This is a genomic window from Streptomyces sp. NPDC079141, from assembly GCF_040686775.1.
Classification (GTDB): Bacteria; Actinomycetota; Actinomycetes; order Streptomycetales; family Streptomycetaceae; genus Streptomyces.
The window spans coordinates 781710-836645 of sequence record NZ_JBFBLP010000003.1 but is presented as its reverse complement, the minus strand read 5'-3'; the positions used below and the strand labels follow the sequence as shown (position 1 = coordinate 836645).

At 74.1% G+C, this 54936-nt stretch carries 54 protein-coding genes (2 of these 54 running past the window's edge); 25 read left to right on the top strand and 29 right to left on the bottom strand.

Annotation, left to right across the window (positions count from 1 at the left end; genetic code table 11):
- Positions 1–1136, bottom strand: partial view of a phosphoketolase family protein gene (locus AB0Q90_RS13550; protein WP_363161986.1) — the start only. It extends 1246 nt beyond the left edge of the window; only the first 1136 of its 2382 coding nucleotides appear in the window; its start codon is at positions 1134–1136; its stop codon lies off the left edge, out of view.
- 50 nt (positions 1137–1186) lie between these two features.
- Here AB0Q90_RS13550 and ppk2 point away from each other — a divergent pair, with 50 nt between their 5' ends.
- Positions 1187–1990 (top strand): polyphosphate kinase 2, encoded by an 804-nt coding sequence (gene ppk2, locus AB0Q90_RS13545; RefSeq protein ID WP_363161985.1) that lies wholly within the window; start codon positions 1187–1189, stop codon positions 1988–1990.
- 5 nt (positions 1991–1995) lie between these two features.
- Here ppk2 and AB0Q90_RS13540 read toward each other — a convergent pair whose 3' ends face one another.
- The 4 genes from AB0Q90_RS13540 to AB0Q90_RS13525 form a co-directional block, all read right to left on the bottom strand.
- On the bottom strand, positions 1996–2868 hold the full coding sequence (locus tag AB0Q90_RS13540) for a universal stress protein (protein WP_363161984.1): 873 nt from the start codon (positions 2866–2868) through the stop codon (positions 1996–1998).
- Positions 2865–3887: a zinc-dependent alcohol dehydrogenase gene (locus AB0Q90_RS13535; RefSeq protein WP_363161983.1), complete on the bottom strand. Its 1023-nt coding sequence runs from the start codon at positions 3885–3887 to the stop codon at positions 2865–2867. Before AB0Q90_RS13535 ends, AB0Q90_RS13540 begins: the two co-directional genes overlap by 4 nt.
- 25 nt (positions 3888–3912) lie before the next feature.
- Positions 3913–4818, bottom strand: a complete 906-nt coding sequence (locus tag AB0Q90_RS13530; RefSeq protein ID WP_363161982.1) for a universal stress protein — start codon at positions 4816–4818, stop codon at positions 3913–3915.
- A gap of 143 nt (positions 4819–4961) precedes the next feature.
- On the bottom strand, positions 4962–5591 hold the full coding sequence (locus AB0Q90_RS13525; protein ID WP_363161981.1) for a DoxX family protein: 630 nt from the start codon (positions 5589–5591) through the stop codon (positions 4962–4964).
- A 187-nt stretch (positions 5592–5778) separates the two neighbouring features.
- Between AB0Q90_RS13525 and AB0Q90_RS13520 the strand changes: the two genes are divergently transcribed.
- Entirely contained in the window at positions 5779–7485 is a 1707-nt protein-coding gene (locus AB0Q90_RS13520; RefSeq protein WP_363161980.1) for a SulP family inorganic anion transporter, read from the top strand.
- Between the two features lie 6 nt (positions 7486–7491).
- Here the strand turns inward: AB0Q90_RS13520 and AB0Q90_RS13515 are convergent, their stop codons facing one another.
- Positions 7492–8259: a carbamate kinase gene (locus AB0Q90_RS13515; protein WP_363161979.1), complete on the bottom strand. Its 768-nt coding sequence runs from the start codon at positions 8257–8259 to the stop codon at positions 7492–7494.
- Positions 8260–8432: 173 nt separating this feature from the next.
- Between AB0Q90_RS13515 and AB0Q90_RS13510 the strand changes: the two genes are divergently transcribed.
- From AB0Q90_RS13510 to AB0Q90_RS13500, 3 genes are all read left to right on the top strand, one after another.
- The gene (locus AB0Q90_RS13510; RefSeq protein ID WP_363161978.1) at positions 8433–8897 is read left to right on the top strand and encodes a cyclic nucleotide-binding domain-containing protein; all 465 of its coding nucleotides are present in this window, start codon (positions 8433–8435) and stop codon (positions 8895–8897) included.
- Positions 8898–8920: 23 nt separating this feature from the next.
- Positions 8921–9580, top strand: coding sequence for a CBS domain-containing protein (locus AB0Q90_RS13505; protein ID WP_363161977.1), 660 nt, complete (start codon positions 8921–8923; stop codon positions 9578–9580).
- Between the two features lie 95 nt (positions 9581–9675).
- Complete coding sequence (locus tag AB0Q90_RS13500) at positions 9676–10380, top strand: response regulator transcription factor (RefSeq protein WP_363161976.1); 705 nt, start codon at positions 9676–9678, stop codon at positions 10378–10380.
- A gap of 9 nt (positions 10381–10389) precedes the next feature.
- On the opposite strand, the gene AB0Q90_RS13495 is transcribed toward AB0Q90_RS13500, so the two are convergent.
- Together AB0Q90_RS13495 and AB0Q90_RS13490 are read right to left on the bottom strand one after the other, a co-directional pair.
- Positions 10390–13050: an HAD-IC family P-type ATPase gene (locus AB0Q90_RS13495; RefSeq protein WP_363161975.1), complete on the bottom strand. Its 2661-nt coding sequence runs from the start codon at positions 13048–13050 to the stop codon at positions 10390–10392.
- Between the two features lie 2 nt (positions 13051–13052).
- On the bottom strand, positions 13053–13934 hold the full coding sequence (locus tag AB0Q90_RS13490; RefSeq protein ID WP_363161974.1) for a universal stress protein: 882 nt from the start codon (positions 13932–13934) through the stop codon (positions 13053–13055).
- A 210-nt stretch (positions 13935–14144) separates the two neighbouring features.
- On the opposite strand from AB0Q90_RS13490, the gene AB0Q90_RS13485 reads away from it, so the two are divergent.
- From AB0Q90_RS13485 to AB0Q90_RS13445, 9 genes are all read left to right on the top strand, one after another.
- Positions 14145–15011, top strand: coding sequence for a universal stress protein (locus AB0Q90_RS13485; protein ID WP_363161973.1), 867 nt, complete (start codon positions 14145–14147; stop codon positions 15009–15011).
- Between the two features lie 13 nt (positions 15012–15024).
- A complete protein-coding gene (locus AB0Q90_RS13480) occupies positions 15025–17358 on the top strand; it encodes a heavy metal translocating P-type ATPase (protein ID WP_363161972.1) in 2334 nt (777 codons plus the stop codon).
- A gap of 9 nt (positions 17359–17367) precedes the next feature.
- Positions 17368–18318, top strand: a complete 951-nt coding sequence (locus AB0Q90_RS13475; RefSeq protein ID WP_363161971.1) for an ABC transporter ATP-binding protein — start codon at positions 17368–17370, stop codon at positions 18316–18318.
- Positions 18319–18324: 6 nt separating this feature from the next.
- Entirely contained in the window at positions 18325–19494 is a 1170-nt protein-coding gene (locus tag AB0Q90_RS13470) for an ABC transporter permease (protein WP_363161970.1), read from the top strand.
- Positions 19491–20666, top strand: a complete 1176-nt coding sequence (locus AB0Q90_RS13465) for an ABC transporter permease (RefSeq protein WP_363161969.1) — start codon at positions 19491–19493, stop codon at positions 20664–20666. The genes AB0Q90_RS13470 and AB0Q90_RS13465 overlap by 4 nt, the downstream gene beginning before the upstream one ends.
- Positions 20667–20747: 81 nt before the next feature.
- Positions 20748–21242 (top strand): hypothetical protein, encoded by a 495-nt coding sequence (locus AB0Q90_RS13460; protein ID WP_363161968.1) that lies wholly within the window; start codon positions 20748–20750, stop codon positions 21240–21242.
- Between the two features lie 149 nt (positions 21243–21391).
- On the top strand, positions 21392–21682 hold the full coding sequence (locus AB0Q90_RS13455) for a hypothetical protein (protein WP_363161967.1): 291 nt from the start codon (positions 21392–21394) through the stop codon (positions 21680–21682).
- Positions 21683–21694: 12 nt separating this feature from the next.
- Complete coding sequence (locus AB0Q90_RS13450; protein ID WP_363161966.1) at positions 21695–22834, top strand: site-2 protease family protein; 1140 nt, start codon at positions 21695–21697, stop codon at positions 22832–22834.
- Between the two features lie 108 nt (positions 22835–22942).
- Positions 22943–23296, top strand: a complete 354-nt coding sequence (locus AB0Q90_RS13445) for a twin-arginine translocation signal domain-containing protein (RefSeq protein WP_363161965.1) — start codon at positions 22943–22945, stop codon at positions 23294–23296.
- Position 23297: 1 nt separating this feature from the next.
- Here the strand turns inward: AB0Q90_RS13445 and AB0Q90_RS13440 are convergent, their stop codons facing one another.
- The 4 genes from AB0Q90_RS13440 to AB0Q90_RS13425 all read right to left on the bottom strand — a co-directional run bounded on the left by AB0Q90_RS13440 (position 23298) and on the right by AB0Q90_RS13425 (position 28404).
- Complete coding sequence (locus tag AB0Q90_RS13440; protein ID WP_363161964.1) at positions 23298–24281, bottom strand: nitroreductase family protein; 984 nt, start codon at positions 24279–24281, stop codon at positions 23298–23300.
- A gap of 129 nt (positions 24282–24410) precedes the next feature.
- Positions 24411–26780: a glycosyl hydrolase family 65 protein gene (locus AB0Q90_RS13435; RefSeq protein ID WP_363161963.1), complete on the bottom strand. Its 2370-nt coding sequence runs from the start codon at positions 26778–26780 to the stop codon at positions 24411–24413.
- Entirely contained in the window at positions 26777–27526 is a 750-nt protein-coding gene (locus tag AB0Q90_RS13430; protein WP_363161962.1) for a beta-phosphoglucomutase family hydrolase, read from the bottom strand. The genes AB0Q90_RS13435 and AB0Q90_RS13430 overlap by 4 nt, the downstream gene beginning before the upstream one ends.
- Positions 27527–27528: 2 nt before the next feature.
- The gene (locus tag AB0Q90_RS13425; RefSeq protein WP_363161961.1) at positions 27529–28404 is read right to left on the bottom strand and encodes a universal stress protein; all 876 of its coding nucleotides are present in this window, start codon (positions 28402–28404) and stop codon (positions 27529–27531) included.
- 255 nt (positions 28405–28659) lie between these two features.
- Between AB0Q90_RS13425 and AB0Q90_RS13420 the strand changes: the two genes are divergently transcribed.
- The 5 genes from AB0Q90_RS13420 to AB0Q90_RS13400 all read left to right on the top strand — a co-directional run bounded on the left by AB0Q90_RS13420 (position 28660) and on the right by AB0Q90_RS13400 (position 31039).
- Entirely contained in the window at positions 28660–28878 is a 219-nt protein-coding gene (locus AB0Q90_RS13420) for a hypothetical protein (RefSeq protein ID WP_363161960.1), read from the top strand.
- A gap of 33 nt (positions 28879–28911) precedes the next feature.
- The gene (locus AB0Q90_RS13415) at positions 28912–29568 is read left to right on the top strand and encodes a DUF4389 domain-containing protein (RefSeq protein ID WP_363161959.1); all 657 of its coding nucleotides are present in this window, start codon (positions 28912–28914) and stop codon (positions 29566–29568) included.
- On the top strand, positions 29565–29942 hold the full coding sequence (locus tag AB0Q90_RS13410) for a hypothetical protein (protein WP_363161958.1): 378 nt from the start codon (positions 29565–29567) through the stop codon (positions 29940–29942). The genes AB0Q90_RS13415 and AB0Q90_RS13410 overlap by 4 nt, the downstream gene beginning before the upstream one ends.
- A gap of 105 nt (positions 29943–30047) precedes the next feature.
- The gene (locus tag AB0Q90_RS13405) at positions 30048–30524 is read left to right on the top strand and encodes a universal stress protein (protein ID WP_363161957.1); all 477 of its coding nucleotides are present in this window, start codon (positions 30048–30050) and stop codon (positions 30522–30524) included.
- A gap of 5 nt (positions 30525–30529) precedes the next feature.
- Positions 30530–31039: a flavodoxin domain-containing protein gene (locus tag AB0Q90_RS13400; RefSeq protein WP_363161956.1), complete on the top strand. Its 510-nt coding sequence runs from the start codon at positions 30530–30532 to the stop codon at positions 31037–31039.
- Between the two features lie 79 nt (positions 31040–31118).
- Here the strand turns inward: AB0Q90_RS13400 and AB0Q90_RS13395 are convergent, their stop codons facing one another.
- On the bottom strand, positions 31119–31325 hold the full coding sequence (locus AB0Q90_RS13395) for a hypothetical protein (protein WP_363161955.1): 207 nt from the start codon (positions 31323–31325) through the stop codon (positions 31119–31121).
- 201 nt (positions 31326–31526) lie between these two features.
- On the opposite strand from AB0Q90_RS13395, the gene AB0Q90_RS13390 reads away from it, so the two are divergent.
- Positions 31527–31703, top strand: a complete 177-nt coding sequence (locus AB0Q90_RS13390; protein ID WP_363161954.1) for a hypothetical protein — start codon at positions 31527–31529, stop codon at positions 31701–31703.
- Positions 31704–31714: 11 nt separating this feature from the next.
- Here AB0Q90_RS13390 and AB0Q90_RS13385 read toward each other — a convergent pair whose 3' ends face one another.
- Positions 31715–33151, bottom strand: a complete 1437-nt coding sequence (locus tag AB0Q90_RS13385; protein ID WP_363161953.1) for an MBL fold metallo-hydrolase — start codon at positions 33149–33151, stop codon at positions 31715–31717.
- A 402-nt stretch (positions 33152–33553) separates the two neighbouring features.
- Here AB0Q90_RS13385 and AB0Q90_RS13380 point away from each other — a divergent pair, with 402 nt between their 5' ends.
- The 3 genes from AB0Q90_RS13380 to AB0Q90_RS13370 are packed head-to-tail and all read left to right on the top strand — an operon-like array spanning position 33554 to position 36166.
- On the top strand, positions 33554–34861 hold the full coding sequence (locus AB0Q90_RS13380; RefSeq protein ID WP_363161952.1) for a phosphoribosyltransferase family protein: 1308 nt from the start codon (positions 33554–33556) through the stop codon (positions 34859–34861).
- Positions 34862–34921: 60 nt separating this feature from the next.
- Positions 34922–35536: a hypothetical protein gene (locus AB0Q90_RS13375; protein WP_363161951.1), complete on the top strand. Its 615-nt coding sequence runs from the start codon at positions 34922–34924 to the stop codon at positions 35534–35536.
- 33 nt (positions 35537–35569) lie between these two features.
- Positions 35570–36166 (top strand): hypothetical protein, encoded by a 597-nt coding sequence (locus AB0Q90_RS13370; RefSeq protein WP_363161950.1) that lies wholly within the window; start codon positions 35570–35572, stop codon positions 36164–36166.
- A 16-nt stretch (positions 36167–36182) separates the two neighbouring features.
- Here the strand turns inward: AB0Q90_RS13370 and AB0Q90_RS13365 are convergent, their stop codons facing one another.
- The 9 genes from AB0Q90_RS13365 to AB0Q90_RS13325 are packed head-to-tail and all read right to left on the bottom strand — an operon-like array spanning position 36183 to position 43879.
- Positions 36183–36794 carry a V-type ATP synthase subunit D gene (locus AB0Q90_RS13365; protein WP_363161949.1) on the bottom strand — a complete coding sequence of 204 codons (612 nt, stop codon included), beginning with the start codon at positions 36792–36794 and terminating at the stop codon, positions 36183–36185.
- A 4-nt stretch (positions 36795–36798) separates the two neighbouring features.
- Entirely contained in the window at positions 36799–38178 is a 1380-nt protein-coding gene (locus AB0Q90_RS13360) for a V-type ATP synthase subunit B (protein WP_363161948.1), read from the bottom strand.
- Positions 38175–39923 (bottom strand): V-type ATP synthase subunit A, encoded by a 1749-nt coding sequence (locus tag AB0Q90_RS13355; protein WP_363161947.1) that lies wholly within the window; start codon positions 39921–39923, stop codon positions 38175–38177. The genes AB0Q90_RS13360 and AB0Q90_RS13355 overlap by 4 nt, the downstream gene beginning before the upstream one ends.
- The gene (locus AB0Q90_RS13350) at positions 39911–40423 is read right to left on the bottom strand and encodes a V-type ATP synthase subunit E family protein (RefSeq protein WP_363161946.1); all 513 of its coding nucleotides are present in this window, start codon (positions 40421–40423) and stop codon (positions 39911–39913) included. Before AB0Q90_RS13350 ends, AB0Q90_RS13355 begins: the two co-directional genes overlap by 13 nt.
- The gene (locus AB0Q90_RS13345; RefSeq protein ID WP_363161945.1) at positions 40420–40641 is read right to left on the bottom strand and encodes a V-type ATP synthase subunit F; all 222 of its coding nucleotides are present in this window, start codon (positions 40639–40641) and stop codon (positions 40420–40422) included. Before AB0Q90_RS13345 ends, AB0Q90_RS13350 begins: the two co-directional genes overlap by 4 nt.
- A 2-nt stretch (positions 40642–40643) precedes the next feature.
- Positions 40644–41066 (bottom strand): ATP synthase subunit C, encoded by a 423-nt coding sequence (locus AB0Q90_RS13340; RefSeq protein WP_363161944.1) that lies wholly within the window; start codon positions 41064–41066, stop codon positions 40644–40646.
- On the bottom strand, positions 41063–42502 hold the full coding sequence (locus AB0Q90_RS13335) for a V-type ATPase 116kDa subunit family protein (RefSeq protein WP_363161943.1): 1440 nt from the start codon (positions 42500–42502) through the stop codon (positions 41063–41065). The genes AB0Q90_RS13340 and AB0Q90_RS13335 overlap by 4 nt, the downstream gene beginning before the upstream one ends.
- Complete coding sequence (locus AB0Q90_RS13330) at positions 42486–43412, bottom strand: V-type ATPase subunit (protein WP_363161942.1); 927 nt, start codon at positions 43410–43412, stop codon at positions 42486–42488. The genes AB0Q90_RS13335 and AB0Q90_RS13330 overlap by 17 nt, the downstream gene beginning before the upstream one ends.
- A complete protein-coding gene (locus tag AB0Q90_RS13325; RefSeq protein ID WP_363161941.1) occupies positions 43385–43879 on the bottom strand; it encodes a hypothetical protein in 495 nt (164 codons plus the stop codon). The genes AB0Q90_RS13330 and AB0Q90_RS13325 overlap by 28 nt, the downstream gene beginning before the upstream one ends.
- A gap of 220 nt (positions 43880–44099) precedes the next feature.
- Between AB0Q90_RS13325 and AB0Q90_RS13320 the strand changes: the two genes are divergently transcribed.
- Positions 44100–44975, top strand: a complete 876-nt coding sequence (locus AB0Q90_RS13320; protein WP_363161940.1) for a CBS domain-containing protein — start codon at positions 44100–44102, stop codon at positions 44973–44975.
- Positions 44976–45029: 54 nt separating this feature from the next.
- Here the strand turns inward: AB0Q90_RS13320 and AB0Q90_RS13315 are convergent, their stop codons facing one another.
- From AB0Q90_RS13315 to AB0Q90_RS13290, 6 genes are all read right to left on the bottom strand, one after another.
- Positions 45030–45284 (bottom strand): phosphopantetheine-binding protein, encoded by a 255-nt coding sequence (locus AB0Q90_RS13315; RefSeq protein WP_363161939.1) that lies wholly within the window; start codon positions 45282–45284, stop codon positions 45030–45032.
- 5 nt (positions 45285–45289) lie between these two features.
- Positions 45290–47161, bottom strand: a complete 1872-nt coding sequence (locus AB0Q90_RS13310) for a 2-oxo acid dehydrogenase subunit E2 (RefSeq protein ID WP_363161938.1) — start codon at positions 47159–47161, stop codon at positions 45290–45292.
- Between the two features lies 1 nt (position 47162).
- Entirely contained in the window at positions 47163–48188 is a 1026-nt protein-coding gene (locus tag AB0Q90_RS13305) for an alpha-ketoacid dehydrogenase subunit beta (RefSeq protein ID WP_363161937.1), read from the bottom strand.
- Positions 48189–48190: 2 nt separating this feature from the next.
- A complete protein-coding gene (gene pdhA / locus AB0Q90_RS13300) occupies positions 48191–49201 on the bottom strand; it encodes a pyruvate dehydrogenase (acetyl-transferring) E1 component subunit alpha (RefSeq protein WP_363161936.1) in 1011 nt (336 codons plus the stop codon).
- Positions 49198–51000: an acetate--CoA ligase gene (gene acsA / locus AB0Q90_RS13295; protein WP_363161935.1), complete on the bottom strand. Its 1803-nt coding sequence runs from the start codon at positions 50998–51000 to the stop codon at positions 49198–49200. The genes pdhA and acsA overlap by 4 nt, the downstream gene beginning before the upstream one ends.
- 110 nt (positions 51001–51110) lie before the next feature.
- Positions 51111–52445, bottom strand: coding sequence for a wax ester/triacylglycerol synthase domain-containing protein (locus AB0Q90_RS13290; RefSeq protein ID WP_363161934.1), 1335 nt, complete (start codon positions 52443–52445; stop codon positions 51111–51113).
- A gap of 163 nt (positions 52446–52608) precedes the next feature.
- On the opposite strand from AB0Q90_RS13290, the gene AB0Q90_RS13285 reads away from it, so the two are divergent.
- Positions 52609–54936, top strand: partial view of a cation-transporting P-type ATPase gene (locus AB0Q90_RS13285; RefSeq protein ID WP_363161933.1) — the 5' portion only. It continues 495 nt past the right edge of the window; only the first 2328 of its 2823 coding nucleotides appear in the window; its start codon is at positions 52609–52611; the stop codon falls past the right edge of the window.

Below are 54936 nucleotides of genomic sequence, written 5' to 3'. Positions count from 1 at the left end.
GGCAGCTCGCGCACGAGCAGGCCGCCGTTGGCGTGCGGGGTGGCGCCGAGGCGGCGGGCGCCCTCGGGCAGACAGGCGAGGACGTCGGCGACGGGGCGGCCGTCGGCGTCGAACAGTTCCTCGGGCCGGTAGGAGCGCAGCCACTCCTCCAGCTGGCGCAGGTGCCCGGGGTTCTCGCGGACGCCGGCGAGGGGGACCTGGTGGGCGCGCCAGGTGCCCTCGACGGGCACGCCGTCGACCTCGGCCGGGCCGGTCCAGCCCTTGGGGGTGCGCAGCACGATGACCGGCCAGTGGACGCGCTCGGCCGCGCCGCCGTCGCGGGCAAGGCGCTGGTGGTGGGCGATGCGGTCCAGGGCGGTGTCGAAGGCCTGGGCCATGGCGCGGTGCACGGCGGCCGGGTCGTCGCCGGTGACATGGATGGGGTCGTGGCCGTAGCCGCGCAGGAGTTCGTCGAGTTCGGGCTCGGGCAGCCGGGACAGCACCGTCGGGTTGGCGATCTTGTAGCCGTTGAGGTGCAGGATCGGCAGGACGGCGCCGTCGCGCACCGGGTCGAGGAACTTGTTGGAGTGCCAGGAGGCGGCCAGCGGCCCGGTCTCGGCCTCGCCGTCGCCGATCACGCAGGCGACGAGCAGGCCGGGGTTGTCGAAGGCGGCGCCGTAGGCGTGGGAGAGGGCGTAACCGAGCTCGCCGCCCTCGTGGATCGAGCCCGGGGTCTCGGGGGCCACATGGCTCGGCACGCCGCCGGGGAAGGAGAACTGTTTGAACAGCCGCCCCATGCCCTCGGCGTCCCGGCCGACGTCGGGATAGGTCCGGCTGTAGCTTCCCTCCAGCCAGGAGTTGGCGAGAACCGACGGGCCGCCGTGGCCAGGACCCCATACGCACAGCGCGTCCAGGCCGCGGGCCTTGATGACCCGGTTGAGGTGGGTGTACACGAGGTTCAGACCGGGCGAGGTGCCCCAGTGGCCGAGCAGCCGCGGCTTGATGTGCTCGGCCGTCAGCGGCTCGCGCAGCAGCGGGTTGGCCAGCAGGTAGATCTGTCCGGCGGCCAGGTAGTTGGCCGCGCGCCAGTGGGCGTCCAGGGTGCGCAGCTCGTCGTCGGTCAGTACGGTGCTGTTCTGGTGTTCGACCTTGGACATGGGGTGACTCTCCGGGTCGGTGACGGGGTCGACGTGCGGTGGGAGGCGGCATGGCCGGCAACAAGGCGGAGAAACTGCCGCGCAAGACGTACGAGAAGGAACTTCTGCGTCTGCAGACGGAGTTGGTGCAGCTTCAGGAATGGGTGCGTGCCGAGGGCGCCCGTCTCGTCGTCATCTTCGAGGGGCGGGACGCGGCGGGCAAGGGCGGCACCATCAAACGGGTCACCGAGCACCTCAACCCGCGCGTGGCGCGCATCGCGGCCCTGCCCAAGCCGACCGAGCGGGAGCGCACCCAGTGGTATTTCCAGCGGTATGTGGAGCATCTTCCGGCCGCCGGGGAGATCGTGCTGTTCGACCGCAGCTGGTACAACCGGGCCGGCGTCGAGCATGTGATGGGCTTCTGCACCAAGGCGGAGTACCAGCTCTTCCTGCGCCAATGCCCCATCTTCGAACGGATGCTCGTGGAGGACGGGATCCTGCTGCGCAAGTACTGGTTCTCGGTCAGCGACGCCGAGCAGCAGGACCGCTTCCGGCGCCGTCTGGAGGACCCGCTGCGACGCTGGAAGCTGTCGCCGATGGACCTGGAGTCGATCACCCGCTGGGAGGGGTACTCCCGGGCCAAGGACGAGATGCTGGTGCACACCGACATCGCCGAGGCGCCCTGGTACGTCGTCGAGAGCGACGACAAGCGCCGCGCCCGGGTGAACATGATCGCCCATCTGCTGGGCTCGGTGCCGTACCAGGACGTGCCGCCGCCGGTGCTGGAGCTGCCGGTGCGGCCGCCGTCGGCCGGTTACGAGCGCCCGCCGCGCGATCTGCAGAGCTACGTCCCGGATCACGCGGCGGGCCTGTAAGCCGCTCACGCCGGTTGCGGCACTACGGCGACCGGGCAGGCGGAGTGGTGCAGGGCCGTGTGTGCGACCCGGCCGAGCTGGAGCCCGAAGTGCCCCTCGCGCCGCCTGGCCCCGACGACCAGCAGGTCGGCGTGGTGCGAGGCGTCCACCAGTACCTGGCGGGCGTGGCCCTCGACGGCACGCCGGACGAGTTGCAGGTCCGGCGGGAGGTCGTGCAGGGCCTCGTCGAGGGCCTTCTCGGCCTGCTCCTCGTGCAGCCGGGCGGGGGCGTCGGCCAGCAGAGGGTGGTCGGTGCTCTCGTGCGCGGGGCACCGCCAGGCCCGTACGGCCTCCAGGGGGACCCCGCGGCGCCGGGCCTCGGCGGCGGCGAAGCCCACCGCGGCGGCGTCCTCGCCGATGCCCACGACGACCCGGCCGTGGACCGGCGGTGTCGCCTGGTTGTCATGGCTGCCGCGCAGCACGATCACGGGGCAGTCGGCCTGGGCGGCCACGGTCAGGCTGACCGAGCCGAGCAGCAGCTCGGCGATGCCGCTGCGGCCCCGGGTGCCCACGACCAGCGCGGAGGCCTGGCGTCCGGCGTGCACGAGGGCGTACTCGGGTTCCTCGAAGACGACCTCGGTGGACACCTGGAGGCGGGGCTGGCGGGTGCGGGCGCGCTGGGCGGCGGCGCCGACGATCTCCTGCGGGGACGGCTCCCCGGTGCGCCTGCCGAGGTCCCGGGCCAGGGAGACGCCCTCGTAGCGCTGCCACAGGCACGCGTACACCAGCCGGAGGGGGACGCCGCGCAGTACGGCCTCGTCGGCGGCCCAGTCCACGGCGCGCAGGCTGGGTTCGGAGCCGTCGACGCCGACGACGAGGGGCCGCTCCACGGCGCTCATCGCCCCGCTCCGAGGTCGAAGACGATGCGGGCCGGGACCTGGCCGTGCAGGACGTCGGCGATGGACTCGTTGACGGAGTCCAGCGGACGGGTCTCGCAGATGACCTTGGTGCGGCCGGCCGCGTGCAGCTGGAAGACCTCGGCGAGGTCCTGCCGGGTGCCGACGATCGAGCCGATGACCGAGGTGCCGTTGAGGACGGTGTCGAAGATCGGGACCTGGATCGAGCCCTGGGCGGGCAGCGCCACCATGACCAGCTTTCCGCCGCGCCGCAGACCGGAGTTGACGGCGGCGAAGGCGTCCTCGTTCACCGCGAGGGCGATGGCCGCGTGGGCGCCGCCGTACCGCTTGAGGACCTCGCCGACGTCGTGCTTGCGGGCGTCGATGGTGAGGTCGGCGCCGAGTTCGGCGGCCAGTTCCAGCTTCTCGTCGGTGACGTCGATGGCCGCGACGGTCGCCCCGGCGATCTTCGCGTACTGCACGGCCAGATGGCCGAGCCCGCCGACACCGGAGATCGCCACGAGCTGCGTGGGCCGGACGCCCGCGACCTTCAGGGCCTTGTACGTGGTGACGCCGGCGCAGGTCAGCGGGGCGGCGTCGACGGCGCTGACGCCCTGCGGGACCGGCTGGGCGAAGTCGGCCCAGGCGAGCATCTTCTCGGCGTAGCCGCCGTCGCAGCCGTAGCCGGTGTTGATCTGCTGCTCGCACAGCGTCTCCCAGCCGGACAGGCAGTGCTCGCAGCGGCCGCAGGCCTTGCCGAGCCAGGGCACGGCGACCCGCTGGCCCACGCTCAGATGGGTGACGCCGTCGCCGAGCTTCTCGACGAGGCCGACGCCCTCGTGACCGGGCACGAACGGCGGGTTCGGCTTGACGGGCCAGTCGCCGTGGGCGGCATGGATGTCGGTGTGGCACAGTCCGGACGCCTCGACGCGGACCCGGATCTGTCCGGGACCCGGCTCGGGGTCGGGGCGCTCCTCGATGACGAGGGGCGCGCCGAAGGCTCGGACGACCGCTGCCTTCATGAGGTCAACTCCTTGGAGGGGGATGTCAGTTGTGGGCGACGACCGCGACGGGGGCCGTGGCGTGGTGCAGTACGGCGTGGGTGACCGGGCCGATGTGCGCGCCGAACGCGCTGCGGCGGATGCGGCGTCCGACGACGACCAGGGAGGCCTCGCGGGCCGCGTCGACCAGCCGGATGCCGGGGCTGCCGGACGGGGACTCCTCGGTGACCTCGACGTCCGGGTGCTTCTGCCGCCAGGGGCGCAGCGCCTCGGCCAGGGCGGCGGCCTGCTGGCGGGCGATCTCGTCGTGCAGCTGGGCGTCGGCGGAGAGGCCGTAGACGTAGTACGGCGGCAGGTTCCAGCCGTGCAGGACGCGCAGGGAGGTGCGGCGCCGGGCGGCCGCCTCGAAGGCGAACTCGATCACCGCGGCGTCGGGGTGGGCGGTGTCCAGGCCGAGCAGGACGGGCCGGTAGGCGGTGGCGGCCGAGGGGATACCGGCCGGGTCCGGCCGGTGCTCGTCGGCGGCCTGTTCGCCGGCGCGGACGAGGACGACGGGCCGTGTGGCGTGCGCGACGACGGCGAGGCCGACGGAGCCGACCATGAACCCGCCGATGCCGCTCAGCCCGCGGGAGCCGAGGACGAGCAGCTCGGCGTCCTCGGCCGCCTTGCCCAGAAGCTCGGCAGGGCTTCCGTGGACTTGCTCGGTGCTCACCTCGACGCCGGGGTGCCGCAGTCTCAGTCCCTCGGCGGCCTCACGCGGGACGCGTTCGCTCCAGTGCTGGTGGGTCTCGGTACCGAGCATCGGGGCCTGGGCCATGGGTTCCGGCACCGGCTCCCAGACGTGGACGATCTTCAGCGGCAGGTCGAGCAGCTTCGCCTCGCGAGCCGCCCATTCGGCTGCGGCCCGGCTCTCGGACGATCCGTCGAGACCTGCGACAACAGTGCGGACCATGGTGGTGCCTCCTGATCGGTGGTTCCGTCTTCAGACTCGACCGGGAAGGGGGTCGGCGAGCAGGGGCCGCAGGTCCCCGGCCGGGACCGACCGGCCCTGCGGCGCGCGGCGGGCCCCGGTCGGGCCCGCCGTGCCTCCCGCGGTCACCGCAGCCAGCGGTTTCGGCTGACGAACGGGAGCCTGGCCCAGGCCTTCCCGAGCCCCCAGACGGCACCGGCGCCGGTCGCCGCAAGGGCGATCAGGACGACTGCGTAGATCAGGTGGTAGTCGACGAACGGGTTGGTCGACATGCTGGGCGAGCCGTCCGACAGGTGCTTGGCCGGCGGCCACTCGGCGATCCACATCAGCGCCATCATGGCGGTGCCGGCGACGGCGGCGAGCCGCAGCCCGATGCCCGCGATGAGCGCGACGCCGATGCCGAGCAGGCCCAGCATGAACAGCCAGTCCGCCCAGGCGTCCCCGGCCCAGTCGTGGAAGGTGGACTCCATGGGGCCGACGGCCACCCGGCTCAGGAAGCCCTCGGTGGGCGAGCCGCCGTCGATCCAGCCGTTGCCGGACTGGGTGGCGTAGCCGAAGCCGAAGGTCTTGTCGAGGAACGCCCACAGGAAGACGAACCCGGTCAGCAGCCGCAGGGACGCCAGCGCGTAGCCGGCCGCGACGGTGGTGACGGCGACGTCCTGCGCGGTGTCGGCGGTGGGGGACGCCGTACGGTTCCTGCGGAGCGAGGGCAGGTGGAACCCGTGGCTCCGGTGAGGGTGTTCGTGCACGGCCATGGTCGTGATCCCTTCAAACGGAAGCGTGGTGCTGACGAGACCCACTCTGGTTTCACGGCAACATCGCCGGTGGATGCCGAAGGTCGGCAGCCGTGGGGCTGAACGGCCCCTTCCGCAGGTCCGGTCGGACCGCACCCGTCATGGCCGGGGTAGGAGAGGCTGAGGGCAACAGGCGAAGGGAACCTCCATGTCCCACGGCTCGGGCGTCCCGGAGGGGTGGCGGCGGCTGGTCCCCGGGCTCGCCGCGTTCGGCGGCTACCGCCGCGCCTGGCTGCGCGGCGACATCCCGGCCGGGATCACGGTGGCGGCGTACCTCGTGCCGCAGGTGATGGCGTACGCGGGCGTGGCCGGGCTGTCCCCGGTGGCCGGGCTGTGGGCGATCCTGCCCGCGCTCGGGCTGTACGCGCTGCTGGGCACCTCCCGGCTGCTGTCGGTCGGCCCCGAGTCGACGACGGCGCTGATGACGGCGACGGTCGTGGCCCCGCTGGCCGGCTCGGACCCGGGCCGCTACGCCGTCCTGGCCGCCACCCTCGCGGTGACCGTCGGTCTGCTGTGCCTGGCGGCCCGGGTGCTCCGGCTGGGGTTCGTCGCCGACCTGCTGTCCCGCCCGGTCCTCATCGGTTATCTGGCGGGCGTGGCGGCGATCATGATCGTGGACCAGCTGCCGAAGCTGACGGGGGTCGACACATCAGGCTCGGGCTTCTTCCCCCAACTGTGGTCGTTCCTGGGGAACCTGGCGGACGCCCACCCGGCGACGACGCTGTTCTCGGCGGCGACGCTCGTGCTGCTGTTCACGGTGGCGCGGCTGCCGCGGGCGGTTCCGGGCCCGCTGCTGGCCGTGGTGCTGGGCACCGGCGCGGTGGCGGCCTTCGACCTCGACGAGCGGCACGGCATCCCGGTCGTCGGCGAGGTCCCGGCGGGACTGCCGGCCTTCGTCGCGCCCGACCTGACCGAGCTGCCGCAACTGGTGCTGCCCGCGCTCGGTGTGCTGCTCGTCGCCTACACGGACTTCATCCTGACCGCGCGGGCCTTCGACGGCCGCGACGAGGGCCGGCGGCTCGACGCCGACCAGGAGTTCCTCGCCCTGGGCGCGGCCAACCTGGGCGCCGGCTGCCTGCAGGGCTTCCCGGTGAGCAGCAGCGCCAGCCGCACCGCGCTCGCCTCCTCGGCGGGCGCCCGCGGCCAGGGGTACTCGCTGGTGGCGGGCGCGACGGTGCTCGCCGTGCTGCTGTTCCTCAGCCCGCTGCTGACGCGGATGCCGTGGGCGGTGCTGGGCTCGCTCGTCGTGTACGCGGCCGTCCGCATGATCGACCTGACCGGCTTCGCCCGGCTGGCGTCCTTCCGGCGCCGCGAACTCCTGCTCTCCCTGGGCTGTCTGGCCGGTGTGCTCGCCCTGGACCTGCTGTACGGGGTGCTGGTGGCGGTGGGTCTGTCGGTGGCGGAGCTGCTCAGCCGGGTGGCCCGTCCGCACGACGCCGTCGAAGGTCTGGTCCCCGGCGTGGCCGGTATGCACGACGTGGACGACTACCCGCAGGCGCGCACCATTCCGGGGCTGCTCGTCTACCGGTACGACTCGCCGCTGTTCTTCGCCAACGCGCAGGACTTCCGCCGTCGGGCGCTGGCCGCCGTCGACGAACAGAGCGGCCCGGTGCGCTGGTTCGTGCTGAACACCGAGGCGAACGTGGAGGTGGACATCACCGCCCTGGACGCGGTCGACGACGTGCGCCGTGAGCTGACCGGGCGGGGAATCGTCTTCGCCCTGGCCCGGGTGAAGCAGGATCTGCTGGCCGACCTGGAGGCGTACGGGCTGGCGGACTCGGTGGGCCGGGAGCTGATCTTCCCGACGCTGCCGACGGCCGTGGCCGCGTACCGGGCGTGGTGCCGCGGGCGGTGACGGTCCTCAGGAGGGCGGCAGGTCGGGGCGGATCAGGGTGCCCGAGCGGCCGTGGACGATCTCGTGGGCCGCGTCCAGGGCACCGATCGCAGCCAGGCCTCCGGTGTGTTCGACGAAGCGGGCGGCGGCCTCGGCCTTGGGGCCCATGGAGTCCTGCGCGTAGTGCGCCGCGCGCAGTTCGGTGGGCGTGGCGTCCAGGACGGGGCTCTGGTGCGGGGTGCCGTGGTCGGCGTAGACGTTGGGCACGTCGGTGAGGATCAGCAGGAAGTCGGCCTTCACGTCCTCGGCGAGGCGGGCGGCGGCGAGGTCCTTGTCCACGACGGCGTCCACGCCGCGCAGCGCCCCGGTGACCGGGTCGGCCACGACGGGGATGCCTCCCCCGCCGCCGCACACGACCAGCGTGCCCAGGTCGAGCAGTGCGTGGACGGTGTCGGCCTCCAGGATCAGCTCGGGGTCGGGCGCGGGCAGCCGTCCCCGGCCGGCGGGCCGGGTGAACGCCGGGTCGTCGGGACGTACTTGGCTGTGGGTGAGCAGCGAGACGACCCTGCGTCCGGGCAGCACGTCCCGCAGGGCGCGTACCAGCTGGGTGCCGATCACGCCCTGTGCCTGGGCGCAGCACAGGTCGGGCGGGGACGGCATGGCGGCCCGGGGGCCGTTGCCGTGGGTGATCACGAGGTCGTGGTCGTGGGCGAGGGCCGCGAGGGCGGTGGCCACCCTCAGGGCGGTCCCCCGGCGCGGCAGGGCGTTGCCGCCCAGACAGACGACGATGCGCATGGTCTTCCCGCCCTTCCTGCGGCATGGCGCTCCGGTTCCATGGAAGCGCGGTGCCGCCCTGCCGCACCGTGTGCCGAAGGGCCGTGCGACAGGGCCGGGTGGCCCATGGTTCGGGCCCGCGCCCGCGCACACGCTGGTGGTGGTAGCTCCGTACGCCTGAGTGGAGGCCCGCCATGAACGCTCCCGTCACCACGAGCATGCCGAGGGCGCTGCCCGCCGAGTACCGGCAGCGGCTGATGGGGGTCGCCCGTGAGGTGTCGTTCTCCACCGGGACGCGGCTGTTCGAGGAGGGTGGCCGCGCCGACCGCTTCTGGATCATCCGTACCGGCACGGTCGATCTCGACATGCGCGTGCCCGGCCGCCAGGCCGCCGTCATCGAGTCTCTCGGCCACAACGAACTGGTCGGCTGGTCCTGGCTGTTCACGCCGCACGTGTGGCATCTGGGCGCGGAGGCCGTGTCGCCGCTGCGGGCCTACGAGTTCGATGCCGAACGCGTGCGGGCGATGTGCGAGGAGGACCCCGAGTTCGGCCGCAGCCTCGCGCGCTGGGTGGGCGAGGTCGTGGCCCACCGGCTCCAGGCGGCCCGTACCCGGCTGCTGGACCTGTACGCGCCCTACGGCAGCGGAACCGGGCGTTGACCGAAGCCGAGCGAGGAGTCACCGTGCACGGAACCCCGCACGTCGTGAGCGACGTGATGACCCGCGACGTCGCGGTCGTCGGCCGCGACGCCGCCTTCAAGGACGTCGTACGCACCCTCCAGGAGCGCAAGGTCAGCGCCCTGCCCGTGGTGGACGGCGGCCGCCGGGTCCTCGGCATCGTCTCCGAGGCCGATCTGCTGCCCAAGGAGGAGTTCCGCGACAGCGACCCGGATCGGTACACCCAGCTGCGCCGCCTGTCCGACCTGGCGAAGGCCGGTTCGGTGACCGCCGGCGAGCTGATGACCTCCCCCGCCGTCACCGTCCGGGCGGACGCCACGCTCGCCCAGGCCGCCAGGATCATGGCCCGCAGCCGGGTCAAGCGGCTGCCGGTCGTCGGTGACACGGGCCGGCTGGAGGGTGTGGTGAGCCGCGCCGACCTGCTGAAGGTGTTCCTGCGGGAGGACGAGGAGATCGCCGAGGAGGTCCGCCGGGAGGTCGTGGCCTACCTCTTCCCGGCTCCGGAATCCGCCGTCCGCGTCTCGGTCAGCGACGGCGTCGTCCTCCTGAGCGGGCGGGTGCGCGACACCTCCCTGGTACCGGTGGCGGCACGGCTGGCCCGGGCGGTCGAGGGAGTCGTGGACGTGCGCTTCGAACTGGACGCACAGCAGACATCTGACCACTAGGGGCCGGTCGGCCCTGGTACCTTCGGCCCCGTCGGGTGACGATCGTCTGTGGACGGCCCGCAGTCCGTCCGCCATCCGGGGACGAAGGGGTCGACATGACCGAGGCACGCACTTTCACCGCGCAGGATCCGATCCGCGTCTTCCTGCTGGACGATCACGAGGTGGTCCGGCGCGGCCTGTCCGACCTGCTGGACGCCGAGGCGGACATCTCCGTGGTCGGCGATGCCGAGAACGTGGAGCACGCCCTCGTCCGCGCCCCCGCCGTCCGGCCCCACGTGGCCGTCCTCGACGTGCGCCTGCCCGACGGGGACGGCATCTCCGTCTGCCGTGAGCTGCGCAGCCGGATGCCGGAGCTGGCCGTACTGATGCTGACATCGTTCGACGACGAGGACGCCCTGCTGGACGCGATCATGGCCGGGGCGTCCGGCTATGTCCTGAAGCAGATCCGCGGCTCCGACCTGGTCTCCGCGGTCCGCACGGTCGCCTCCGGCCAGTCGATGCTGGACCCCGCCACAACCGCCCGCCTGATGAGGTCCCTGCGCGCGGAGCCCGCCGAGGCACCCACCGAGGCCCCCGAACTGGCCGGCCTGTCCCCCCGCGAGCGCGAGATCCTCGGCCTGATCGGCGACGGCCTGACCAACCGGGAGATCGGCAAGCGCCTGTATCTGTCCGAGAAGACGGTCAAGAACCACATCTCCCGCCTGCTGTCCAAGCTCGGCGTGCAGCGCCGGGTACAGGCGGCGGTCCTGGCGACCCATCTGGAGCAGCCGGAGCAGCAGCCCGGCGCCGACCGCCGGTGACCGGTCGCCTCACCTGAGGCCCCGTACCGCCCGCACCGCCAGATCCACCACGAGTACCAGTGAGGCCGTGCCCAGGCACAGTGCCCATTGGGTTGCGTCGAGTGGGACCGTGCCGAAGACGCTGCGTGCCCAGGGCAGGTGGACCGCGATGATCTGGACGGCCAGAACGCCGGCGAGGCACAGCCAGAGGGTGCGGTTGCGCAGTTGGTGGCGGCCCAGCAGGGGGCCGTCGTCGGCGCGGGCGCACAAGGAGTTGAAGAGCTGGAAGAGCACGAAGGTGGTGAAGGCCATGGTCAGTGCGGTGTCCTCGTCGACCCGTTCGCGGGCCAGGGCCAGCAGGCCGACGGTGCCCAGGGCCATGACCGCGCCGGCCCTGGTGATGGCCAGCAGGCGGCGGGCGTCCAGGATGCGCTCCTGGGGGTCGCGCGGGGGGTGGCGCATGACGTCGTCGCGGGCGGGGTCGACGGCGAGGGCCATGGCGGGCGGCCCGTCCATGATGATGTTGATCCAGAGGAGTTGGGCCGCGGTCAGGGGCGCGGGCAGGCCGGCCAGGGAGGCGCACAGCAGGGTCAGGATCGCGCCGACGTTGGTGGCCAGCTGGAAGCGTACGAACTTGACGATGTTGTCGTAGATGGCGCGTCCCTCGCGGACGGCCCGCACGATGGTGGAGAAGTCGTCGTCGGTGAGCACGGCGTCGGCGGCCTCCTTGGCCACGTCCGTGCCGGTGCGTCCCATCGCCACGCCGATGTGGGCGGCCCGCAGCGCCGCCGCGTCGTTCACGCCGTCGCCGGTCATGGCGACGATGTGGCCGCGGCCGGTCAGCGCCCGCACGATGGTGACCTTGTGGTCCGGGGCGACCCGGGCGAACACGCCGATGTCGTCGATACGGGCGGCCAGTTGCTCCTCGCTCATCGCCTCCAGTTCGGCGCCCGTGACCACCTCCCCGCCGATCTCCAGCTCGCGCGCGATGGCGGCGGCGGTGGCGGCATGGTCCCCGGTGATCATCTTCACGGCGATGCCGGCGGACCGGCACAGCGCCATCGCCTCCCGCGCCTGCGGACGCGGCGGATCGGCGATCCCGGCGACCGACACCAGCGTGAGACCGGGCAGCTCGGACGGGTCCGGCGGTCCGTCGAGTACGGCGGTGGCGGCGCCCAGGACCCGCAGTCCCGCCCCGCCCAGCCGCGCGGTCACGGCGAGGACCTCGGCCCGGCGCCCGGCGTCGAGCTCCCGCACACCCTCGTCGGTGAGCACGTCGGCGCACCGGTCCAGCAGGACGTCGACCGCGCCCTTGACGTGGACGCGGGTGCGGCCGTCGGGCCCGGTGTGGAAGGTGGCCATGTACTTCGTGGCGGCGTCGAAGGGCAGTTCGGCGGCGCGCGGCAGCTCGGTGCGCAGTCCGTCGGCGTCCATGCCGGTCTTCGCGGCCAGGACGACCAGGGCCGCCTCCGTCGGGTCGCCGACGAAGCCGTCGTCGGTCAGGTGCGCGTCGTTGCAGAGGGCGAACGGCAGGACGGCCTCCCGCAGTTCGTCGGCGCGGTCGGTGCCCATGCCGTCGCGGACGGCGCCCTGGGTGTCGTAGCCCTCGCCCGTGACGTCGTAGAGGCGGCCGGCTGTCCACAGGGAGCGGACGGTCATCTCGTTGAGGGTCAGGGTGCCGGTCTTGTCGCTGCACACGACGGTGGCGGAGCCAAGTGACTCGACGGAGGCCAGGCGTTTGACGATGGCGCCGCGGCGGGCCATGCGGTGGACGCCGAGCGCGAGGGTGAGGGCCAGCACGGCGGGCAGGCCCTCGGGGATGGCGGCGACCGCCAGGGCCACGGCGCGCAGCGCGATGTCCCCGAGGGACTCACCGCGGACGAGGGCGAGAAGCGCGTACACGGCGACGGCGACGCCGCTGAGCAGGGCCAGCCGGCGGCCGAGGCTGTCCAGCTGGACCTGGAGGGGGCTGGCCGGTTCCGCGCCGGTGCGCAACGCCTCGGCGATCGCGCCGAGTTCGGTGCGCATACCGGTGGCCGTGACGATCATCTCGGCGCGGCCACGGGTCAGGGCGGTGTTCATGAACAGCATGCCGGTGCGCTCGGCGAGGGGCACCGGGCCGGTCGGTTCGGTGCTCTTGGCGACGGGCTGGGACTCACCGGTCAGGGCGGCCTCGGCGACCTCCACCGACTCCGCGACGGTGAGGCGTCCGTCGGCGGGCACCCGGTCGCCGGCCTCCAGCAGCACCACGTCCCCCGGCACCAGGGCCGTCGCCTCGATCTCGCGTTCCGCGCCGTCGCGGCGGACCCGGGCGGTGGGGACGAGCATCCGGCGCAGCGCCTCCAGGCTGCGCTCGGCGCGCCGCTCCTGGAGGTAGCCGAGCACGGCGTTGATCTGCAGGACGACCGTGATCACCAGGGCGTCCTTGATGTCGCCGATGGCTCCGGCGACCACGGCGGCGATCAGCAGGATGCCGATCAGCCAGTTGCGGAACTGGTCAAGGAACTTTAGCCACTCCGGGCGGCGGGCGGGTTCGGCCAGCCGGTTGGGTCCGTGCCGAGCCGCGCGTTCGGCGGTCTCGCGGGTGCTCAGCCCGGTCGCCGGGTCCACGCCGAGGCGGGCCGCCACCTGCCCGGAGGTGAGCTGGTGGACGTCCTCCTCCGCGACCTGGGTGGTCGCCAGTCCGTCCATGGTCACTCGCCTCCGGCGCGTACGACGGCGACCGGGCAGTGCGCGTGGTGCAGCACGGCCTGGCTGACGGAACCGAGCAGCAGCCCGGTGAAGCCGCCCCGGCCGCGGGCCCCGACCACGACGAGCCCGGCGTCGGCGGTCGCCTCGATGAGCGTGTGCCGGATCCGGCCGCGCACCAGCCGGCGGCGCACCTCGACGTCCGGGTACTTCTCCCGCAGTCCGCCGAGCGCCTCGGCGAGCACCCGTTCCTCCTCGTCGCGCAGCCGGTCCTCGTCGTAGGTGACGAAGGGCGGGTCGCCGGGTGCCTCGTAGACCCGTTCGGTGCGGGTGTTCCAGGCGTGCAGCGCGACCAGGTCGATGCCGTGCAGCGAGGCCTGCGCGAAGGCGAACTCGACGGCCGGCTCGGCCTGCGGCGATCCGTCCACGGCGAGCAGCACGGGTCCTGCCGGTTCGGGCCTGCCGCGCACGACCAGGACGGGGCAGCCGGCGTGAGCGGCCAGGTGGGCCGCGGTGGAGCCGAGCAGCAGGCTGCCGAAGCGGCTCAGGCCCCGGCTGCCGACGACAACCAGGGACGCGGTCCGCGCCTCCAGCTCCAGCACCATCACCGGCTCGCCGACGACGACCTCGCGGGCGATCTCCACCTGGGGTGCGGCCGTGTGCGCCCGCCGTTCGGCCTCGGCGAGCGTGCCGTCGATCAGCTCGCGGACACCGGCGCGGGCCGGACTCCAGGGCGGCACCCCGGGCGGCACGTGGACGGATGGCCACCCGAAGGCGTGCACCAGCCGCAGCCCCACGCCGCGCAGGGCGGCCTCCCGCGCCGCCACCTCCACGGCGGTCAGGCTCGACTCGGAGCCGTCCACGCCCACCACAACAGGACCGTTCATCGCCGGTCTCCCTTCTGCGGGCTCTGTCGGGCATACGGGTATCCGACGAGCCGGGGTTCCAGCCTCTCCCCGTCCGGCCGGTCCCGCACAGGGCCGTCCGGGCCCGCGGAGCGCCCCGTCCGGCCCTCGCCCCGGGGGTGGCCGGTGCCGAGCCTGGAAGAGGGGGAGCACTCGCGCGGCACTCGGCCGCGCCGACACCGGAGGTGTGTCATGACCGGACCCGTCGTCGTCGGACTCGACGGTTCACCCGCGAGCGTGACCGCCGCATGGTGGGCCGCACGCGAGGCCGTGGACCGGCATCTGCCCGTCCTTCTGCTGCACTCCTGGACCACACAGCCGCTCGACGTGCCGATCGCCCAGGAGGCGCACAACAAGCAGCGCTACGGGCAGGAGATCCTGACCCGTACCTCGGCCGAGCTGCTGCACCGGCACGCCGACCTCGACCTGACCACCGAACTGGTCTCGGCGCCCGCCACGCAGGCGCTGCTGGACCGTGCCGACAACGCCTCGATGCTGGTCCTGGGCTCGCGCGGACACGGCTCGGTGGCGAGCTTCCTGCTCGGCTCCATCAGCCTGCACGTACTGGGCCTGGCCCCGTGCCCTGCCGTCGCCGTACGGGCCCATGACCCGGCCGTCGCAGCCGGCTGGGAGCATCCCGCGGCGGCGGGGAAGGACGAGATCGTCGTCGGGGTGCACCGGCCCGGCCCGGCCGCCGATCCGCTGCTGGAGTTCGCCTTCACCACGGCCGCGGCGCACGGACACCGGGTGCGGGCGGTGACGGCGCTGCCCCTGTCCACGCTCGTCACCCGGCAGGACGAGGACTTCGAGCAGGAGGCCCGGGTCCGGCTGGCCGAGATCCTCGCGCCGTGGCGGGAGAAGTTCCCGGACGTGCCTGTCATCAAGCACGCCGCCACCGGTCCCGCCGCGCAGGTGCTGCTGACCGCCTCCGCGAACGCCTGCCTGACCGTCGTGGGACGCAGGCGCCAGCCGTCGCACCTGACCTGGAAGCTCGGCCCGGTGGCCCACGCCGCCCTGCACCACGTGCCATGCCCGGTGGCCGTCGTCCCGAACGGTTGAGCCTGCCGTGCCCATGGACCGGTTCCGCCAGCCGAGACCGCTGCGGCACCTCACCGCGGCGGTCCCCGGCCTGCCACCCCTGGAGTCGCTCCTTCTCGCCGTGACCGTCGCCGCCCTGACGGCCGGAGGTGTCTGCCTCCTGGCGGGCGCCCCCGATGCCGCCGATCTGTGCTGGGCCCTGGGGACCGTGGCCGCCGTCGGGCCCGCCGTGGGCTGGGTGCTGGGCGCGCTGCGACGTGGGCGGGCGGGCGTGGACCTGATCGCGGTTCTGGCGCTCTGCGGCACGCTCGCCGTGGGCGAGTACCTGGCCGGCGCGCTGATCGCGCTGATGCTCGCCACCGGCCGCACCCTGGAGGCGGCCGCCCAGCGGCGGGCCTCGCGCGACCTGCGCGCCCTGTTGGAGCACGCGCCCCGTACGGCCCGTCTGCGCACCGGCGACGACGTGCGCACGGTGCCGCTCGCCGAGGTCGCCGTCGGCGACCTGCTCGTCGTCGGGCCCGGCGAGGTCGTGCCGGTCGACGGGACCGTGGCTGAGGACCCCGCGGTGCTCGACGAGTCGGTGCTGACCGGGGAGCCGCTGACCGTGTGGCGCACGCCGGGCGAGAGCGTGCGCAGCGGCGCGGTCAACGCGGGCGGCGCGTTCGCCCTGCGCGCGTCGGCGAACGAGCAGGACAGCACGTACGCGGGGATCGTCCGGCTGGCCCGGGAGGCGGACGCCGAGTCGGCGCCCGTGGTGCGGCTGGCCGACCGGTACGCGGCGTGGTTCCTGCCGCTCGCCGTGGCCGCCGCGGGGCTGGCGTGGCTGGTCACCGGTTCCGCCGTACGGGCGGTGGCGGTGCTGGTCGTCGCCACGCCCTGTCCGCTGCTGCTGGCGGCCCCGGTGGCCGTCGTCTCCGGTCTGTCGCGGGCTTCGCGGCGCGGTGTGGTGGTGCGCGACGGCGGGGCGCTGGAGAACCTCGGCCGGGCCCGCACCCTGCTGCTGGACAAGACCGGCACGCTCACCGCCGGCCGGCCCCGCGTGCTGGACGTGGTGGCCGCCCCCGGCTGGCAGCCGTCGCAGGTGCTGCGGCTGGCCGCCTCCCTCGACCGCTACTCGCCGCACGTGCTGGCCCGGGCCCTGCTCGACGCGGCCCGCGAGCGCGGACTGCGCCTGTCGGTGCCCACGGACGTGTCCGAGGAGCCCGGCCGCGGCGCCACCGGCACCGTGGCGGGCCGCCGGATGACCGTGGGCCGGGTCGCGCCCGGCGCCGAGCTGCCCGCTTGGGCCCGCGCTGCGGACAACCGGGCCGCGCTGGACGGGGCGGCGATCGCCTGGCTCGGCATCGACGGCCGCCCCGTCGGGGCCGTCCTGCTGCGCGATCCGCTGCGGCACGACGCTCCGCGCACCCTGCGCCGGCTGCGCTCGGCGGGCATCGAACGGCTCGTGATGCTCACCGGCGACCGTGCCGCCCCGGCCCGCGAAGCCGGCGCCGTGCTCGGCCTCGACGACGTGCAAGCCGGTCTCTCCCCGGCCGACAAGGTCGCCGTCGTGCGCGCCGAACGCGACCGTGCGGTCACCGTGATGGTGGGCGACGGCGTCAACGACGCGCCCGCGCTCGCCGCCGCCGACGTCGGGGTGGCGATGGGCGCCCGCGGCTCCACCGCCTCCTCCGAGGCCGCCGACATCGTGCTGACCACGGACCGGGTGGACCGTCTGGCCGACGCCGTCGCCATCGCCGTACGCTCCCGGCGCATCGCGGTGCAGAGCGCGCTCGGCGGCATGCTGATGTCGCTGGCGGCGATGGCGGCCGCCGCCTTCGGTCTGCTGCCGCCCGCGGCCGGCGCGCTGCTCCAGGAGGGCATCGACGTCGCGGTGATCCTCAACGCCCTGCGGGCGCTGGGCGACGACCGGTCCGCGCGGCCGGCGCTTCCGCAGTCCACGGAGGCCCTCATCCACCGCTTCGCCGCCGAGCACGACGATCTCCAGGACGTCCTGGAGGCCGTGCGCTCGGCCGCCGACCGGCTGTCGGCGGACCCCGGGCCCCGGGCCCTCGCGGCCGTGCGCGAGGTGCACCGCCTGCTCACCGAGCGGCTGCTGCCGCACGAGTACGCCGAGGAGCACCAGCTCTACCCGGCTCTGGCCCCCACGCTCGGCGGCCCCGAGGCCACGGCCACGATGAGCCGCGCCCACGTCGAGATCGACCGCCTGGCTCGCCGCATCGAAACCCACCTCACCCTGGTCGGCCCCGACGGTGACCTGGCCCCGGAGCAGCTCGACGACCTGCGTGCCTGCCTGTACGGGCTGCACACCGTGCTGCGCCTGCACTTCACGCAAGAAGAAGAGAACTACTTCTCCCTCGCGCCATGAGGTGACGCCATGAACGAACCCGTGCTCGAATGCGACCGTCTGGTAAGGCGGTTCGGCGAGCGCATCGCCGTCGACGACGTCAGTCTGCGCATCGCGCCGGGCGAGACGTACGGTCTGCTCGGGCCGAACGGTGCGGGAAAGACCACGACCATCAGGATGGTGTGCGGACTGCTGCGCCCCGACGCCGGGGCCGTCCGCGTGGCGGGCCGTCCGGTGAGCACCTCGGCCGGACCGGCCAAGCGGCTCATCGGCTTCGTCCCGCAGGACGTGGCCCTCTACCCGGATCTCAGCGTGCGCGAGAACCTCCGCTTCTTCGGCCGCCTCTACCGGCTGCCGCGCCGGAAGCTGGAGCGCCGCGTCGACGAGGTCCTCGATCTGATCGACCTGGGCACCCGGGCCGGTGACCGCGTCGAGTCCCTGTCGGGCGGCATGCGCCGGCGTCTGAACATCGGCGCCGGTCTCGTCCACGCGCCCACGCTGCTGGTGCTGGACGAGCCGACCGTCGGCGTCGATCCGCAGAGCCGGCACGCGATCCTGGAGAGCGTCACCCGGTTCGGCGAGGAGGGCATGGCCGTCCTCTACACCACGCACTACATGGAGGAGGCCGAGCGGCTGTGCAACCGGGTCGGCATCATCGACCGGGGCAGCCTCGTCGCCGAGGGCACCCCGCGCGAGCTGGTGCAGCTGGTCGCCGAGCGCGACCGGATCCGGCTGACCGCCGCGGGCGGCCTGACGGCTTACACGGAGGCGTGCCGGCGGCTGGCCCGGGTCGAGGGCGCGGCCCGCGGCGGTGACCACGGTGACGTGGTCGAACTGGTCGTCAAGGACGCCCGGAGCCTGCTGCCGGACCTGCTCGACCTCGCCCACGAACTGGACGTCGACATCCGCAGCGTGGAGATCGACGAACCCGATCTGGAGGCGGTGTTCCTGCATCTGACCGGCACCGCGCTGAGGGAGTGAGCCGCCGTGCATGTCGTACTCGCCATCGCGGCCAAGGACCTGCGGCAGCGGCTGCGCGACCGGTCGGCCTGGGTGATCGTGTTCCTCGCGCCCGTGCTGATCTCCGCGCTGATGGCGCTGGCGTTCAACAACAACGACGAGTTCCGCGCCAACCTCGGCGTCGTCGACCTGGACCGGGGCCCGGCCGCCACCGGGCTCGTCCAGGTGCTGAACAGCCCGGAGCTCGAAGGCACGGTCCAGGTGCGCTCCTACGACGACGAGGCCGCGGCACGCGAGGCGGTGGACGCGGGTGACGTGCACGCCGCGATCGTGCTGCCGAAGGGGTTCACGCAGTCGCTGCACGGTGGTGCCGCCGATGCCGTCACCGTCCTGGACAGCGTCGACTACGGCCTGCAGGCGCAGCTCGCCCGCGCGGTCACCGAGTCGTACGTCGCACAGGTCAACGCCGACCGGCTGTCGGTCGCCACGGCGGTCGCCGCGGGCGCTGCGGACTCCGACATCCCCGAACTGGCTGCCAAGGCCGCCCTGTTGAGGCTGCCCGAAGAGGTGCGGGCACAGGGGCTGCCCGACGACCCGCTGAAGGTGATCAGCTACTTCGGGCCCAGCATGGGCATGTTCTTCGTGCTCTTCACCGTGGGATTCGGCGCGCGGAGCTACTTCGTCGAACAGCAGCAGGGCACCCTCGACCGGATCGCCGCGGCGCCGGTCGGGCGGGGTGCGCTGCTGATCGGCAAGTCGGTGTCGACGTTCGTCTACAGCCTGGCCGGCCTCGCCACGGTGACGTTCGTGTCGTGGCTCGCCTTCGACGCCGACTGGGCCGACCCGCTCGGGGTCGCCGCGCTCAGTGTGGCCATGGCGGTGTGCGTGGTGTGTCTGACGGCGCTGGTCATCGCGCTGGTGCGGACCGAGCAGCAGGCGCAGGGCCTCGCCTCGATCCTGGTCTTCGCGCTCGTGCTGCTCGGCGGCAACTTCGTCTTCGCCTCCGGCACCACCCCGGCGATCCGCACCCTCGCCCTGTTCACCCCCAACGGCTGGGCGCTGCGCGGGTTCACCGATCTGGGCACCGGGGTGCGCGGCTGGGACGCCGTGGGCGCCCCGCTGCTCGGCATCGCCGCGTTCTCGGTCGTCGTGGCCGCGGTGACCGCTCTGCTCCTTCGGCTGAGGAGGACGCCATGACCGCGCTCGCCGTGACCCGGGCGACCCTCGCACGGGTGCTGCGCGACCGCACCGCGCTGTTCTTCATGGTGCTGCTGCCGGTCGCCATCATCGTCGTCATCGGGGTGACCGTGAGCGGCTTCGACCAGTTCCGGATCGGGCTCGTCCCGGCCGCCCGGTCGGGCCCGGTGGCACAGGAGTTGACCGCACAGCTGAAGGACGCGCCCGGGCTGCGTGCCCGTACGTACGACGCCGCGGACGACGCGCGCACCGCGCTGCGCCGGGCCCAGCTGGACGCGGTGGTGCTGGTACCGGACGGTCTCGACGCGGATGTACGGGAAGGGCGTTCGGTGACCGTGCGCGTGCTGGTGGAGCCCTCGGGCAGCGCCGGGCATTCGGCGGTGACGTCGGTGTCGGCCGTCGTGGCCGACCATGCGGCACGCATCCAGGCCGCCCGCTTCGCCGGTGACGAGACCGGCGGTTCCTTCGACGAGAGCCTCGCGCTCGCCCGCGGCGCCGAACGGGCCTCGTCCCCGATCGCCGTGCGCACCGAGACCGTGAACGGCCAGAGCGACTTCCTGCCGCTGGGCTACAGCTACAGCACGCCCACCATGCTGGTGCTGTTCGTGTTCATCAACGCCCTCGCGGGCGGCGCGGCCATCGTGCAGACGCGCCGGACGGGCGTGTACGCCCGGGCGCTCGCGGCACCGGTCGCCGCCCGCACGCTGGTGCTCGGCGAGACGATCGCCTATCTGCTGCTGGCCGTTCTGCAGTCCCTGCTGATCGTCGGCATCGGGGCGCTGGCCTTCGACGTGCAGTGGGGCGACCCGCTCGCCGCCGGCGTCCTGGTCACCGTGTGGGCGCTGGTCGGCACCGGTGCCGGGGTGCTGGCCGGGGCCCTGTTCCGTACACCGGAGCAGGTGCACGCGGTGGGCCCCACCCTCGGGATCGGCCTCGGGATGCTCGGCGGCTGCATGTGGCCGCTGGCCGTGGTGCCCGACTGGCTGCGCACCGCCGGCCACGCGGTGCCGCAGGCCTGGGCGGTCGACGCCTGGACGACACTGCTGTCCCGGGACGGGGACCTGGCCGCGATCCTGCGCGAGGTGGCGGTCCTCGGCGCGTTCGCCGCCGTGCTGCTCGCTCTGGCGTCCCTGTCGCTGCGACACCGGCTGGTCACCAACCCGGGTGCCTGAAAGGGCCGATCGGCCCACGCACGGGGAAACTCCCGCGCGCTGTACTGGAGTTGAGGGAACTTGCACAGAGGGGGTTATGGCATGACTACGTCACGCACGCTCCGCCATGTCGCACTCGTCGGAGCGCTGGCGGCCCTCGGCGCATCGGTGCCGTCGACCGCGAACGAGGTCCCGGCGGACAGCCCCGCCACCATCACCACCGTCGCCGGCCCGGCCCGCGGCGGCAGCCCCACGAACACCGTCGACCGGGTCGCCGACTTCTACGGCACCTACATCGACGTGCTGTACGACTCCGGCCGCAACCGACTGGCCGACTCCCTGCGCGGCCACTACCTCACCAAGGGGCTGCGCGACAGCCTGGCCCGCTGGGAGAGCGCCCACCACAAGGACGGCGTGCTGCGCGCGAAGGGCGTGCCGATCGCCTGGACGGCGGTCTACAACGACAGCGGCATGGGGCACTGCTGGACCAGGGTCACCCTCACCTGGCAGGACACCGGCAACCGGGTCCATCACACCCGGCTGATGGTGCAGTCCGACCTGGCGACGCAGTTGATCTCCGGCATCAAGGCCGCCTGACGGCCGGACGGACCCCTCCCACCGGGCCCGGTCGGCCGCGCACAGGACCGGTCGGCCCATGTCGGCGCCGGGGGCCGGGCGCGCAGCCTGGCAGTACACCGCTGCCGGGCGGCCGCAGACCCCGGCAGGACTCCCCGGAGGTGGTCATCATGGGCGCGCTCCCCTCACGTCGCTCGTCCCGGCGCTCGCCGAGCGAGCTGCACCTGCCGTGCGCGGAGCGCACCGTGGGCGTGGCGGCCGCGCTGCGCCTGCCCGAGGTGATGGTGCTGGTGGTCGAGGACACCTGCGCGGTGATCGCGCTGCGGGACTGGCAGCGTCGTGAACCGCCGCGGTGGCGGCCGCAGGCGCGTCATCGCTGGCAGGTCGAGGGACGGCGGTTGCGGGCCGAGAAGGCCCGGGTGAAGGACCTGGCCGCCCAGTGCCTGGACACGGCCGACTGACCAGGGGGTCCGGTGAAGGAGACCCTGCCCCTGGGACGGATCGCCGGAGTCCGGGTCGGTCTGCACTGGAGTGTGCTGGTCATCGTGGGGCTGGTGACCGTGACGCTGGCGGCCGGACGCTTCCCGGACGCCCATCCCGGTCACCGGTCCGGACTGTACTGGACGCTCGCGCTGCTGACGGCGCTCGTGTTCCTCGCCTCCCTGCTGGCGCACGAACTGGCGCACGCGATCGTGGCCCGGCGCAACGGCGTCACGGTGGACGGCATCACGCTGTGGATGCTCGGCGGTGTCGCCCGGCTGCACAGCGAGGCGCCCACGCCGCGCGCCGAGCTGCGGATCGCGGGGGTGGGACCGCTCACCAGCGCGGCGGCCGGGGTGCTGTTCACGGGGCTGACGCTGGGGCTGGACACGCTCGGCACCTCCGCGCTCGTGGTCGAGGCGACCGCCTGGCTGGCCGCGATCAACATCGTGCTGGCCGTCTTCAACGCCGTACCCGCCGCCCCGCTGGACGGCGGGCGCCTGCTGCGCGCCTACCTGTGGCAGCGCACCGGGGACCGGGTGCGGGCGACCCGCGGCGCCTCGGCCGCGGGCCGCGCGCTCGGCTGGTTCATGGTGATCACCGGGTTCTTCGCGGTGCTGTACGCCGGGGACCTGTCCGGCCTGTGGCCCGCCCTGATCGGCTGGTTCCTGATCGCCACGGCGACCGAGGAGGCCCGCCAGGCCGAGCTGCGCGGCGTCCTGGCCGATCTGCCGGTGCGCCAGGTGATGACCGGCGCCCCCGTCACCGTCCCGGCCACGGCGACGCTGGACGGCATCCTCAGGGAAGGTGCGTGGGACGGCTACCGCCACTCGGCCTTCCCGGTGCTGTCGCCGGACGGCGCCCCGGCCGGGCTGCTGACCCTGGCCATGGTCAGCCGTGTCCCGGCGCACGCCCGTGGGGGGACCACGGTCGAGGACGTGATGCGCCCGCTGCCCGAGGTCGAGACGGCCGCGCCCGGCGAGCCCGTCGTCGACCTGCTGCCCCGGCTCCGCGCGAGCCGCGACCGGCGGGCCCTGGTCCTCGACGAGGGGCGGCTCGTCGGCATCGTCACGCTCGCCGACATCAGCCGCGCCGTGACCTGGCTGTCTGCGGCCGGCCGGGCGCGGCGGTGAGGTGTCAGGAGCGGACGATCTCGTTCAGCCCCCGGCGGCCGCCGAACGTGCATACGATCATGCGGCGGCCCAGGGAGACACCCGCGCGGCCGTGAAGGAGGGGGTACCTTGTCCAGCCTTTCGAGACGATCTCTGCTCGGTTACTCGGGGACGACCGCCGCGGGCGCGGTGCTCGGCAGCGCGACGTCGGCGCAGCCGGCCCAGGCCGCGGAGGCGGAAGCGGAGACCACGTCGACAGTCTTCCCCCCGGACACGCTGTTCAACGGGATGTCCCGGATCTCGCACACCGACACGGGCACGGAGCTGTACATCAAGTTCAGCGTCCAGGTCGCCGAGACACCGCCGGCCGGCGCCGAGATCACTCCGCAGGAGATCGCCGAGCTGCTCAGTGAGTTCGCTGTGTCCCGGGGCTGGCCGCCGATCACGTTCTACGGCACACCCGCCCCCGCTCCGCTGAACTGACTCACGCGATCTCCAGCACCTCGTGCACGGGCCGGCGCGACGTTCCCGCCCCCGTCGGCCCGTAGCCGAGGCGCAGCACCATCTGCACGAAGCCCATCGCCGACTCGGGGTCCCGGACGGTCTCCCGCAGGTCCTGTTCCTCCAGGGCGTGGGACGTGAGGGAGGTGGCCAGGCCGGCGAGGGTGGCCGCGAGCAGGACGCGTTCCATCGCCTGGCCGGCGCGCAGCCAGTCGGCGGGGTGGTCGTCGGTGGTGCCGAGGAGTGCCAGGTTCGGGGTGCTCTCGAAGACGGCCGACGGGCGGCCGGGTATCGGGCGGCGGCCGGCGAAGTCCCGTACGGGTGCCCGCCCGCCGCGCTTGCGGGGGCCGAAGGCCTCCACCGGGATGCCGTCGGCTGCCGTCGCGGAGTCCTCGGTCCGGGTCCACCGGTAGATGTCCTCCAGCCGCTCGGGGTCCAGGCTGTCGCGCCCCTCGGCGTCGAGGATGTCACCGAGCAGGGACTCCAGGTGCCACCGGTCGGGGAACGTCAGCTGGGCGCCCTCCAGGCGGGCGGCCTCGCACAGCTTGTCCTGGAGGCCGGCCGGGATCTCCCGGTCCTCGAACGGATGGCGGCTGGTGTGCCGTCGGGCGATGGCGGGGAACAGGCGGGCCAGTTCGGTGTCCGGACGGGCCGTGCCGGTCAGGCGGGCGGTGGCGAGCAGCTCGGGGGCGGCCGGGTCCGGCAGGAGCACGGTCTCGGTGCTCCTGCCGAGGTGGGCGGCGGCGACCCGCAGGTTGAGCAGGGCCGCGCCGCAGCCCAGGTGGAGCCCCCGGTTGTCGGGGTCCGTGCGGGGCATGGCCCGGCCGAGGTCGGCGCGCAGTTCGAGGGTCCGGTCGGCGGACACGTGGCGGAAGCGCCACGGCTGCGCGTTGTGCAGGGACGGGGCGGCCGTGGCCGCAGTCACCAGGTCGATGACGGTGCTGGAGTCGAGCGGTTGCGCCGGCATGGGCGCACCTCCCCTCGGGGAGCGAAGCGGGCGCGGTCCCTCGGACCGCTCCTGACTGTCAGCTTCACGCCCGGCCCGGGCTGCCGGGAGGGGCCTTGAGGTCACTGACGGGGGCCATCCGGCCCTGGATCAGTCCGTGAGCCTCAGCCGCGCCGTCTCCCCCGGCTGCACGGAGACCGCGCGGTCCGGCAGCCGTACGTCGATCGGGGAGGCGTCGGAGGACGGTACGGCGATCTCCAGCCGGCCGCGCTCCAGGCGCAGCTCCACCCCCCAGTGGCCCTGGTAGCGCAGGGCGAAGCCGTACGAGGAGAGCTCCGGCAGCGGCACCGGGTCGAGCCAGAGCGCGCCGTCGCGGGTCTCCAGGCCGGTCAGTCCGCGCTGGACCAGATCGAGGGTGCCGGCCATGGCGCCGAGGTGGATGCCCTCGCCGGTGGTGCCGCCCTGGACGTCCGCGATGTCGCCCTGGAGGGCCTCCTGGCAGAACTTCCACGCCTCGGCACGGCGGGCGCGGGCCAGTACCCAGCCGTGGACCAGGCCGCTGAGGGTGGAGCCGTGGCTGGTGCGGTGCAGGTAGTGGTCGACGGTGCGGCGCCAGGTCTCCTCGTCGAGTTTCAGGCCCAACCGGCGGAACAGGCCCTGGAGTTCGGCCGGTGCGAAGAGGTAGCCGAGCATCAGGACGTCGGCCTGTTTGGAGGCCTGGTAGCGGTTGACGGTGTCGCCCTCCGCCTCCAGGATCCGGTCCAGGCGGCGGATGTCGCCGTAGCGCTGCCGGTACTCCTCCCAAGGGAGTTCGGCGAGTTCGCCGTAGCCCTCGAACTGGCTGATGACACCGGCATGGAAGGGGACGTGGAGGGTGCGGGAGACGTCCTCCCACTGCTCCAGTTCGCCGCCGTCGAGGCCGGTGCGCTCGACGAGTTCGCGGCGCCTGGGCTCGGGCAGGGCGCGCATCAGGTCCAGGGTGCGGGTGAGCACCCAGGCGGCGGTGACGTTGGTGTAGGCGTTGTCGTCGAGGCCGGGGGTGCTCGCGCCGGGGTAGGCGTCGTGGTACTCGTCGGGGCCGACGACGCCCTTGATGCGGTGCCGTTCGAGGGTGTCGTCGTATTCGGCGGCGTCGGCCCAGAAGCGGGCGATCTGGAGGAGCATCTCGGCGCCCTTGGTGTGCAGGAACTCCAGGTCGCCGCTGGCCTCGTAGTACTGCCACACGTTGTAGGCGATCGCCGATCCCACGTGGTACTGGAGCCGGGAGTGGTCGGGCAGCCAGCGCCCCGAGTTGGGGTTGAGGTGGAGCTGCTGGGTCTCCTCGCGGCCGTCGCTGCCGCTCTGCCACGGGTACAGGGCGCCCCTGCGGCCGACCGCCAGGGCCGAGGTGCAGGCCTGTTCCAGGCGGCGGTGGCGGTAGCGCAGCAGGGCCCGGGAGACCTCGGGGAAGTGCAGGTTGAGGTAGGGCAGCACGAACAGCTCGTCCCAGAAGACATGGCCCCGGTAGGCCTCGCCGTGCAGTCCCCGGGCGGGCACGCCGACGTCGAGGTCGGCGGTGTGCGGGGAGAGCGTCTGCAGGACGTGGAAGAGGTGCAGGCGCAGGATGCGTCCCGATTCTCCGTCGACGTCGAGGGCGGCCCGCCGCCAGAGCTGGTCCCAGGCCGTGAGGTGGGACTCGAACAGGTCATCGAAGCCGGGGGCGCGGCCTACCCGGTCGACCGCGGCGTACAGCGGGTCGCTGATGGCCGGATCGCGGGAGGTGTGCAGGGCGACGATCTTGTCGACGGTGAAGGTGCGGCCCTCGGTCAGCTCCAGCACCGTGTGCTGGGTGGTGCGCGGGCTCTTGTTCCGTACGGTGACCGGCGCGTCGGAAATGAGCCGGGCGGCCATGCCGATCCGGAGGTCGGAGGTGCGGGTGCGGCAGCGCAGCCACACGGTCTGTGGGGTGGCGGTGCCCGCGTGCACGTGGGTCAGGTGCCGTCCGTCCAGGTCGCGGTAGCGCGGCACGCCCGCGTTGGTGACGCCGCCGTCGAGGGAGGCCTCCACCTCCAGCTCACCGGCGAAGCCCTCGGCGGTGAACTCGGTGCGCAGGGCGGCCAGATGGGGATCGGCCATGTGCACGATCCGCTGCTGACGCACCCTCAGCACCCGTCCCTCACCGAGGTCGTAGCGGGTGCGTCGCTCCAACATGCCCGAGGTCAGGCGCAGTTCCAGCCGGTGTGCGAGCAGTGGCACGGTGTCGGGGGTGATCCAGGGCCCGCCGCGCAGGCGGAAGCGCAGCGGCAGCCAGTTCGGGACGTTGACCATGTCCTCGTTCTCGACCTGCCGCCCCGACACGTCGGAGGTGAGCCGGTTGTAGCAGCCCGCGACATAGGTGCCCGGGTAGTGGATGTCGTCGGCGTCGCACTCCGGGAGGGCGCCCCGGGTGGCGAAGTAGCCGTTGCCCAGGGCACACAGGGACTCGCGCAGCCGTTCGTCCGCGGGCTCGTAGCCCTCGTACTCCCAGGTCCATCCCGTCACATCGACTCCTCCCCCAGCAGTTCCGCAAGATCCCGTACGACGATGTCGGCGCCGTGCCGGCGCAGCCTCCCGGCCGAGTCCCCCGCCACTGCGCGATCCACTCCCACGACCAGCGCGAAGCCGCCGTTGCGGCCCGCCTCCACGCCCGCCAGGGCGTCCTCCACGACGGCGGCGCGGTCGGCGGGCACCCCGAGCCGGTCGGCAGCGGTGAGGAACAGGTCGGGCTTCGGCTTGCCCGGCAGCCCGAGCCGGGCCGCCTCGCCGCCGTCCACGAGGACGTCGAACAGGTCGCGCACGCCGGCCCGGGAGAGCAGCTCGGCGGCGTGCCGGGAGGCCGAGGCCGCCGCGACGGGGATGCCCGCCGACCGCAGGGCCCGCACCAGCCGCACCGTGCCGGGATAGGCGTCCACGCCGTGCTTGCGCAGCCGCTCGGTGAACAGCCGCTCCTTGTCGGCGGCGACCTCCCGCACGGTCTCGTCCGAGGCGTCGATGCCGCGCGAGGCGAGGAAGGCGGCGGCGCCGTCGAGGCGGGACTTGCCGTCCACGTGCCGCAGATAGTCGTCGCGGACGTCGAAAGGCCGCCGTTGCCCGGGGTCCGCGGGCGGATGCGCGCGCAGGAAGGCGTCGAAGGCCTCCTTCCAGGCCGCGGCGTGGACCCGCGCCGAGTCGGTGATCACTCCGTCCGTGTCGAAGACGACGGCTTTGATGTCGTTGAGCAGGGGGTCGAGTGCAGTGGGACGCTCCATGGTCACTCCGGCTGCGGGACGACGGCGACGGGGCATTCGGCGTGGTGCAGCAGGGTGTGTCCCACGCGGCCGAGCTGGAGGCCGAAGTGACCGGTGCGATGCCGGGCTCCGATGATCACGAGGTCGGCGGCCGCCGACCGGTTCAGCAGGACCCGGCGGGGCGGTCCCTCCACGACGGCGCGGCGCACCCGCACCCCTGGATGCTCGTCCGCGGCATCGTGCAGGAGGGCGTCGAGCAGGGCGGAGGCCTGTTCCTCGTGGGCCTGGGCGGGGTCCCCGGCCAGCAGCGGGTGGTCGGGCGGGCGGTGCGCGGGGCGGCGCCAGGCGCGTACGACGTCGAGGACGCAGCCGCGTGCCTCGGCCTCACGGAAGGCGAAGCGCGTCGCCTCTCCGGCGACGGCCGGGTCGGCGGCGCCGAGCAGGATCCGTTCGTGGGTGCCCGCCAGGCCCGCCTTGTCACCACGGACGACGACGACCGGCCCCTGGGCGCGGGCGGCAACTGTCAGCCCGACGGAGCCGAGGAGCAGGCCGGCGAGCTCGCCACGACCGCGGGAACCGGTCACCACGGCGAAGGCGTGGTGGGCCTCGCCGAGCAGGGCGTGCGTGGCCTCGTCGGGGATCACGTCCACGGAGACCTTGACCTCGGGGTTGCGGCGGCGGGCGCGCTCCGCGGCGGTCGCGACGATCTCCTCCGCCGTCACCTGCTCGGGCGGACGGTCCGGATCGTCGGAGGGCACCTCACCCTCGTAGCGCTCCCACAGCGACGCGTACACCAGGCGCAGCGCCAGACCGTGCCGCGCGGCCTCGTCCACGGCCCAGTCGACCGCCTGGAGGCCGCCGGGCGATCCGTCGACGCCCACGACCAGGGGCAGCTCCATGGCATCCACCGCCTTCCGTCGGGCTGCGCCATGGCGCAGCGCGCTACTCCCACTCCACCGTCGCACGGGCGGCCGGGCGGCCGCAGGGGGTGGATCGGCCGGGGTCGGGGGCCATTCGGCCCCTAACGACCGCCCGCGCGCGAGGCGGACGCTGAAGGTGAGCCAGGGGACTCACCGTGGCGGTCGAACGGGCTGCCCGGCTCCCCGCTTCGACAAGGCCCGGCGCTGGGTCCGGGCGGACCTTGGAGGTCTGCAATGCCTCCGCTCATCCTCATCGGCGCGGTTGTCGTGGGCGCGAGCCTGGTGTTCGGCTACGACTCGATCATCGTCGGCCTGGTCCTGATGATCACCGGCGTCCTCGGCCTCATGGCCTTCATGTCCACGCCGGGCAACATCCGGCGCCCCGGCGAACGCGAAGTGGTGATCGAAAAGCGGTACATGGGCGACCACGACGACCACCGCACCTTCCGCTGAGCACCGACGAGCCGGATCCGGAGGGAGCGATCCATGGCTACGGAAGCACTGCACCCGGTTTATCCCGCACGGCTGACCGCGCGCCTCGACGAGGGGCTGTCGCGCTGGCTGTGGCTGGTGAAGTGGCTGCTCGCCCTGCCCCACTTCGTCGTCCTCGCCTTCCTGTGGGTGGGGTTCGTCCTGGTGAGCGTGGTGGCGTTCTTCGCGATCCTGTTCACCGGCCGCTATCCGCGTGCGCTGTTCGACTACAACACCGGGGTGATGCGCTGGAGTTGGCGGGTGGCGTACTACGCGTACGGCGCGCTCGGCACCGACCGCTATCCGCCGTTCACGCTGGCGGACGTGCCCGACTATCCGACGCACTGGGACATCGCGTACCCCGAGGAGTTGTCCCGGGGTCTGGTCCTGGTGAAGTGGTGGCTGCTGGCGATACCCCACTACCTGGTGCTGGGGTTCCTGCTCGGCGGGGCCCGGGTGGCCTGGTTCTCGGCCGGGCTGATCGGGCTGCTCACCCTGTTCGCCGGCATCGCCCTGGCCTTCACCGGCCGCTATCCGCGCGACATCTTCGACCTGGTGATCGGCCTCAACCGGTGGGCGCTGCGCGCGATGGCCTACGCCGCACTGCTCACCGATGTGTATCCGCCGTTCCGGCTCGACCAGGGCGGCGCCGAACCGGAGTCACTGCCATGACCACCGCACTGGTCTCCGCCTTCCTGTTCGTGCACGGACTGCTGCATCTGGCGGTCTGGCTGCCGCACGACACCGCGGAGCAGCCGTTCAACCCGCGGCACTCGTGGGCGCTCGCCGCGGCGGGCGTGCCCCGCGCGCGGGTCGTCGACCGGGCCGCCATCGGCATGGCCGCCGTCACCGCGATGCTCTACGTCATCGCCGGCTCGGCCGCCGCCGCGCAGAGCGGCGGCTGGGCGACCGCGGCGGTGATCGCGGCGTGCGCCGGGCTGCTGCTGAAGGCCCTCTGGTTCAACCCCTGGCTGACGCTCGGCGTGCTGCTGGACGTGGGCGTCGTCGCCGCCGTCCTGACGAGCTGGCCGGGGTCGCTGTACTGAGTCGGTGGTAGGGGCCGAACGGCACAGGCACGGCACCGCTCGGCCCACGCCCCGCGCGCCCTGTCCCCGGGAGCCTGGGGGAAGAGGCCGTCAGGGGAGGAAACCATGACCGAACACGCCGACGGGATCGTGGTGGGCGTCGACGGATCGGAGGCGTCCGTGGCCGCGCTGCGCTGGGCGGCCGAGCAGGCGCGCACCCTGGGCGCGGCGGTTGTCGCCGTCCACGCCTGGCAGCCGTCCACGGCCGTCCTGGCACCCTACGCGCCGACGGCCGGCAGGCCGACGGCCGCCGAGGAGCGGGTGCGGGCCGCCGAGCTCCTGGCGTCCACCGTCCGCGAGGCCTTCGGGCCGCGCCTCGGTGCCGATGTGCGTGCGGTCGTGGCGGAGGGCCTGCCCGCGCGGGTGCTGCTCCAGCACGCGCGCGGTGCCCTGCTGCTCGCGCTGGGGCGCACGCCCCACGACCAGGGAGCCCTCCCGGCGGTCGGCTCGGTGAGCCGCGCCTGCCTGCGGCACGCCACGGTGCCCGTCGTGACGGTGCCCGCCCCCGCGAAGAACCCCGCCGGGACCGCGCTCGCGAGGTGAGTGTCATGCGGGTACTGGTCGGATACGCGACCGCGCACGGCTCCACCCGGGGCGTCGCCGAGCGACTCGCCGCGGGCCTGGGCCGGGCGGGGCTGAAGGCCGAGGTGTACCCCCTGAACGCCGTCGACGACGCGGACGCGTACGACGCGTTCGTCCTCGGCAGCGCCGTGCACGGTCAGCGCTGGCTCGATCCGGCGCGGGACTTCCTGCGGGACAACCTGGAACTGCTCGGTTCCCGGCCGGTGTGGATCTTCAGCGTCGGCATGCCGGGGGCGCTGCGCGGGCCGTTCAAGCGGATGGGCCCGATGGAGGCCCCGGTGATCGTCCGCAGCCTGCCGGCCGGGCTGTCGTACCGGTCGCACCGGCTGTTCTCCGGCGTCATCCGCGCCTCCCACCTGCCGCTCGGCGGCCGTATCAGGTTCCGTCTGCTCGGCGGCCGCTACGGCGACCATCGCGAATGGGACGCCATCGACGCATGGGCGGCGCAGATCGCCCAGGACCTGCCGCGGACATGAAGGCTCCCCGCCGCGCCGACGGCGGGGAGTCACGAGGAGGCCGTCCGGTTCGCCGTGCGATCCGGCCGGGTGCGGTGCCTCAGCAGTGGACGGACGTGCGGTGGACGGTCGTTGCGGGCCCTTGCGGGGTCCGTGCCGGCGTGCCCGGAGTCCTGCGCGCACGGCGGACCTGCCGGCGCAGCGCGAGCGCGTCGAACAGTGCGGCGAGGGCGAAGGTCACCCCCATCGCCGCGAACAGCAGGAGCGTGAACCGCTCCCAGAACTCCGGTGTGAGACTCGTACCCACGGTCCTCTCCCCCTCCGGTCGGTGGCTTTCCTCCTCGCCTCCAGCCTTCTCCGCCACGGCCGCCGCCGCATGAGCCATGCGGCCCGAACGAAGGGCCGGCGCGGCCCTTGCCCGTACGAACGAACGGTCGGCTGTTCCGAGGGGGCCGGTCGGCCCTGGTGATCGGTACGGCTCGGCCCACGATCGGGGGTCGGTGGCCTCATGGCACCGCGCTCGGGCGAGGACAAGGCTTGCTGGTACGCGCGGGACGAGCCGCAGGCAGCGATCCGGGAGGCGACGGTCATGAAGCGCATTCACGAGACCCGGCAGCCTCGGCCCGTCCGCCGTCCCGAGCCCCAGGACCTGCGCACGCCCTCGGGGCGGCCCATGCCGTACTGAGCGGCCGGCGTTCAGCGGACGAGGACCCGCTCCCCGGAGCGCGGTACCACCGCCGTCCAGCCCAGGGTCCGGTCGATGCGGTCGCGCAGCGCCTCGGCCGCGTCGGGCTCGCCGTGCACCAGGTAGGTGGTGTGCGGCGCCGGCGCCCCGCGCAGCCACTCGATGACCTGTCCGGCGTCGGCGTGGGCCGAGAAGTGCGGCACGTCGGCGACGCGGGCGCGCACCGGGACGTACTCCCCGAACATCTTGAGCACCTTGGCGCCGTCCACGAGGTCACGGGCGCGTGTGCCCTGCGCGGCGAAGCCCACCACGACGACGGCGTTGCGCGGGTCGGGCAGCAGTCGGCGCAGGTGGTGCAGGACGCGTCCCCCGGTGGCCATGCCGGAGGCCGAGACGATGACCGCGGGCCCGCTCGTACGGCTGAGGTCCACGGACTCCTGGATCGAGCGGACCGGGTGGAACGGCTCGGGGCTCAGCGCGGCGGTGCCGGCCAGCGCGATCTCGGGCCGCAGTTCGGGCGCCCGGGTGAGCAGGGCGTCCCGGTAGACGTCGAGGGCGGCGAGCGCCATCGGGCTGTCCACGTACACCGGCACCGCCGCCGGGAGCCGGCCGGTGCGGCGGAGTTCGGCGAGCTCGTGCAGGACGACCTCGGTGCGGTCGAGGGCGAACGCGGGGATGACGACGGTCCCTCCGCGGGCGAGCGTGCGGGTCACCACGTCGGCGAAGTGTGCCCGGCCCGCCTCCTCCTCGTGCCGCCGGTTGCCGTAGGTCGACTCCATCAGCAGCACGTCGGCCCCGGAGAACGGCTCCGGAGGCAGCAGCAGCGGATGCCCGGGGCGGCCGAGGTCCCCGCTGACGGCGAGGGTGTGGCCGTCCTCCAGGGTCAGGCGGGCCCAGGACGAGCCGAGGATGTGTCCGGCGGGGTGCAGGGTGAGCCGGGTCCGGACGGCGATGTCCACCGGTGTGCAGGGCGGCACGGGCTGCAGGAGCTTCAGGGTGCGGTCCACGTCCGAGTCGTCGTACAGCGGCTGCGCGGGGTGGTGCTTGGACCAGCCGTGCTCGTTGGCGTGCTGGGCCGCCTCCAGTTGGAGCTTGGCGCTGTCCCGCAGCACGATCTCCATCAGCCGGGCGGTGTACTCGGTGGTCACGATCCGGCCGCGGAAGCCGTGGCGGGCCAGCCGGGGCAGATAGCCGCAGTGGTCGAGGTGGGCGTGCGTGACGACCACCGTCTCGATGTCCTCGGCATCGCAGGGCAGCCCTCGCCAGTTGCGCCTGCGCAGGTCGGCCAGGCCCTGGAATAGTCCGCAGTCGACGAGTACGCGCGCGTGGTCGCTCTCGACCAGGAACTTGCTGCCGGTGACCGTCCCCACGCCGCCCAGGAAGGTCAGCAGGGCGGGCCGGGGTCGCGTCGGTGTGCGGTCCTCGGGATCACCGATCACGTGGGTCATGACATCGCCCTCCTCGGAGGTCGGGCCCATCGGCCCTGGTGGATCCACAGTCCGTGTGGTGTGCTTGAAGTGACGGGAAGGACCCCGTACCAGACGCGGAGAAGCGGCTTCGGGCCGCGCACCGCGCAATCAGGATCCGCGAGAAGCGGATGGGTCCTTCCCGCCTTTGCGTGCCGCCTTCCGCCGGACGCTCTCCGTCGCCCCTTCAGGGTGCTGGCCCGGGACGGCCCTGCCATGGGCCGAAGGGCCCCGCTCGCGGGCCTGAACAGCCTGCACCGCGCGCGGCGCACCCCCACCGGCCGGTGCCGGACGACCCTGCCGCGCCGCTCCGGGACGCGGTGCAATGGAAGGAGAGACGCGCCGCCGTCGCGGCGGCACGGCGCGCGCATGAGGAGGTGGCCCATGCGCTTCGAGAACCGTGCGGACGCGGGGCGCCGGCTGGCCCGGCGCCTGGAACACCTGCGCGGGCGGGACGTGGTGGTCCTGGGCCTGCCGCGGGGCGGAGTGCCCGTCGCCCACGAGGTGGCCCGCGAGCTCGGCGCCCCTCTGGACGTGCTCGTGGTGCGCAAGCTGGGGGTGCCCTGGCAGCCGGAGCTGGGCTTCGGCGCCGTCGGGGAGGACGGGGTGCGCGTCCTCAACGACGACGTGCTCGACGACGCCCGGCCGACCCCCGCCGAACAGGCCGCCGTCGAAGAGGCCGAGCGGGCCGAACTCGACCGACGCGTACGCCGCTACCGCCCCGGCCGCGAGCCGGTCCCGCTGACCGGCCGTACGGCGCTGGTCGTGGACGACGGTCTGGCCACCGGCGCGACCGCTGCGGCCGCCTGCCGGATCGTGCGGGGGCGGGGCGCGGCCCGGGTCGTCCTCGCCGTCCCGGTCGGCCCGCAGAACACCGTCGACCGCCTGCGCGCGGTGGCCGACCAGGTGGTCTGCCTGCTGCCGGTGCGCCGCCTGGGCGCGGTCGGCGCCTGGTACGACGACTTCGAGCAGGTCGGCGACGCGGAGGTGACCGCGCTCCTGGCCCGGTCCGTCGACGCCGCGCGGGCACCGAGGGCCGTGCCCCGCAACGAGGATGTCGCCGTGTCCGCCGGGCACGTCCGGCTGACCGCTCGGCTCGTGCTGCCCGAAGTGGCCCCGGCCGTGGTCGTGTTCGCACACGGCAGCGGCAGCAGCCGGCACAGTCCGCGCAACCGCCGTGTCGCCGACGTCCTCAACCGGGCCGGTCTCGGCACGCTGCTGCTCGATCTGCTCACCGAGGCCGAGGAGACCGACCGGACGAACGTCTTCGACATCGGCCTGCTCGCCGGGCGCCTGCACGCCGCGGCGCTCTGGGTGGGCCGGGAAGCGGGCCTGCCCGTCGGGTACTTCGGGGCGAGCACCGGCGCGGCCGCCGCGCTGGAGGCGGCTGCCGTCCCGGGCGCGGACGTCCGGGCGGTCGTGTCCCGGGGCGGCCGTCCCGACCTCGCCGCCCCCGCCGCCCTGGCCCGGGTGCGGGCCCCGACCCTGCTCGTCGTGGGTTCCCGCGACACGCGGGTGCTCAGCCTCAACCGGCTCGCCGCCGACCGGCTGCACTGCCCGCACCGGCTCGCCGTCGTCCCCGGCGCCACCCATCTCTTCGAGGAGCCGGGCGCCCTGTCCACGGTCGCCGAACTGGCCCGCGACTGGTTCACCGTCCACCTCGCGCGCACGCCCGCGGGGGCCGGGCCCTAGCCGGTCAGGGCGGCGAATTCCGTCGCTTGCCTGCCTGTGCCCGGCTTAGCATCGACGCTCATGGGTGCAGACATCGACGGCGTGATCGAGTGCCGCTCGGCCGACGGGCGTTGGGAGATGGAGGTCGACCTTCTGGATCTCCGGCTGGGGCGGGACCGCGAGGCGTGGGGGTGTCTGTTCGACTTCGGCGGGACGGGGGGCGTGGAGCGTCCCCTCTTCGCCGACCGCGGGATTCCGGGCGACACCTCGGATCCGGTGCGGGAGACCGGAGTCGGGGACTACCAGCACAGCCACACCCATGCCACCTGGGCGGAGGTCGCCGCGGTCGACTGGGACGCCCCGCTCGCCGACGAGCCTGCCTGGAACTGGGCGGGCGTGTGGCGGCCCGCCGACGACGGCGAACTCGTCCGGCAGGGCATCGTCTGGGCCTCGGCCACGCCCGGACTGGAGCAGGCCACGGCCGACGCGTTCGGCGAGGACATTTTCAGCCCGTGGGAATGGCCGCAGGGCGGTGAGGTCCACCTGGACGGCGCCGTGTACCGCCCGGTGATCCTCACCGCGCGGATGCTCGCGCCCCCGGACCAGGCGCCCTGGGACAGGGTCTGGCAGGCGATGCGGGATCTCGCCGCCGAGCACGGGGACGAGAACGTACGGCTGGTCGTCTGGTTCGGCTGACGTCTGGGGACTGATCGATGTGAGGTGGAGCCGATGGGTGACTTCTACGAGCGGATCATCGACGTCGAGGTGACCGGCGAGGAGGCCGGGGCGGTCGCGGAGCGGATGGTCGCCTGGATGGTGGGCGAGGGCCTGATCACGCGTGAGCTGTCCGGTGACGGGGTGTACAGCCTGACCGTGGACGAGGGCCATGTGCCGGGGCCCGACTGGGCACGGGCCGTCGCCGACGCATCGGACCCGGGCTGGCTGCCGGGCCCGGTCGCCGTCGTCGTCGGGCGCGACTACCACGTCGGCGGCCAGGGAGCCGACGAGGCGGAGTACGCCGTCTGCCCGCGGTGCGAGGCCAGGACGGTGTTCATCGACTACCCCGAGCAGTTCGAGGTGGACGACGAGGTCTGGAAGCCGTTCAGGGACGGCATCGCCGCCTGGAAGGAGGCGGGTGAGGGCAGTGCCGCCTGCCCCAGCTGCGGTGTCTCGGTCCCGGTCACCGAGTGGCAGTGGGATTCGAGCTTCGCGGTGGGCGCCCTCGCGTTCGACTTCTGGGGCTGGCCGCCGCTCTCCGTCGACTTCTGCGAGAGTTTCGCGCGGCAGCTGGGGCACCGCACGGTGGAGCACATGGGCAAGTTCTGACGGGCGCCCTCAGCCGTCAGTCGTGCGTCCCGGCGGCCCACCTCCTGCGCACCGCGTCCTCGTGCTCGCCCTGCTCCAGGGCCGCGTCGGCACGGGCCAGGGCCGTCTCCAGGCGGGGTACCCAGTGGCGGCGCAGCGCCCGCACCCGCTGCCGGGTGCGCAGGACCTCGTCGCCGACGGCGCGGGCCGCGGCCCGGGCGGCGGCGTACTCGGCGGCGGCGCGCACGGCGCCGGCGTAGGCGGCCTCGGCGTGGACCAGGGCGGTGTTCGCCGGGGCCGGATCGCCCGGCTCCCGTCCCGGCACCCGGCAGGAGGCGGCGCCGGGGTGCCGTACGCCCATCGTGGCCGTCCACTCGATGTCCAGCTCGGCCGGACGGGCGAGGTCCGGTGTGTCCAGGGCGTCCTCGCCGCCGAGCAGCAGCCCGCGCCGCAGCCAGGTCTCGGCCTCGCGCAGCCGCTCGTGCCAGTGTTCGCGGGCGGTGGCCTCGGCCCGCAGGAGTTCCTCGTGGCGCAGGCGCAGGACGGCCAGCTTCTGGTCGAGCAGGTCGGCACCGCGGCGGGCCACGTCGAGACTGCGGCGCAGTCGCATCCGTCCGGCCCGGCCGGGCGGCACCCGGAGCTCTGCCATGGGATCACCTGCCGTCCGGCGACGGATGGGCGTCGAGGAACCGGGTGGGCAGCATGGACAGTTGGCTGCGCGGCAGGGTGAGCAGCACCTGCCAGGCCCGCTCCAGCGTCTGTTCGAGCGTGCGCACCTCGTCGCGCCGCTGGTCCACCAGTCCGCGGCTGAACGCCTCCTCGAAGTCCAGATAGCCGCGGTCGGCGGGGCTGAGCGCCGCCCGGCCGACGAGGTCGGCGAGTTCTCCGACCTGGCGGGCGCGGGCCAGCGCGGAGAGCAGCTGGGCCGCGACGTCGAGGTGGTCCTCGCGGGTGCGGCCGGGGCCCGCGCCCTTGCGCATCAGGCGGGACAGCGAGGACAGCGCGTCGATGGGCGGATAGACGCCCTGGGCGTGCGTCCGGCGGGAGAGCACGATCTGCCCTTCCGTGATGTATCCGGTGAGGTCCGGCACGGGGTGTGTGATGTCCCCCGCGGGCATGGTGAGCACCGGCAGCACGGTCACGGACCCCGGCAGGCCGCGGATGCGGCCGCAGCGCTCGTACAGGGACGCCAGATCGCTGTACAGGTAGCCGGGGTAGGCCCGGCGGGCCGGGATCTCGCCGCGGGCGGCGGAGACCTCGCGCAGCGCCTCGGCGTAGCTCGTCATGTCGGTCATCACCACGAGCACGTGCCGGCCCTCGGCGAAGGCGAGCCGCTCGGCGACGGTGAGGGCGATGCGCGGGGTCAGGATGCGCTCGATCACGGGGTCCTCGGCGGTGTTGAGCAGCAGCACCAGCTCCCCGGCCGCGGAGCGTTCCTCCAGCGCGTCGCGCACGAACGCGGCATCGGCGTGGGTCACGCCCATCGCGGCGAAGACCACGCAGAACGGCTGTCCGCCGGCCGTGGACTGGGCGGCGATCTGCGCGGCGAGTTCCAGGTGCGGCAGGCCCGCCGCGGAGAACACGGGCAGCTTCTGGCCGCGTACGAGGGTGGTGAGGGCGTCGACGGCGCTGACGCCCGTGAGGACCGGCTCGGCGGGGGGTTCGCGGCGCACCGGGTTGACGGGGTTGCCGCCGACCGCCGAGGTGGCCGCGCCGAAGACGGGCGGCCCGCCGTCGAGGGGTTCGCCGCGCCCGTTGCACACCCGGCCCAGCCAGCCCGGCCCGACGGGGATGCGCAGGGGCGTGCCGGTGAAGGCAGCACGCAGGCGGGCCGGGTCCAGGCCGGCGGTGTCCTCCAGGACCTGCACCACGGCCGTGTCGCGGTCGACCTCCAGGACGAGTCCGTGGCGCGGTTCGCCGGTGTCGGGGGTGAGCCGGACGAACTCGTCCCAGCCGACGCCCTCGACCTTGTCGACGACCGCCAGGGGGCCGCGCAGTTCCCGCACCGAGGTGTACTCCACGCCTGTGTTCATGACATCTCCCGGAGTCGGGCGAGCACGGTCTCGCGCAGCGCCTCCACCGTCGCCGCGTCGTGCGGGCCCGCCTCCTCGCGGGCGCGCAGCACGGGCGAGAAGTCCGCCTCCTCGATGCGGGCCGCCGGCACGCCCGCGTCGGCCAGTTCGCGGCACCGGTCGACGACCGCCAGCACCGCCTCGGCCAGCGCTGCCGTCTTCTCCGTTCCGCTGTAGGCGTCCCGATCGGACAGGGCGCTCTGCTGGAGCACGCCTTCGCGCACGAGCCGTCCGCCGAGGACGCTGATGCGTTCCTGGTCGGGCAGGGCGGTGATGCCGAGCAGGTCGACCAGGTCGGCGAGCCGGTCGGCCTCGGCGAGCAGACCAGCCACCCGGGCCCGGCGGGCGGGCAGGTCCGGGTCGTCGGTGGCCGCGTGGTGGGCGCCGAGCGCCTCGGCGTCGCGGGAGAACGACTCCGCCCAGGAGACGGCCGGGTAGTGCCGGGCGTAGGCGAGGTCGCGGTCGAGGGTCCACAGGCAGCGCACGAAGCGCTGGGTGTGGGCGGTGACCGGTTCGGCCATGTCGCCGCCGGGCGGGGACACCGCGCCGATCACCGTGACGGAACCGCTGAGTCCGCCGAGGGTGGTGACCGCGCCGGCGCGCTCGTAGAACGCGGCGACGGCGGAGGCGAGGCCCGCGGGATAGCCCTCTTCGGCGGGCAGGGCGCCGGTGCGGGAGGCGAACTCCCGCAGCGCCTCGGCCCAGCGGGACGTGGAGTCGGCGATGACGACGACGTCCAGGCCCATGTCGCGGAAGTACTCGGCGACCGTGACGCCGGTGTAGATGCTGGCCTCCCGGGCCATCATCGGCATGTTCGAGGTGTTGGCGACGATCACGGTCCGCTCGGCGAGGCGGCCGCCGGTGCGCGGGTCGGTCAGCGCGCCGAACTCGTCGATCACGTCGGCCATCTCGTTGCCGCGCTCGCCGCAGCCGACGTAGACGATGACGTCCGCGTCGCACCATTTGGCGATCTGCTGGAGCAGGACCGTCTTGCCGGTGCCGAAGCCGCCGGGCACGGCGACCGTGCTGCCCAGGGCGACCGGGAAGAGCAGGTCGATGGCCCGCTGACCGGTGTGCAGGGGCCGCACGGTGTCCCGGCGCTCGCGGACCGGGCGGGGGGTGCGGACGGGCCAGTGGGTGGTCATCCGGACCGGGGTGCCCGCCACGGTCGCGAGGACGGCGTCCTCGCGGTGGCGGCCCGGCGGGGCGATGTCCTGCACCGGTCCCGCGCAGCCGGGCGGTACAAGTACCCGCAGCGGGAGCGGTCCCGCGTCACGGATCTCACCGAGGACGTCACCCGGCGCCACGCCGTCCCCTTCCGCGACCCGAGGTGCGAACTCCCAGGTGGGCCGCTGCTCCTGGGGCCGACCGGCCAGGGCGCCGGGCGACAGCCACACGCCGGCGGCGGACAGCGGACGCAGCAGACCGTCGTAGATGCCCCCCAGCAGGCCGGGGCCGAGGGTCGCGGACAGTGGGCTGCCCAGGGGGCGGACCGGCATGCCCGGTGCCAGACCGCCGGTGTACTCGTACGCCTGGACGGTGACGACGCTGTCCCGGATCGCGACGATCTCCCCGGGCAGCCCGGCCGTGCCGAGCGCGACCAGGTCGTACATGGCGGCGCCGTCCACGTGTGCGGCCTCGACGAGCGGGCCGGCGACCCGCCGGATGCGGCCGGGGCCGGTCGGGGTGTGCGTCAGGGTGCCCACAGTTCCTCCACCTCCGAGCCGACGCCGTCCAGGGCCCTGAGGGCGAACGAGGCGAGGCTGAGGTCGACCCGGCGGCCGGCCGCCTCGCCCCGCACGCCTCCGCCGGGTACGGCGGTGATCCGGGCGTCGGCTCCGAGCAGCTGCCGTGCGTGCGCGGTCAGCCGCGCCTCCAGGTCCGGGTAGGCGTCGGCGCCGCGCAGGGCCTCGACGCCGTGCACGACCTGCCGGCGCAGTTCCTCCCAGCACTCCCGGCGGGCGGCGAGTTCACGGGCCCGGGCCGCCCGGCGCGCACGGGCGCGCGTGGCACGGTGTACGGCCTCGGCGTCGGCGGCGCCATGCCTGCGGGCCTCGGCGAGGAGTTCGGCGGCCTGGGTCTCGGCCTGCCGGAGCACGGTGGCGGCGTCCTCGTCGGCGGCGGCCAGCAGTGCCTGGGCGTCGGCCTCGGCGTCCCGCAGCAGCCGGGCCCGCACGGGTTCGAGTTCGATCGGTGAGGTCCTCACGTCGGCATCACCGCCAGCAGCGGTTCCTGCCCGTCGAGCGCCTGCGGGCCGAGCGCGTCGGCCGCCGCCGGTGTGACGACGACCAGGCCGACGTCCGCCGGGAGCCGGTCCCAGGCGGCGCGGACCGCCCGCGGGTCCGGCGCGGGGAACACCATGACGCCGGCCGTCGCGAGCCCGATGACGCGGGGCCGTTCGCCGATCGCCGCGATGCGCGCCATGGCTAGGTCTTCCCGATGAGGATGATGGCGACGACCAGGCCGTAGATGGCGATGCCTTCGGCGAGGCCGACGATGACCATGGCCCGGCCGAAGAGCTCGGGCCGTTCGCTGAGTGCGGCCAGCGCCGCGGCACCGGTGTAGGCGACGGCGATCGCCGCGCCGATGGAGGCTCCGGCGACCGCGATGGCGGCGCCGATGAGGGCCGCCGTGTCGGACCCGGAGCTCTCCGCTGCCGCGGTGGCCGCGTCCGCGGACGCGGAGCCGCCGCTCAGCGCGACGATCAGGAGCGCGAGGGCGCCCGCGAACAGGGCCGCGTCCGCGGCCAGGACCGACCGCAGCACGGCCCGGCTCCGGCGGCGCAGCAGCCGGTGGGTGGCGGCGAAGCCGGCGATCAGCAGCGGTAGCGCAATGAGCCAGGCGATCATGATGTCACCTCCGTGCTGTGGGTTGTCAGCACACTGTCGAGAGGGATCTGTGTGGGCACGTGCCAGGGGTTGAACGGCCGCCCTTCGGCGTCGAAGACCCGGGAGAAGAGCTCGTAGAACTCAAGCCGCAGCGCCTGTACCCCGGCCACCAGCGCCTCAAGGGCGAAGGCCAGCGCGTTGCCGAGGACGAAGACCAGCAGCGCGGGGAGCAGCCCGGCCGGCCCGGCTCCGGCCAGGGCGGTGGTGCCCTGCCAGACGATGTCGCCCAGCGCCGCGTGGGTGAGTCCGAACGCGGCCAGACGCGTGAAGGAGACGGTGTTCGAGCCGATCCGGACCAGCACGTCGAAGAGCTGCACACCGGTCTGCAGCGTGCCCGAGGCGCCGCCCCCGGACGCCGCGAACAGCCCGGTGGCGACCAGCGCCAGTCCGCCGAGTGCGACGAGCGCACCGGCCGCGGTCACCACCGGCGTGTGCAGGGCGATGCCGGCCACGAGCACAGCGAGGCCGAGGAAGACCGCGGCCCCGGCGATGCCGGACGCCGCGTACAGCGCCCGCCCCGGACCGCCCTCGCGCCAGCGGTTGACGATGCCCGCCGCGTAGGCCGCGGCGAGCAGGACCGCGCCGAGGGCGATCGCGCTGCCCAGCAGCCGCATGGGCTCGTCCAAGGGGCTCAGCCAGAGAACCGGCAGCACACCGGTGGGTCCGAAGAACTCCCCGTAGGCGACGCCGGCCAGCGTGCTCGCCGCGCCCGCACCGGCCAGGAACGGCCACAGATGGCGCAGGTGCGCCAGGCGCGCCGGACGGCCGGAGCGCAGCAGCAGTGCCCCGAGGAGGAGCAGGATGCCGTGGCCCGCGTCGCCGAACATCATCCCGAACATGACGACGTAGGCGATGCCGGCGGGCACGGAGGGGTCCACGTCTGCGTACGGGACGGTGCCGTAGGTGCGCACCAGCGGCACCAGGGAGCGCCGTACCGTGCCGGTGTCGTACAGGCGGGTCGGCGGGTCGGTGCCGCGCGGTGCCCGCAGCGGCACGAGCGCGGCTCCGACGTCCCTCAGGCGGCCGCGCAGCGCTGCCACGTCGGTCCTGGGGCACCAGCCGGCGAGCGCGGCCACGGCCCCGTGGCGTACCGCCGCCTCCCGGTACGTCTCCAGTTGTGCCTCGCCGGCCAGGAGATCGGCCCGGCCCTCCTGGCGGAGTATGTCGAGGTCGGGCTCCGTGGCGGACAGCAGGGGGCCGGCGGAGACGGAGCCCAGCGACTGGAGCTGCCTGGCGGCCGGTCCGAGCGTGCCGTGGCCGGTGCCGTCGGGGCGGTCCAGTTCCACACAGCCCGCGTCGGCGACCCGTACCAGGGTGTCCCTGAGCGCGTCGCGCGGGGCGACGACGGCGACCCGCTGCATACGGGCCGGTGCCAGGGTGTCAGCCCAGGAGTTCATCGAAGGCCTCCCGTGCCCGGCCGTCGTGTGCGGCACAGCCCAGACCGGCGCGCACCCGCCAGGCGTCGACGCTCAGCACCGCGACCGCGCCGACGACGCTGGGCAGCCCGAAGCGGGCCCCGGTCAGCAGGGACTGCCCGTCCTGGTCGACCGTCGGCCACCAGCGGGCCTCCGCGCGCCACAGGTCCTCCGGCCGCTCGACCCCCTCCAGCGCCCAGCGGGCCGCAGGCGCCAGACGGGCGCGGTAGTCCGCGAAGGACGCCGCCCGCACGGCGGCCGTACTGAGCAGCCGTGCGGCGTCCCGCGCGGCCTGGGGGGTCAGCCGGCCGCCGGTCAGATGGACCTCGCGGGCCACCAGCAGCGCGGCCTCCCCCGCCGCCCAGCGCGCCGCGGGCGGCACATGTGCCGCGGTGCGGGCGGCCGCCGACAACCGCATGCCGGTGATCAATGCGCCGCGGGTGTCGGCACCGGGGTCACCCCACACGGACGTGGCGAGCACGGCCCGTACGTCGGCCGCGCCGGTGGCCCGGGAAAGGCGGGGCCAGGCGGTCGACAGGGCACCCAGCCGGTACGGCGCGGGCGGCCGGTCCTCCGTCAGGGAACGCAGCAGGTCACGGGTGTTCTCGATCTCGAACCCGGAGGCGAGCAGCCGTACGGCGACGGCTCCGGGCCGGGGCTGCCAGCCGGCGAGCACCCGCAGATGCCACACCAGGGCGTCGGAGACGGCCCGTTGGGCCTCGGCGGGCCCGGCCTGCGTGTCGAGCCCACGCCTGTACGGAGTGCCCGCCAGGGCGCGCACGGCCTCGGGCAGGCCCGGTGCCGCCGCCAGGCGTCGGGCCGTGTCGGGCCCGGCCCGGCCGGCCGCCATGGCCTTGGCCCGGGTCACTCCGGCGACCCATCCCGCGCCCATGGCGCCTCCCGATGCGGTCCGGCCGGTGAGGCTCCTCCGACTGCGCCGAGTTCCCGGCCCACCCGGTCCACCAGCCGCGCGGCCAGCTCCGGGGTACGCGAACGGGCCCGCGCGCGCAGGTCCTGTACGGCGGCCCGGGCGTCGGCCTCGGTGCGTGCCGCCTCGGCCACGGCCTCGGCCCTGAGCCCGGCCGCGGTCTCGTGCCTGACCTCCAGGGCACGCGCGCGTGCCGTCCGCATGGTCCGTTCGGCCCGCTCAGCGGCGGTACGGCGGCGCTCGGCGGCCTCGTCGACGGCGGCGCGGCGGATGCTCTCCGCCTGTGCCGCCGTGTCGTCGAGGGCGGTGAGCGGAGGCGCCAGCTCGGCCGCGAGTTCGGCCGAGCGGTCGGCGGGGACGGCCCCGCCGACGGCCGGGCCGGGTGAACCGGCCGGCCGGAAGCGCGTGAGGAACTCGCGGAACCCGGGCATGTGGGCCTCCTGGGCCGACTGCGGCGTCCGTCCGTCGTGCGTGTCCGTCGTGCGTGTCCGTGTGTGTCCGTCGTGGTCTCCTTTCACGCTATGCGGCGGGCCGCCGGCCCTACAGGGGCCGATCTGACCTGCGGAAGGGGCCGGGCGGCCCTGTGCCGGTGGGCGCGTCGGCGCGATGGTGAACGTAGGACCCTGTCCGCGTCCACCGTGGGAGGTTGTCATGGACGACCGAGTCGCGCGGGAAGCCGCCACGTCGGCGACGGAGGCACGCCGTGCGGTGCCGGCCTATGCCCGGAAGCCGGCCGAGGAGTTCCGGCAGAATCTGATGGTGCGTTACCTCCAGGCCATGGCCTCCCATTCGGCACGGGAAGCGGCGGAGCAGCCGACCGGTGCCGAGGGTGACGCGCATGAGCACGGCGCAGCCTCGCACACCGCCCTTCGGACGGCCAGGTCCTCCGAACTGCGGGTGCGGGACGTCATGAAGCGGTCCGTCGCCGGGCTCTCCCCCGACACGCCGTTCCTGGAGATCGCCCGGATGCTGGCCCGTCGGCAGACCGGAGCGGTGCCGGTGGTGGATGACGCGCAGCGGGTCGTCGGGGTCGTCGCGGAGTCCGATCTGCTCGCCCGGGCCGCCTCGCTCGCCGCCCGGGACAACCGTTCCGGCCTCTTCTCCAAGCGGCACGGGCGTCGGCAGCGTGCCGTGGACGCGGGCGGTACGGCGGCCACGCTGATGTCGGCACCGGCGCTCACCGTCCACCCGTGGACCGCCGTGGTGGACGCGGCGTACACGGCCTCGAAGTCCAGGGTCCGGCAGATCTTCGTGACCGATCACCACGGCAGACTCGTGGGCGTCGTCAGCCGCAGCGAGTTGTTGCAGGCTCTCGTCCGGGACGACGCGGCCATCCGGACCGAGATCGTCGAGCACGTGGTGCGGGAGGAGTTGGGCATCGACCCGGCGCGCGTCCGGGTGGAGGTCCACAACGGCACGGTGACCCTGGCCGGCTCGCTCGACGCGGGGCTGGTTCCCCGGCTGACGGAGGCGGTGGCCCTGATCCCTGACGTGGTCCAGGTGGAGGACCGGCTGACGACGGTCTGACCGACAACCGGCGGCGGCCCCGCGAAGGGGCCGCCGCAGTGCTGTCCGGGCCGTCTAGCCCGACCTGTCGACCAGGAACTCCACGGTGTCCGCAAAGGTGGTGAGCCGGGGGTAGTCGTCCTCGTCGATCGGGATGCCGGTGCGCTGCACCAGCAGCTCCACCAGGCTCAGGAAGTCGAGCGAGTCGAGTTCCAGGACGTCGCGGAACTTGTCGTGCGGACCGACCCGGGTGAAGTCGGCGTCGGGGATGATCCGGAGGATGGACTCCTCGACCGCGGTCCGCGCCTCGGCGGCGTTCAGGGGCTTCATCTGGTTCACAACTCCTCCGGTTTCTGAAGCAGTCGGTCGACCGCCGTGAGGTACCGCGCGCCGACGGCGCCGTCGGTGGCCCGGTGGTCGGCGGACAGGGTGGCGGTCACGACGGGGCGGACGCCGAGCATCCCGTCCGCGGCCCAGGGCCGTTCGACCACGGCGCCGAAGCCGACCAGTGCCACCTGGGGCGGGTAGATGACGCCCAGGACGGACTCCACCCCCTGGTCGCCCAGGTTGGTCACGGTGAGGGTAGCGCCGGACAGTTCGCTGCCGCGCAGCCTGCCGAGCCGGGCGCGCCGGACCAGGTCCTTGAGCGCGGCCATCAGATCCTCGGGGGTGAGGGTGTCGGCGTCGTGGATCACCGGCATCAGCAGACCGCCGTCGCGCAGGGACACGGCGACGCCGAGGTGCACGCCGGTGCCGGGTGTGAACGCGTCGTTCTCCCAGAAGCCGTTGAGCTGCGGTACGTCACGGGCGGCGACGGCCGCGGCCTTCAGCAGCAGCGCCGCGGGGACCAGCCGGTCGGAGGGCGGGCGGCCGCGGTTGCGCCGGCGCAGCCAGGCCTCGGCGGCGGCGAGGTCGACGGTGGCGGACAGGTAGTAGTGCGGGATCTCCCGCTTGGAGCGGGCCATGAGCTCGGCGATGGCGCGGCGCATGGCGGCGGCGCGGTCGGCGGCCGCGGCGGCGCGGGGCGCCTCCGCGCGGGGCGGACGGTCGAGGGGCGCTCGGTCCGCCCGGGGCGTTCGGTCCGCCCGGAGCTCGTGGTCCACCTGGGGTCCGGGACGGCTGCGCTCGCGTACGGCCGCGTGGACGTCCGCCGCCCGTACGGCTCCGCCCTCCCCGCTGCCCCGCACCTCGGCCAGGTCCACGCCGAGTTCACGGGCGAGCCGCCGGGCGTACGGGGTGACCCGCGGCCGGGGCCGGGGGGCGGGCGGCGCGTGCTCGACATCGGCGCGTGTGATCCGACCCCCGCGCCCGGTCCCGTGCACGGTTCCCAGATCGACGCCGCGCTCCGCCGCGAGGTGCCGCACCAGCGGCCCGACCGCCGCAACCGGTTTCGCCTCGGCGGCGAGCTCGGGAGGTGCGGTGGTAGCGGGGACGACCGGCGCGGGCCCGGGTTCCCGGGCCGGCTTCCGACGTCCGCGGGCGCGTACGGGCTCCTCGGCCGTCGGCTTCCGGCGACCGCGGGCGCGTACGGGCTCCTGGGGCGGCTCGGGCCGCTCGTCCGCCGGGGCGGACCCCGCGCTCCCTTCCTGTCGCAGCGCCGCGACAACCGGCTCGGCCGCCGCGGGAACAGCCCGCTCCACCGCACCCTTCCCGGGCTCGGCGCCCGCCACGGCACGCGCACCGGCGGCAGCCTCACGAACCGGCACGCTCTCCCCGGCCTCGACGGCCGCACGGTCCCGCACCGCTTCCACCACCTCGCCGACCCGCGCAGCCTCCCCCGCACCCACGTCGGCCGCAGCCTCACGAACCGGCACGCTCTCCCCGGCCTCACCGAGCCGCGCGGCTTCCGCAACCTCACGGCCCCGCTCAGCCTCCGCAGGCTCCCGGTCCCGCTCAGCCTCCGCAGGCTCCCGGGTCGGTGTTGCTTCCGCGGTCCGCCCGGCAGGTCCGCCGCCCTCTCGCGCGGCGCTTGTCCCGCTCTCGATCACCGCGAGCGGTGCCCCCACCGGCACGCGCGTTCCGGGCTCGACGAGCAGCTTCCCCACGGTGCCCGACTCGAAGCACTCGACCTCGATGGCCGCCTTGTCGGTCTCCACGACCGCGACCACGTCGCCCTTGCTCACCTTGTCGCCGGAGTGGACGAGCCACTCCACCAACAGTCCTTCGTCCATGTCCGCGCCGAGGGACGGCATCGTGAACTCGGCCATCTCAGCCTGCCTTCCCCGCTGCCGGGAGCAGGCCGACCGTGCGGCGGGCGGCCGCGACGATCCCGGCGACCTGGGGCAGCGCCGCCTCCTCCAGCCGGCGCGCGTACGGCATCGGCACTTCGGCGCTGCACACGCGCTCGACGGGGGCGTCGAGGTCGTAGAAGTGCTGCTCGGTCAGCCGGGCGGAGATCTCCGCGGCCAGGCTGCCGCTGCGCCAGGCCTCGTCGACGAGGACGGCGCGGTGCGTGCGGGCGACCGAGCCGCCGATGGTGGAGTCGTCGAGGGGGCGGAGCGTGCGCAGGTCGACGACCTCCGTGCTGATGCCGCCGGTCGCCAATTCGTCGGCGGCGGCCAGTGCCTTGGGCAGCGAGCCGCCGTAGGCGACCAGGGTGACGTCCGTGCCGGGGCGGCGGATCGCGGCGTGGTCGAGGTCGACCGGGCCCGCGTCGGCCGGGAGGTCGCCGGAGGTGTTGTAGAGACCGCCGTGCTCGAAGATCAGCACCGGGTCGGGGTCGGCCAGCGCCGGGGCCAGCATGTGGCGGGCGTCGGCGATGGTCGCCGGTGCCAGCACCCTGAGGCCGGGGATGTGCGCGTACCAGCCCTCCAGGCTGTGGGAGTGCTGGGCCGCGAGCTGCCGTCCGGCGCCGGTGGTCATCCGGATCACGACCGGGACCGGCAGCTGTCCGCCCGACATGTGCAGCAGCGTGGCGGCGTTGTTCAGGATCTGGTCGAGGGCGAGCAGGCTGAAGTTGACCGTCATGATCTCGACGATCGGACGCATGCCCGCCAGGGCGGCGCCGATGCCCGCGCCGACGAACGCGGACTCCGACAGCGGCGCGTCCCTGACCCGTTCGGGCCCGAACTCCTCCAGCAGGCCGAGGCTGACGCCGAAGCAGCCGCCGTAGCGGCCCACGTCCTCGCCCATCAGGAACACCCGCTCGTCGGCGCCGAGCGCCTCGCGCAGGGCGTCGCGCAGGGCTTCCCGGTACGTCGTCTTGCGTTCGGCGGGATCGCCGGTGGTGGCCATGGTCAGCTCGCCTCCTCCGCGGGGCTCGTGACGTATCGCAGCAGGTCGGCGACCGGCTCCTCGGGCGCCTTCTCGGCGGTGTCGACCGCCGCGTCGATCTCGGCGCTCACCCGCTTCTCCAGCTCGGCAAGGGCCTTGTCGGTCAGCCCGGCGTGCTCGCGCAACCGCTCGGCGAACCGGTCGACCGGGTCGCGTTCCTTCCACTGCTCGATCTCGGCCTTCTCGCGGTAGCGGTCGGAGTCGTACATCGAGTGGGCGCGGAAGCGGTAGGTGCGCATCTCCAGGAAGTGCGGCCCGGTTCCGGCCCGGATGCCCTCGGCGGCGCGCCGGGCGGCGTCCTCGACGGCCAGAACGTCCATGCCGTCGACGGCCCAGGAGACCATGCCGTAGGAGGCGGCGCGCATCGCCAGGTCGGTCTGGGCCTGGTGGCGTGGCAGGGCGGTGCCCATCGCGTACAGGTTGTTCTCGCAGACGAACAGCAGGGGCAGCCCCCACAGGGCGGCCAGGTTGGCCGTCTCGTGGAACTCGCCCTCGGCGAAGGCCCCGTCGCCGAAGAAGCAGCAGGTGACGCGCTGCCGGCCGGTCATGCGGTCGGCGAGGGCGAGTCCGGCGGCGAGCGGGAGCCCGCCGCCGACGATGGCGTTGCCGCCGTAGAAGTGGCGGCTCGCGTCGAACAGGTGCATGGAACCGCCCCGGCCCCGGCTGCACCCGGTCGCCCTGCCGAACATCTCCGCCATGATCGCGTCGGCGGGGACCCCGCGGGCGAGCGCGTGTCCGTGTTCGCGGTAGGTGGACACGACCGCGTCGTCCTCGGTGAGCGCCTCGTTGACGCCGACGGCGACGGCCTCCTCGCCGATGTAGAGGTGCATGAAGCCGCGGATGCGCGCGGCGCTGTACAGCTCCACGCAGCGTTCCTCGAAGCGGCGGATGCGCAGCATGGCGCCGAACAGGGCCAGTTGGTGCGCGGCCTGTTGCCGGGCGCCGGTCCTGCGCGCGGCACGGGTGGTGCTCATGCGGACCCCTCCGTTCCCTCCAGGGTGGAGATGTCGCCCTCGGGCAGGCCGAGTTCGCGTGCGCGCAGCAGGCGGCGCATGACCTTCCCGCTGCGGGTGTGCGGCAGGTGCTGGTCGAAGGCGATCTCGCGGGGCGCGACGGCCGGGCCGAGCCGGCGGCGGGCGAAGGCCAGCAGTTCCTGCCGGGTGGCGACGGTCGGCTCGAAGCCGGGCCGCAGGGTCACGAACGCCTTGACGATGTTCCCGGCGACGGGATCGGGCCGTCCGATCACCCCGGCCTCGGCGACCGCCGAGTGCTCCATCAGGGCGCTCTCCACTTCGAAGGGCCCGATGAGGTGCCCGGCGGACTTGATGACGTCGTCCGCGCGTCCGACGAACCAGTACCAGCCGTCCGCGTCGCGCCGCACCAGGTCACCGGTGAGGTACCAGCCCCCGGCGAAGGCCGCCCGGGACCGCTCCTCGTCGTTCAGATAGCCGTGGAACATCGACGGCCAGCCCGGCCGAAGCGCCAGCTCGCCCTCGGTGTCCGGCTCGTCCAGCACAACGACATGCCCGTCGACGACCTCGGCGCGGCCGTCCTCCCCGCGCCGCAGCACGGCGGCCTCCACCCCGGGCAGCGGGCGCCCCATCGAGCCGGGGCGGATGTCGCAGGCCGCGAAGTTGGCGATCATGATGGCGCCGGTCTCGGTCTGCCACCAGTTGTCGTGCACGGGCAGCCCGAGGACGTCACGCCCCCACAGGACGGCTTCCGGGTTGAGCGGCTCGCCGACGGAGGCGATGAAGCGCAGGGCGCTCAGGTCGAAGGAGGCGGGCAGGTCGTACGGCCCGGTCCGCGGTGTCGTGCGCATCAGCATCCGCAGTGCCGTCGGCGCCGTGTACCAGACGCTGACCCGCTGCTCGGCGAGGATCCGGTACCAGCGGCGGGCGTCGTAGTCGCCCTCGTCCACGACGAGCGTGATGCCGTGCATGAGCGGGGCGACGATGCCGTACGACATGCCGGTGACCCAGCCGGGGTCGGCGGTGCACCAGAACACGTCGTCCGGGTGCAGGTCGAGGGCGTAGTGCGCGGTCGTGTAGTGCGCGACGGCAGCCCCGTGGACATGGACGGCGCCCTTGGGGGTGCCCGTGGTGCCGCTGGTGAAGTGCAGCAGGGCCATGTCGTCCGGCGAGGTCGGCGGGATGGTGAAAGTGTCGGGCGCCTGCGCCATGAGCGCGTCGAACGCGACGGTGCCGGGGAATTCCTCGGCGCCCTCCCCGACGATCAGCACGTGCTTCAGCTCGTCGAAGTCCGCCCTGCGGGCGGCGACCTTCCTGCGGTACAGGTCCGCCGTGGTGACCAGCACCCGGGCGCTGCTCAGCTGCAGCCGCTGGGCGACGGGGTCCGGTCCGAAGGCGGAGAACAGGGGGCACAGGACGCTGGTGTTCTTCAGCGTGCCCAGGACCACGGTGTACAGCTCCGGGCAGCGTCCCAGCAGGGTGACGACGCGATCGCCGCGTCCGACGCCGAGCGTGCGCAGCACATTGGCGAACCGGTCGGTGGAGCGGGCCAGTTCGCGGTACGTCACGGTGGTCACGGAGTCGTCGCGGCCCACGCAGCGCAGCGCCACCGTTGCCCCGTGGTCGGATGCGGCGTGCCGGTCGACGGCCTCGTACGCGATGTTCAGTCCTCGTCCGCCCGGCAGTCCGTGGAGCTTGGTGCGGGCCCGGGCCCAGGAGAAGGCCTCGTACGCCTTCTCGTAGTCGTCCAGGTTGGGGGGTACCCGAGGCGGAGTCTCCTTGCGGACGGTCTCCCAAGGCATGGCATCCCCTTCCCGTGGGGCCGACGAGCAGCCGGAGGGCCTCTTTCGACCATCCCGCCCGGGGCGCGGCGCGGGCACTGGGCCGAACGTCCCCGTCCGGGGGCCGGGGGTCACGAGCAGTCGGCGTCGCGGTACCGGGTGACCAGGTCCAGCTCGGTGGAGAGGGCCTCGGTCAGTTCGGTGAGCTCGGGGAAGCCGTCGGGGTCGGCCGTCGCGGCGAGGGTGAGGGTGCCGGCGTAGGAGAGGACCTCGAAGTGGACGGGGACGTTGCCTCCGTCGCCGACGGTGACCGGGACGGCGCAGACGACCGGGATGCCGCCGAAGGCGACCTGCTCGGCGGGGCCGCGCACGTGGGTCACCAGGGTGTGGAAGCGGTGCTGGTGGTTCATGTACCAGCGGTAGCCGCCCAGCCGCGCCAGCGGCCGGAACAGCCAGCCCAGCACCGCGATCGGGGCCGGCCCGGTGGCGGCCGCCCGGTGCGCGCGGACCCGCGCCGACACCAGCCGCAGCCGCTCGGGTACGGCGCCGACGGCCGGCACGGACACCAGCATGGGGCTGACCATGTTGCCCAGGGCGCTGTCCGCCTCCGGTCGGCGGCCGGACACCGGCACGGTGATGACGAACGCGTCGGGGGATTCCCCCCTGCCCACGAGCACCCGGCGCAGTGCGCCCGCGACCGCGACCAGGACGGCGTCGTTGACACTTGCGCCGTGCCGGTGGGCGGCGTCCCGCACCGCGGCGAGGTCGGTGTGGACCGCGCCGAGCCGGCGGCGCGGTCCCGTGCGCCGGTTCAGGGAGGTCGGGGCGGCCCGCGGGGGTCGCAGTCCGCCTCCGGCGCCCAGGGAGGCACGCAGCTGACGCCCTGAGGCGAGGGCACGGCGCGGCGCCGCCAGACGGGTGTGCAGCGCGTCGCGGGCCAGTGCCGCCCTGCCGGGCGCCGGGCGGGGGAAGGCCGCCTCGGGCCCGGGTTCCGGCGCGTCGACGAGACGGGTCAGCACCGCGAGCCCGCCGACCCCGTCGGCGAGGGCGTGGTGCAGGACGAGCACCAGGGCGCCCGCGCTCCCGGCGACATCCGTGACCAGGGTCGCCGACCACAGCGGTGCGCTGCGCGGCAGCGGGCGCACGATCACCGACAGGGCCGTGTCCAGCAGTGCCTGTTCGTCGCCCGGCGGCGCGCAGCGCACCGTGCGGACGTGGTGGCGCGGGTCGAACGACGGATCGTCGGTCCAGACCGGCCCGCCGCATCCGAGGGGCACGTCCATCAGGCGCCGGCGCAGCCGCGGCACCGCCGGTACGCGCTCGGCGATCATCTTGAGGACGTGTTCGGGTGTGACCGGGCCGCCCGCGCTTTCGCCGAGCAGCAGCACGACGCCGAACTGCTCGGGCACCTCCCCGGTGTCCATCGCCAGGAAGGCCCGGTCCGCGGGGCTCGCGCGCTCGATCACGTCTTCCACCGTGCTGCCGCCGACGGGACGGCGCCAAGGGCCGAACGGTCCCGTCGTCGGCGGTGGGCCGGTCCGCCCCTCGCGCGGCCCGGGTGGCCCATGGCCCGCCCGTCGGCCCCGGCGGAGCCTGGAAGCCGGAGTCGTCGTACGCACTGGGGGTCCCGTGCCAGGTCACCTCGTCGCCGGCGTTCCGACGGACTCCGCCCGTGCGGCGGAGGTACCGCCGGGCGCCTCGTCCGTGCCGGTCCAGCGGCTGCGCCCGCACGAGGTGTTCGGCGCGTTCGACACTTCCCCGCGCGGGCTGTCCGCCAGGGAGGCGGCCCTGCGGCGGGCGCGGTACGGGCCCAACGAGTTGCCCCGTCCCCGCCGCAAGGGGCTGTGGCGGCGGTTCGCGGCCCAGTTCACCGATCTGTTCGCGGTCGTCCTGCTCGCCGCGTCGGCCCTGACGTTCCTCGCCTACGCCCTTCAGGACCCGCATGATCCGGGCAATCTCCAGCTGGCCTTCGCGATCCTGGGCGTGGTCGTGCTCAACGCCGTGATCGGGTTCGCCCAGGAGTACTCGGCCGAGCGGACCGCGCAGACGCTTCAGGCCATGGTTCCGCACACCTGTCAGGTGCTGCGGGACGGGGAGCGGCTGGAGCTGCCCTCGGGTGACCTGGTGTCCGGCGATCTCGTCGTGCTGGAGGCCGGGGACGCGGTGTCCGCGGACTGCCGGGTTGTCGAGGCGCACGGTCTGTCGGTGAACAACGCATCGCTGACCGGGGAGAGTTCGGCCGTCGGCCGGGTGACGGAGCCGAGTGCCGCGGCCACCGCCCTGGAGTCCCGCAACTGCGTCTTCATGGGCACCACGGTGGTCTCCGGGTCGGGCAAGGCGGTCGTCCACGCGACCGGCGCGGCCACCGAGTTCGGCCGGATCTTCCGGCTCACCGACGCGGCGCCGCGGCAGAAGACGCCGCTTCAGCGCGAGGTGGCCGTGATGGCGCGGCGCGTGTCGGGGCTGGCGGTCGCGATCGGGGCGGGCGTGTTCGCGCTGCGCCTGCAGACGGGACAGCCCGTGGTGTCGGCCTTCGTCTTCGCGCTCGGCGTGATGGTCGCGATGGTGCCGGAAGGGCTGCCGGCGACGCTGTCCGTGTCGCTGGCCATCGGCGTCCGGCGGATGGCGCGCCGCCAGGCCCTCGTCAAGCGCCTGCTCGCGGTGGAGGCGCTGGGTTCCACCACCGTCATCTGTACCGACAAGACCGGCACCCTCACCCAGGCCGAGATGACCGTCACCCGCGTCTGGGCCGAGCTGACCTGGCACGAGGTCTCGGGGGTCGGCTACGCCCCGGTCGGCGAGGTGGCCGACGCGGGGCCCGTCCGTGACCTGCTGCGCAGCGCGGCGCTGTGCGCGGACGCCCGGCTGGTGCCGCCGGCCGGATCCGCGGGCTGGCGGGTGCTCGGCGACACCACGGAGGGCGCGATCCTCGTCGCGGCCGCCAAGGCCGGCCTGGACCTGGCCGCGGAGCGGGAAGCCGCCCCGCGGATCGGGGAGTTCCCCTTCGACGCCGTGCGCAAGCTGATGAGCACGGTCCACCGCGGCCCCGAGGGAGCGGTCCTGTGCGTCAAGGGCGCGCCGCAGGAGCTGCTCGCCCGCTGCACCCGGATACGGCTCGACGGGACCGTGCGGCCGCTCACCGAGGAGCTGCGGGCCACCGTTGCCGCCGCCGACGACGCGATGGCCGGCGGTGGACTGCGCGTCCTGGGCGTCGCCGTGCGAGGGGTGCAGGACGTGCCGGCGGATGCGCAACGGGCCGAGTGCGGCCTGACGTTCCTGGGTCTGATCGGCATGCTCGACCCGCCCAGGGCCGAGGTGTCCGCCGCCGTGCGGGCCTGTCACCGGGCCGGGATCCGGATCGTGATGCTGACCGGGGACCACCCGCTGACGGCGGAGGCGGTCGCGCGCCGCGTCGGCATCGTCACCGACCCCTCCCCCACGGTGGTGACCGGCTCCGAACTGGACACCATGGACGGGGCCGCGCTCGACAAGCTGGTCTCGGCGCCGGGGCAGCTGCTGCTGTGCCGGGTCAGTCCGGAGCACAAGATGCGGGTCGTGACGGCGCTCCAGGCCCGGGGCGAGGTCGTCGCGGTCACCGGGGACGGGGCGAACGACGCGCCGGCGCTCAAGCACGCCGACATCGGCGTGGCCATGGGCGCCGGCGGCACGGACGTGGCCCGGGAGGCGTCCGAGATGGTGCTGCTCGACGACTCGTTCGCCTCCATCACCGCCGCGGTGGAGCTGGGCCGGTCCGTCTACCGCAACATCCGCAAGTTCCTCGCCTATCTGTTCAGCCACAACATCGCCGAGCTGGTGCCGATCCTCGCCGCGGCGTTCGCCGGTTTCCCGCTGGTGCCGCTGACGGCCGTGCAGATCCTCGCCATCGACCTCGGCTCCGACGTGCTCCCGGCGCTGGCCCTCGGCGCGGAGCCGCCCGAGCGGGACACCATGGACCGG

Bases quoted from the DNA above. Each gene is read 5' to 3' on its own strand.
- ppk2 (WP_363161985.1), top strand. From the start codon at position 1,187: ATGGCCGGCAACAAGGCGGAGAAACTGCCGCGCAAGACGTACGAGAAG.
- AB0Q90_RS13540 (WP_363161984.1), bottom strand. From the start codon at position 2,868: ATGAGCGCCGTGGAGCGGCCCCTCGTCGTCGGCGTCGACGGCTCCGAA.
- AB0Q90_RS13535 (WP_363161983.1), bottom strand. From the start codon at position 3,887: ATGAAGGCAGCGGTCGTCCGAGCCTTCGGCGCGCCCCTCGTCATCGAG.
- AB0Q90_RS13530 (WP_363161982.1), bottom strand. From the start codon at position 4,818: ATGGTCCGCACTGTTGTCGCAGGTCTCGACGGATCGTCCGAGAGCCGG.
- AB0Q90_RS13525 (WP_363161981.1), bottom strand. From the start codon at position 5,591: ATGGCCGTGCACGAACACCCTCACCGGAGCCACGGGTTCCACCTGCCC.
- AB0Q90_RS13520 (WP_363161980.1), top strand. From the start codon at position 5,779: ATGTCCCACGGCTCGGGCGTCCCGGAGGGGTGGCGGCGGCTGGTCCCC.
- AB0Q90_RS13515 (WP_363161979.1), bottom strand. From the start codon at position 8,259: ATGCGCATCGTCGTCTGTCTGGGCGGCAACGCCCTGCCGCGCCGGGGG.
- AB0Q90_RS13510 (WP_363161978.1), top strand. From the start codon at position 8,433: ATGAACGCTCCCGTCACCACGAGCATGCCGAGGGCGCTGCCCGCCGAG.
- AB0Q90_RS13500 (WP_363161976.1), top strand. From the start codon at position 9,676: ATGACCGAGGCACGCACTTTCACCGCGCAGGATCCGATCCGCGTCTTC.
- AB0Q90_RS13495 (WP_363161975.1), bottom strand. From the start codon at position 13,050: ATGGACGGACTGGCGACCACCCAGGTCGCGGAGGAGGACGTCCACCAG.
- AB0Q90_RS13490 (WP_363161974.1), bottom strand. From the start codon at position 13,934: ATGAACGGTCCTGTTGTGGTGGGCGTGGACGGCTCCGAGTCGAGCCTG.
- AB0Q90_RS13485 (WP_363161973.1), top strand. From the start codon at position 14,145: ATGACCGGACCCGTCGTCGTCGGACTCGACGGTTCACCCGCGAGCGTG.
- AB0Q90_RS13480 (WP_363161972.1), top strand. From the start codon at position 15,025: ATGGACCGGTTCCGCCAGCCGAGACCGCTGCGGCACCTCACCGCGGCG.
- AB0Q90_RS13475 (WP_363161971.1), top strand. From the start codon at position 17,368: ATGAACGAACCCGTGCTCGAATGCGACCGTCTGGTAAGGCGGTTCGGC.
- AB0Q90_RS13465 (WP_363161969.1), top strand. From the start codon at position 19,491: ATGACCGCGCTCGCCGTGACCCGGGCGACCCTCGCACGGGTGCTGCGC.
- AB0Q90_RS13460 (WP_363161968.1), top strand. From the start codon at position 20,748: ATGACTACGTCACGCACGCTCCGCCATGTCGCACTCGTCGGAGCGCTG.
- AB0Q90_RS13455 (WP_363161967.1), top strand. From the start codon at position 21,392: ATGGGCGCGCTCCCCTCACGTCGCTCGTCCCGGCGCTCGCCGAGCGAG.
- AB0Q90_RS13440 (WP_363161964.1), bottom strand. From the start codon at position 24,281: ATGCCGGCGCAACCGCTCGACTCCAGCACCGTCATCGACCTGGTGACT.
- AB0Q90_RS13430 (WP_363161962.1), bottom strand. From the start codon at position 27,526: ATGGAGCGTCCCACTGCACTCGACCCCCTGCTCAACGACATCAAAGCC.
- AB0Q90_RS13425 (WP_363161961.1), bottom strand. From the start codon at position 28,404: ATGGAGCTGCCCCTGGTCGTGGGCGTCGACGGATCGCCCGGCGGCCTC.
- AB0Q90_RS13420 (WP_363161960.1), top strand. From the start codon at position 28,660: ATGCCTCCGCTCATCCTCATCGGCGCGGTTGTCGTGGGCGCGAGCCTG.
- AB0Q90_RS13415 (WP_363161959.1), top strand. From the start codon at position 28,912: ATGGCTACGGAAGCACTGCACCCGGTTTATCCCGCACGGCTGACCGCG.
- AB0Q90_RS13410 (WP_363161958.1), top strand. From the start codon at position 29,565: ATGACCACCGCACTGGTCTCCGCCTTCCTGTTCGTGCACGGACTGCTG.
- AB0Q90_RS13405 (WP_363161957.1), top strand. From the start codon at position 30,048: ATGACCGAACACGCCGACGGGATCGTGGTGGGCGTCGACGGATCGGAG.
- AB0Q90_RS13400 (WP_363161956.1), top strand. From the start codon at position 30,530: ATGCGGGTACTGGTCGGATACGCGACCGCGCACGGCTCCACCCGGGGC.
- AB0Q90_RS13390 (WP_363161954.1), top strand. From the start codon at position 31,527: ATGGCACCGCGCTCGGGCGAGGACAAGGCTTGCTGGTACGCGCGGGAC.
- AB0Q90_RS13385 (WP_363161953.1), bottom strand. From the start codon at position 33,151: ATGACCCACGTGATCGGTGATCCCGAGGACCGCACACCGACGCGACCC.
- AB0Q90_RS13380 (WP_363161952.1), top strand. From the start codon at position 33,554: ATGCGCTTCGAGAACCGTGCGGACGCGGGGCGCCGGCTGGCCCGGCGC.
- AB0Q90_RS13375 (WP_363161951.1), top strand. From the start codon at position 34,922: ATGGGTGCAGACATCGACGGCGTGATCGAGTGCCGCTCGGCCGACGGG.
- AB0Q90_RS13370 (WP_363161950.1), top strand. From the start codon at position 35,570: ATGGGTGACTTCTACGAGCGGATCATCGACGTCGAGGTGACCGGCGAG.
- AB0Q90_RS13365 (WP_363161949.1), bottom strand. From the start codon at position 36,794: ATGGCAGAGCTCCGGGTGCCGCCCGGCCGGGCCGGACGGATGCGACTG.
- AB0Q90_RS13360 (WP_363161948.1), bottom strand. From the start codon at position 38,178: ATGAACACAGGCGTGGAGTACACCTCGGTGCGGGAACTGCGCGGCCCC.
- AB0Q90_RS13345 (WP_363161945.1), bottom strand. From the start codon at position 40,641: ATGGCGCGCATCGCGGCGATCGGCGAACGGCCCCGCGTCATCGGGCTC.
- AB0Q90_RS13340 (WP_363161944.1), bottom strand. From the start codon at position 41,066: ATGATCGCCTGGCTCATTGCGCTACCGCTGCTGATCGCCGGCTTCGCC.
- AB0Q90_RS13335 (WP_363161943.1), bottom strand. From the start codon at position 42,502: ATGAACTCCTGGGCTGACACCCTGGCACCGGCCCGTATGCAGCGGGTC.
- AB0Q90_RS13330 (WP_363161942.1), bottom strand. From the start codon at position 43,412: ATGGGCGCGGGATGGGTCGCCGGAGTGACCCGGGCCAAGGCCATGGCG.
- AB0Q90_RS13325 (WP_363161941.1), bottom strand. From the start codon at position 43,879: ATGCCCGGGTTCCGCGAGTTCCTCACGCGCTTCCGGCCGGCCGGTTCA.
- AB0Q90_RS13320 (WP_363161940.1), top strand. From the start codon at position 44,100: ATGGACGACCGAGTCGCGCGGGAAGCCGCCACGTCGGCGACGGAGGCA.
- AB0Q90_RS13315 (WP_363161939.1), bottom strand. From the start codon at position 45,284: ATGAAGCCCCTGAACGCCGCCGAGGCGCGGACCGCGGTCGAGGAGTCC.
- AB0Q90_RS13310 (WP_363161938.1), bottom strand. From the start codon at position 47,161: ATGGCCGAGTTCACGATGCCGTCCCTCGGCGCGGACATGGACGAAGGA.
- AB0Q90_RS13305 (WP_363161937.1), bottom strand. From the start codon at position 48,188: ATGGCCACCACCGGCGATCCCGCCGAACGCAAGACGACGTACCGGGAA.
- pdhA (WP_363161936.1), bottom strand. From the start codon at position 49,201: ATGAGCACCACCCGTGCCGCGCGCAGGACCGGCGCCCGGCAACAGGCC.
- acsA (WP_363161935.1), bottom strand. From the start codon at position 51,000: ATGCCTTGGGAGACCGTCCGCAAGGAGACTCCGCCTCGGGTACCCCCC.